Genomic DNA, 57,671 nt, shown 5'->3' with positions numbered 1-57,671 from the left:
ACATTTTTACATCGCCTCGTTGTTACACTTTCGGCTCTATGCTGATCTGATTTCAGCACTAAGTTTTCATGCGGTAACTGCCAATTCAATGATCATTCTCTTTTTAGGCCAAGTTGCATTCGGGCCAAATTGAATGGACATTGAAATAAAATAATAAACGCCCCGCTGAATCAAATCAGTGGGGCGCATCATTGTACAAACTTTACTGTTTATATGCTACTTAGATGCCACATGTAGCTAAGGGCTTTAAAAGCGAGGAAAAACTTCATCATCACTGAAAAAGTAAGCAATCTCGCGGATTGCAGATTCAACAGAGTCTGAACCGTGAACCGCATTTTCAGTAAAGCTGTCTGCATAGTCTGCACGCAGAGTACCTGCCAAGGCATTATCAGGATTAGTGGCGCCCATCAGATCACGGTGACGTTGAACCGCATTCTCACCTTCCAGAACTTGTACCATAATTGGGCCAGAAGTCATGAACTCCACCAGACCATCAAAGAAAGGGCGGCCTTTGTGTTCAGCATAAAAACCTTCCGCCTGCTCGCGAGTCAAATGCAGCATTTTGGCCGCGATGATTTTAAACCCTGCGCTTTCAAAGCGAGCATAGATAGAACCGATAACATCTTTCTTAACTGCGTTGGGTTTAATAATGGAAAAAGTACGTTCAATTGTCATTGGGTAACCTCTTTGGCACTTTCAGCGATGATTTATTGTAATTTTTGCGCCCCAAACAAAATCGGAGGGACAGCTCTACCCTGTATCTGATATCTGACAGGAATAAAAATAGGCGTTGATTATAGGAGGAGACTTTCTGCTTGCCTACAAAAAACACAACATTTTATTAAAACTTTCTTAGCGAAAATTATCATTTTTTAGCATAAATCACATTTTTGCTTGATTACATCCGTCAAGTTAAACTGCTTTACCGATATTTAACCTTAATATTGGATAAAATATCTGCACTGTGTGTTATTTTCTCTTACCTTGTTGATTCTATAAAATAATGCCTACTCAGGCGAATAAATCCTAAATAGGCATTCTGATCAAGATCATTGAATTGGTGTTTTTTAACTAAATATCAATTACAAAACCGTATCTGTGACACATTGAACAAAAGGTTTAACCACATCGGTCATTTCCTTGTTTAACGGTTTATTAGTTTCATCAGAAACTTTAAGTTCCCCCTTTAGTCGCTCATTAGTATCTTTGGTTGTTTTATCCAATGTACCAATAATGCTAATGGTATATTTACGGTCTGTGGGTAATAAATCTGTACATTTTATCAAAGCTCCCTGTTGGGTAGGCTCTTGGTTATGTTTAACACCTGTAACTGATCTATCAGCAAAAGATACAGGAATATAAAATGCACCCAGCAATAAAACATATGAAAAATATTTCACTTTATTTCCTCACTGTTGACGTTTAATTAATCTCCCAATCTATTGGGTATAATGATTGAATCACTGGCTAATCTTCTTTAAATTCCAATATATCCCCAGGTTGGCAATCCAAATATTGACAAATGGCATTCAGAGTAGAAAATCTAATACCTTTAATTTTCCCTGTTTTCAGCAGAGAAAGATTCTGTTCAGTAATACCAATGGCTAGAGCTAAGTCTTTAGATTTAACCTTACGTTTTGCCATGATCACGTCAAGATTAATAAGAATTGCCACGGTATCTCCTATAAAATACTCTGGTTTTCTTCATATATATCACATGCTTGATAAAGAATACGCGAGATAACAGTCAGACAAACTGAAATGAAAATCGCAACAAAATGGCTGGAAGTTAAACTAAATGAAAAAAAGCGTTCACCTACTGGCGCAGACATTGTTAACCACAACGTTAATAGAGGCTCACACAAAATATCTAAGATACTCCATAAAACCACTCCCCAACCTGCGTATTCTAAATATTTAACCGTACCCTTAGAGAAATAATCACCTTTTCTATAATTGCCGAACAATCGATAAAAAGCCCAAAAACTACCAACTAACGATAATAGTGGGATGGTCGATATCAATATTCCTCCCATTAACTTCCATGCACTAAAAGTGTCCCTATCAAAATGTGATAATATTCTCCCAGTCAGGGCAAACTCCAATCCATATTTTTCCAGAATTAATTTTGGTTCCAGCCAGCTAAGAACATTCGCCACCATCACTGCAATAATAATCAATAACGATAATTTAGACATCACCAAACTAAGTGTCGTCATTCGTGTGAGTTTTGAAGTGTGCATTATGCATATTATCCATTTTTGAGCCTGGATCAAATTATAATCAATAATTATTGTAAAACAATAATTTTTTACCTCTAAACATGAAATAAATTACATGCAGAAACAAAAAACATGGCTAACGCCATGTTTTTAATAAAATTATTTATAGGAAATTTAATGTCAAAAAAGTTTAATGCCAAAAACAGTGCCTGAATCACTTCAACACAAAATTGATTGCGCTGATTTGTCCACTCAAATCCAAAACACTGAGCTGATATTTACCTGGTTGTGATAAAGTCTTGCTCCAAGATTGGTTGTTTTTTGTCACGGTAACTTGCTCACCATTCAAAAACCACCATTGTTTACCACTGCCTCCTTGTGTCGTAATCCGCAAGTCCAAATCCTTTTTACCCGGAATACGCTTCAACACTTCTCCTTCACGAACGCCAATAATCAATAATGGTGCTTCATCCATTTTCATGGGTGGACATTGTTGATTCATGGGAGGAAGCCGATTTGCACGGCGTTCGTTAACGGGTAACCATGCTTCTAACGAGATTGGCCACAGGCTTATCGTTTCAGGATGGGCATCAGGGCAATCAGGAGCAACACGCAAGCCATTTTTATCCAGCCATATCCGTTCGTTGATCCCTGAAATACCTTCCTGTTCCACGGCAGATAGTGTCGGGGGAATCGTATGATCCAAAATCCAGCTCAGGCGACGCTGCCGACAGTTATTGCTACCTTTATTGCTACCTTGGGACAGGATAGTTCCGCTCGGCCAGCAAATGGTTGCTTGCGTGACACTGGCTGGTCGAGGATCAATAGGAATACGCATTGAGCTATAACGCAAATTCTCTATTAACAATCCATTAATTTGATTCATGATTGGTATCGCTGTGGCATACCCAAACTGACCAATAACAGGAGTTCCATCTGGTCTGCCGACCCATACGCCTATGGTATAACGCGCATTCAGACCAATTGCCCATGCATCTCTATAGCCATAGCTTGTGCCTGTTTTCCATGCCAGAGGAACACTGGCGGGTAAAATATTATCGGGTTGAGGGCGTCCTTCTCCAGCCATAATCCTTCTGACAATCCAAGCCGCCCCGGCAGAGAATAATTGTCTGTCCCGTACTTTTTGTTGCGGTGTAAAACGCAGTGGAGATACTTTTCCCTGACGGGCAAAAGCACTGTATGCCGAGACCAACTCATCCATACGAGCGGCAGTCCCTCCTAAAATAAGGGATAAATTCGGTTCACTGCCCAATGGGAAGCGCAGTTTCGTTCCCACATTGTGTAAATTAGCCGTAAATCGTTTGGCCCCATAGGCTTCAAGGAGTTGTACAGCAGGCGTGCCCACGCCTGATTAATAGGAATCTCAATATCCAAACCTTTTTCTGGAACATCTATTTCCTGCCACCACAACGGACCATCACTGGATTCCACCAACAAATAACCTTTACCCTCTTGTGGTGCAACCAAGCGCACTTTCACTTTCTCGCCCGGTTTATAGGCAGGTTTATCTAGTGACAACTTGACTTGATCCGGACGTACTGCCCCAGTACCTCCAGTATTATCCTGCCATGAATAACCCGCCCAGAAATTTAAGCTTGTAACGAGTTGATTTTGTGGATTGACAACTTCAATTCGATAAGCTCCCCAATCCACAGGGAAACTGATTTTAGCTGTACCATTTTCCGCAGTCTGAACATGTTCATCAGCCATTACCAAATCTTTCTGGTCATAACCCGAATCCCAACCAGTACTATCAGACCAACGCCAATAGTAATCACGACGTTCATATATCAAACGCGCTCTTAATTCTGACGCAGCATATTTTTTACCACTGGCATCCACATAAACTATTTCAAATTCTGCCAGTGAATTTTCATCCACGTTATAGCGGTTTTCATCACGACCAGTGCGGTAATTATAAATTACCTTCTTATTGAACAACGGGCGTACACCAACCAATTTTTCAGCAGGCCAGACAGCCTGTTCAGCCCGGCGGGTCACTGGACGCCCTCCAGACTCCAGCAAACTGGCCTGTACAATGACTGTCACCGGAGATGCGACGGATTTCCAGTTACTATTGCTGACAGAAAGGTTGGTTTTCCCTTCACTGTCTAAGGTTAAGTCAAATTCATCCAGTGTCCGCCTCAAATCAGTTTCTTTTACAGCGCCAAATTCGTATCCCGATAATTTTGCCACGGCATTACGGGCAGGACGCAGGAACAATTGCCCTTGCAAACGATTATCAGCAGCAGGAGCACCATACAAGTAACGACCTGTTATGGCGAATTCAACATTTTCATCGGTCAATACAGGCTGATTATTAACGTTTCCTTTAATCTCAAGTGCCATTCGTTCAGGCATGAAATCTTCAACGTTAAATTTGTAATATCGTGGCGCGTTATCACCTAAGTCAAATCGCAGTGACCACATCCCTGTTTCCGCCTCGCGAGGAATTGAGTAACGATATTGGTACAAACCGTTTTCCGCTTGCCAGACAAAACTGCGAACAACCTGGTTATCTGCTTTCAATACATCCACTTTAACTGGCTGTGATTTAAGCGGGTGACCATCAGCATCACGCAGTAAGCCATTAACGATCAATGTTTCTCCTGGTCGATAAAGATCTCTTGGACCGAATACGAAAAACTGTTTGCTATATCCTTGCGGCCCGCCAATATCAAATTCAGAGAGATCCAATGCCGGTGAATCCAAATCGATCATACTGGTATGTCCATTCTGGGTTGCCAGTAATAATCTCGCTTTGTCACTTTTTTCAAGCGAAGCATGTCCATCGTTATCTGTCGTCGCTTTTGCCACTGGTTGCCCTTTGGCATCCAATAAACGAACTTCAACGCCTTTCAAACTAGAGCCTTGTTCCAGTGATTGGGTAAAGACATCAATCCTGTTCAGATAACTGTGCATGGAGACGCCAATATCACTCAATGTGAACAGGGTAATTGGATTACTATAGGTATATTTTCCCGCCTGCTGCATAACTGCCAGATAAACACCATCTTTTTGCAGTTCTTTGATATTACTGAGTGGCAGCAATATTTTTTCACGGGTATTGACGATAGGGTTGAGATCAAAACGCCCTGTATAGACTAATTCAGTTTCTTGCAGTAATTCCTTGGAGTTCCAATAACTCATGTTACTGCGGTATTGCCAGTCGGCGATAAATGAAGGCAATGCTCCATCCTTGATACGGAAAAAATTAACATCTACGCGATCAACATTGAGGGCCAGAACAGGTAACCCTTCTGCTGCCTTACTGGGTAGCAATAAGCCTTTGCTGGCAAAGCCAACGGTAGGAGTGACAGGCGCTGTATTAAATTTTTTCTGATAACCCGTTGTCAATCGACGTTCATTGATACCTTTTATACCTTCATCAACCGTCAATCGTAATTCACGGGAAGGCGGTAAATGGCGCAATCTGAGTTCCATTTGGTTATTGGAAAGCTCCCATGCACCATCCAATTTTCCCGATTTCACATCAACAAGGTGCATTTTTTGTGAGAAATCCTGGTTAGGCTCAAGAGGAACGGAGAATGTCACCACCATTGCGCTGGCACCATCCAATTGCAGTTCGGAAGCATCCAAGATGGTGACATCTTTACCTGCATAGCGTTTTGCTAGCATTCTGATATCTATTATAGATTCCGTAGCATTAGGTTCCTCGGCCTTAGACTTCACAAGCTTGGATTCTGTGGATTTAGATTCCGCAACTTTATCCGTCGATGCTTCTGATTTAGCTGTTGCATCTTGAGAGTTGCTATTTTGAGATAATGATGAGTGCAGCTTATCTTTTTCAGGGTTTTCGGATTGATCACATCCAGATAGCGCGAATAGTGAAAATAACATGGCGAACATCACTGCCAGATATCGCTTTCTCCTTATCACCCATTGCCACAATTGTCGTTGATACATAACCATAATCCTTATCAATTTACCGGATATGCCGGAATATTCTTTTTTGGATGTTCATTATGGTACTTCTTAACTCACATAACTAAAGGGTAGAAAAAATAACTAAATTTCTGATCAAAGAGAAATGCGTCTTATATTTATACCCCATGTTCTTGCCGATTTTCGATACCCCTCGCAATATTCGTTTAGCAAGCATTATCAAATTACAAGGAAAGTAGATCGCAAAAAAGTAGATCATAAAAACCATGGAGTAAAATTGGTGAAAAATAGCGCCATGTTACAAAATCAAGCACTATTGATTGACAACAGGAATGGTATCACGCAACCAACTACCTAGTTTACGCTGATAAAAAGGTTGAGTATGCTGAATCAAGTAATGGCTAATACCTCGTTCTTTTTCATCCAGCAAGCAGAAATCGACAGATTCGTCTTCATCGAGATATTCGCAAGCCAATTCACCTGCTTCTTGAATCAAGAAATTAATCTCACTGTCTGTCAATGTCGCACTGAATTCCAAACCAATTAACAAATTGGGTTTTTCATCCATATTTTTATCATGGGCCATGACTAAAAAAGCTCGCCGAACAGATTTATGCTGTTTGAATAAATCAATCAGTGACTCAATAAGCTTAGCTGGCTGTTCTTCTGGCTGACTCAGAGTAATACGGCTTCCGCTAGGAACCTTTATTTCGGTAGAGATAGGCCCATTTGATAAACTCATGAAAATCTCCGAACAATGTTGTTTAAATAAATATTGTTTGAGTTAATACTATTTGAATTGAAGTAAAAACCATTAAAAATTTCAACAATAGCTCCCCATAAGAGGAGCTATTAAGAATAGCTATTTTTAATTTATTTCATTATTTTGCTTTTGCCAGCAATAAATTAGCAATCGTGCGCACACCATAGCCTGTTGCACCCGCAGACCATTGTTCAACAGATGATTTACGGTAAGTCGCTGAACAATCGATATGTACCCAACCTTTTTTGTAATTTTCTACAAAGTGAGACAAGAACGCTGCTGCTGTGCTTGCTCCTGCCGAATGTGCGGGTGACGCAATATTATTCAGATCAGCAAAATTGGAGGGTAGTTGGCTACGATGGAATTCCGCCAGAGGTAAGCGCCAGAATAATTCATTTTCATTATCTGCCGCTACCATTAAGTCAGATACCAATTGATCATCAAAGCTCAGTACTGAATGGTAATCATTGCCTACTGCTATTTTCGCTGCACCAGTCAAGGTGGCAGCATCAATAATAAGTTGCGCTTTTTCCGCGCTGGCATCAATCAAACCATCAGCCAGAACCAGACGACCTTCCGCATCCGTGTTCATCACTTCAACCGTTTTGCCGTTGCGGTAATGAATTATATCTCCCAATTTGAAAGCATTACCACTCACCATGTTATCAGCGATGCTCAAAAATAGTTTTACGCGATGTTTCAATCCACGGCTGATTGCCAGTGCCAGCGCTCCCGTTAATGTCGCAGAGCCACCCATGTCTGATTTCATGGAATCCATGAAATTCGAAGGTTTGATACTGTATCCACCGGAATCGAAGGTAATGCCTTTACCAACCAAGCAGGCAAAAACAGATGCTTTTGCATCTTTTGTCGGATTGAAATCTAAGGCCAAGAACACAGGATCACGGGAAGAGCCTCGACCGACAGTATGCACCCCGGCATATCCTTGTTCATGCAATTCATTTCCTTTGATGATTTGATAACTAACGGCATCTCCCGCTACATCAGCCAGCAAATTAATCGCTCTCTGGGCAAGCTGTTCTGGCCCCAAATCTTCTGCCGGAAGGTTGATGGTATCACGTACCCAATCAATGAATTTGATCCTTCTTTCCAGTTCTTGTTTTTCCGTCGCGGATAATTGCGGCCACTCAATTGTGCGCAAGCCCTTAGGTGAACGGAAACCCAACCAGAATGCCCAACTTTTTTCCAGATCCCAACCATCACCCACTAAAGCAATATTGCGAATTCCTTGCCCATCAATTTTACGTCCAGCGCGTTGAATTGCACCCAGCTTTCCATTGCCTTCCAAATGGATAGTGATTCCCTGCTCGCTTGAACTAATTAATGCTCTTTCACCCCAGCAAGCGCTAGCTGGCTCATAAGACAGTGTTATGGGCATGATTTGCTTTGTCATTTTTTCTCACTTCTTATCTTATTTGTTCACTGTGTCACATCGCTCACTGTTTCACAGTAAGGGTTTATTGATATAAAAAAACTGGCGATTGCCAGTTTTCCATTAAATGCAGACTATGCCAAGTTATTGAGCAAGGATCGGTGAGCTTGCGCTATTTTTTCTTAGGCAAATTTCGCACTACTCGTATTCATCCAACCATACTAACAAAATAGCTTCTAATATTTTTTCATTGGATTTCTGTGGATCATCATCAAAACCATCCAGCTCACAAATCCATTCATGCATGTCGGTGAAACGCACTGTTTTAGGATCTAAATCAGGAAATTTATCATACAACGCTTCGCCGATCTCACGACAGTCAGACCATTTCATTTTCCGTTCTCCTGTCAGTGTTCACGTGCATGGTTAATGGTGTATTTAGGGATTTCAACGACTAAATCCTCATCGGTAACTTTGGTCTGGCAACTCAATCGGCTTTCCGGCTCCAGCCCCCATGCCTTATCCAGCATATCATCTTCCAGTTCAGTGCTTTCTTCCAATGAATCAAAGCCTTCTCTGACGATACAGTGGCAAGTGGTACACGCACAGGACTTTTCACAAGCATGTTCAATTTCAATGCCATTGCGTAATGCAACATCCAAAATTGACTCGCCTTCCTTAGCGTCCAATACTGCCCCTTCAGGGCAAAGTTCGTTATGAGGTAAAAATACAATTTTAGGCATAATTAAATCTCATCCACAGAATGACCCGCCAAAGCCCGGCGGATTGATGTGTCCATACGGCGTGCTGCAAATTCCTGCGTTTGTTTGTCCAATTGTTTAATTGCACTTTCAATCGCATCAGGGGATGCCCCCTGAGCACTTTCAATTAATACTTGTGCGGCAGCATCAATGGCCGTTTGTTCTTCTTGAGTCAGTAAATCCGCATCTTTTTCTAATGCACTGGTTAAACTTTCCAGCACCCGGGCCGCTTCGACTTTCTGTTCAGCCAATTTACGTGCCCGGATATCTTCCTGTGCATTAGTCATGGAATCTTTGAGCATGTGAGCGATTTCTTGATCCGACAAACCATAGGAAGGTTTCACCTGAATGGAGGCTTCAACGCCCGTGGATTTTTCCAGTGCGCTAACGCTTAACAGACCATCCGCATCGACCTGAAAGGTCACACGAATGTGTGCTCCACCAGCCGGTAATGGCGGAATACCACGCAGTGTGAAACGCGCCAGTGAACGGCAATCATTGACCAATTCCCTCTCGCCTTGCACCACATGAATGCTCATCGCGCTTTGACCATCTTTGAAAGTGGTAAATTCTTGCGCTTTTGCAACAGGAATAGTGGTATTACGTGGAATGACTTTTTCCACCAGCCCTCCCATTGTCTCCAAACCAAGTGACAGCGGGATAACATCAAGTAACAGCATTTCGCTGTCTGGTTTGTTGCCTACCAGAATATCGGCCTGAATTGCAGCGCCAACAGCGACAACTTTGTCTGGATCGATAGAAGTCAGCGGATCACGGCCAAAAAATTCGCCTACCATAGTACGCACCAACGGAACTCGCGTTGAACCGCCAACCATGACGACCTGCAAAATCTCATTAGTTGTTACGCCCGCATCTTTCAGTGCCCGACGGCAGGAGAGTAATGTGCGTTTGACCAAAGAAGTAATCAATTCATTAAATTCGGAGCGGGTAATACTACCCTGCCAGTCAGCAATGCTTATTTCTGCCCGATCTGCCTCACTCAAGGCAATTTTGGCTTGAGTGGCAATATCCAACAACTGACGCTGCAATTTGTGGTTGTTATCGCTGATTCCAGCCTGATCACGTATCCAATTTGCCAACAGCAAATCAAAATCATCTCCACCGAGAGCGGTATCTCCCCCTGTTGCCAGTACTTCAAACACTCCCCGGCTAAGGCAGAGAATGGAGACATCGAATGTTCCGCCACCAAGATCGTAAACGGCGATCACACCTTCCTGACCGGAGTCAAGGCCATAGGCAACGGCAGCCGCAGTAGGTTCATTCAAGAGGCGGAGAACATGCAAGCCAGCTAAGCGAGCAGCGTCTTTAGTACCCTGACGCTGTGCATCGTCAAAATAAGCAGGAACTGTGATCACGACACCATCAAGTTTACCATCCAAGGTTTCTTCTGCCCGTTGTGTCAACGATTTCAATATTTCAGAAGAAACCTGAATAGGATCTACTAACCCCACTACGGTATTGATCAATGGCAAACCATTTTCACTTGCCTGAAGCTGATATGGCAGGTTGGGATAACGTTTTTGAATGTCCGCCAAAGAGCGTCCCATCATACGCTTGACAGAGCTGACAGTATTGACAGGATCAGATGCAGCTTGCTGACGCGCCTGCCAACCGACCAGAATGTCTTCTTGACAATATTGTACAACAGAGGGAAGCAAGTGACGGTTATCACTGTCTGCCAATGTTTCAGCCTGACCGCTGCGGACAGTCGCAACCAAAGAGTGAGTTGTACCAAGATCAATCCCCGCAGCCAGCCGACGCTGGTGCGGTACGGCAGATAAACCAGGTTCGCTGATTTGTAATAAAGCCATGTGTGCCCCTATAAATCTATATCATCCGAAGTCTATATCAGCCGAAATCTATTCAACTGAAATCCATTCAGCCAAAAGTTATTCTGAACAATATGATTCAGTTAAAAGTCTGCTAAAAGTCATCTAATAACCGTTCTTCCAGTTGTTCAACCTGCTGCTGTAATTTATCCAGAAAGCGTAATTTACGGACTATATCGGCTGAAATTGACCATTCGGCAGCATTTAATTGCTGTTCCATCTGCTCACTACGCGTTTTAATCATTTTATTCAAGCGAGATGAAAAATCGTTCAATGCTGTTTCTGGATCCACGCTATGTTCAATGGCATCAAGCTCTTCACGTAATTCCAACTGCTGCATCAGGAAAGCCGTATCTTGCATCGTGTGCTGTTCGTTGGATAGATCGAATCCCTGCTGAGATAGCATGTATTCAGCACGTTTCAAGGGATGTTTTAGTGTCTGATAACCGTCATTGATAGTAGTAGCTTGTTGAAGTGCCAGCGTTTTTTCACGTTCTGGCTGGTTAGCAAAACGATCAGGATGAAACTGGCGTTGCAATTCCTGATAGCGGGTCGCCAACTGTTCACGATCAATCGCATAACGTGTGGGCAGCCCAAATAAAGTAAAATAGTCCATAAGTTACTCTTGTTTTGCAAATACAAATAGTTTCGCAAAATGCAGGGTCAAAAAATGGGATTAAACGTGGAAACTTTCCCCACAACCGCATTCGCTGGAAACATTGGGGTTGTTGAATTGAAAGCCTTCATTCAGGCCTTCTTTAACAAAATCCAACTCAGTACCATAAAGGTAAAGGATGCTTTTACCATCAATGATGACTTTCACGCCCTTATCTTCAAAAATTTGATCTTCTTCATTAATTTCATCAGCAAATTCAAGTACATATGCCATGCCAGAGCAGCCGGATGTTCTCACTCCCAAACGCAACCCTACACCTTTTCCTCGATTGTCAAGAAAAGCCAAAATACGTTGGGCTGCACTTTCTGTCAGGGAAATTGACATACAACACCTCACTTTAAAACTAGTAAAGGTGGATATTGCTACAATATCCACCAGAATTATTTTCTTTTTACGAATTCTTTTTTGCGAATTCTTTCTTTATGAAAAGCGTTATTTGGCTTGGCGCTTGCTCTTGTAATCAGCAATAGCGGCTTTGATAGCATCTTCTGCCAAAATAGAGCAATGGATTTTCACTGGTGGCAGTTCCAATTCATCAGCAATCTGAGTATTTTTAATCCCCTCAGCCTGTTCCAATGATTTACCTTTCATCCATTCTGTTACCAAAGAACTGGATGCAATTGCAGAACCACAACCATAGGTTTTGAAACGCGCGTCTTCAATGATACCTTCATCGTTGACTTTTATTTGCAGTCGCATAACGTCACCACAAGCGGGCGCACCTACCATTCCACTACCCACTGAAGGATCTTCGCTGTCGAATGAACCAACATTACGTGGGTTTTCATAGTGATCAATTACTTTGTCGCTGTAAGCCATGTCGTTACTCCTGAAACCGTCTGATTAATGATGAGACCATTCGATGGCGCTGATATCCACACCCTGTTTGAACATTTCCCACAATGGAGAAAGATCGCGCAGGTGACCAATCGCGTTGTGAATCAACTTGATTGTATAGTCTATTTCTTCTTCTGTGGTAAAACGCCCCAAAGAGAAACGAATAGAACTGTGTGCCAGTTCATCATTCATGCCCAGTGCACGCAGGACATAAGAAGGCTCCAGACTCGCTGAAGTACATGCTGAGCCGGAAGATACCGCCAAATCTTTCAATGACATCATCAATGATTCACCTTCAACATAGTTGAAGCTGGCATTCAAAATGTGTGGCGCACCCAGTTCCAAATCACCATTCAGGTAAACTTCTTCAATATCTTTGATGCCGTTCCACAAACGCAGACGCAAACCACGAAGACGTTCTGCCTCTGATTCCAGCTCTTCTTTCGCAATACGGTAAGCTTCACCCATGCCAACAATCTGATGAACAGGCAATGTACCTGAACGCATGCCGCGCTCATGACCGCCACCATGCTGTTGTGCTTCAATACGCACACGCGGTTTACGGCGAACATACAGCGCACCAATTCCCATCGGGCCATAAAGTTTATGAGCAGAAAAAGACATTAAATCAACTTTCAGCTTGCTGATGTCAATCGGCAATTTACCAACGCTTTGAGTTGCATCAACATGGAAAATAATGCCACGGCTACGGCACATTTCGCCAATGGTCATAATGTCCTGAACAATACCGATTTCGTTGTTAACGTGCATGATGGAAACCAGGATTGTATCTTCGCGCATGGTAGCTTCCAGCTCTTTCAGATCAATCATGCCATTGCTCATTGGCGCCAGATAAGTGATCTCAAAACCTTCGCGCTCCAGCTGGCGGCAAGTATCTAAAACCGCTTTGTGTTCAGTTTTGCTGGTGATGATGTGCTTGCCTTTCTTCTGATAAAATTTTGCAGCACCTTTAATTGCGAGGTTATCTGATTCTGTTGCACCTGAAGTAAACACGATTTCACGTGGGTCTGCTCCAATCAAATCAGCAATTTGATTACGTGCAATATCAACCGCTTCTTCAGCTTGCCAACCAAAACGATGTGAACGGGAAGCCGGATTACCGAAGATCCCGTCAATAGTTAAATAGTTCATCATCTTTTCAGCAACACGTGGATCGACTGGTGTTGTTGCTGAATAGTCCAAATAAATGGGTAATTTCATTGCTCACATGCTCCGTAAGACATTTTTAATACTTTCATTGCCACACAAGTATTTGTATTTGCCGCAAGGTTACGCTCGCAGGTTAACGTTAATCATCTCTTGAGACCTACCGTTGGTACGTCGCTTGTCGCTGTCTTGACGATCAGCAACATTTAATACTTCTTGGTTATTCACTAATTCTTCTAAACTGATGCTACTCAGGAAACTCGTGATGCGATCACTGAGGTCACGCCACAAGGCATGTGTCAAACACCGATCGCCACCTTGACAGCCTTCCCTGCCCTGACAACGAGTGGCATCAACGGATTCATCAACAGCTGAAATCACTTCGGCAACGAAAATTTTACCGGTATCTCTGCCCAATAAATAACCGCCACCTGGACCACGGACGCTAGAAACCAGACCATTTTTACGCAGGCGGGAAAACAACTGCTCAAGATAGGAAAGGGAAATTCCCTGACGTTCAGAAATGTCGGCTAATGGCACCGGCCCTTCTTGTGAATGCAACGCCACATCTAGCATGGCTGTTACTGCATAACGTCCTTTTGATGTCAGTCTCATAACAAAAACTCCGTGGTGAAATATGGGTAAAATTGTGGCATTCCTGACTATTTTAGTCAACTATTTAACCAAGTAATTTACTCAACTATTATTTGGCTGCCTTTTACTTTTTTCACCTGTCTACTTTCGGCTTTCCAACGGCTTTCCGCTATGTTTCCCAGCGATTTCTTTCTGTCACTTCCTGCTATATTTTTTGATCACATCAATATTTTTTGATCACACCAGCATTTTTTGATCACATTGGTATTTTTCATACCGCATCAGTTTATTTTTTATCCCACCTTTCCATAGAGGTCAGTATACCACGCAGGATATTCAGTTCTTGGGTTTCCGGCCGCGCACGGGTATAAAGGCGTCTTAATTTATTCATTATCTGGCCCGGATGTGCTTTGCGGATAAAGCCAGATTCGTGCAATACTTGCTCAAGATGCTGATAAAAACGCTCCATATCTTCGACAGGCGGATACTCTGCCTCGTGCTCTGGAGACGTTGCTTCTTCTGGCTGTTCTTGAGCCGCAAGGTGTGCCATGCGAATTTCATAGCTAACCAATTGAACAGCCATAGCCAAATTCAACGAACCGTATTCTGGGTTGGTTGGAATATAAAGGTGATAATTACACTTCTGCAGCTCTTCGTTAGTCAAGCCTACACGTTCACGACCAAAGACAATGGCAACCGGAGAGTGACTGGCAGTTTTGACACAACGCTCGCCACATTCACGTGGCTCAACCATTGGCCAAGAGAGGGTTCGGGAACGGGCACTGGTTCCAATGACCAACTCACACCCAGCCAATGCCTCATCCAACGTATTCACAATCGTTGCATTGCCGATAACATCACTTGCACCGGCTGAAAGTGCGATAGCGTGAGAATCAGGTTGGACAAGAGGATTCACCAGATACAGATTGGTCAACCCCATCGTTTTCATGGCCCTAGCTGTTGATCCCATGTTACCCGTATGGGAGGTTTCTACCAGAATAATGCGGATATTCTCTAACATGACGGCTTTTAAATTCAGTATAAGAGCCGAATATCTTAACACAGCATTAGTCATTTTGACGAACTACTGCTATAATGCGCGCCGATTTGTTTCTCGTTCTTTAAAATTCTGGTGGAAGATACCCCATGCATCCGATGTTAAACATCGCTATACGCGCTGCGCGTAAAGCCGGCAACTACATTGCCAAAAGCTACGAAACTCCTGATGCCATTGAAGCAAGCCAAAAGGGCAGTAACGATTTCGTCACCAATGTTGATCATGAAGCAGAAAAGCTGATCATTGACATCATCCGCAAATCTTACCCTAAGCATACGATTATCACCGAAGAAAGTGGTGAGCACTTAGGCGAAGAAGACGATTTCCAATGGGTTATCGATCCACTGGATGGCACCACCAACTTTATTAAACGTCTTCCCCATTTTTCTGTTTCGATTGCCTTGCGTATTAAAGGCCGCACTGAAGTGTCCGTTGTTTACGATCCAATGCGCAATGAACTGTTCAGCGCAACTCGTGGTCAAGGCGCTCAATTAAACGGCTACCGTCTGCGTGGTGCCAATGCCCGTGATCTGAATGGAACTATCCTTGCAACTGGTTTCCCATTCAAAGCCAAGCAACACTCTATTCCTTATATGAATGTGCTGGGTAAATTATTTGAACGCTGTGCGGATTTTCGTCGCACTGGCTCTGCGGCACTGGATTTGGCGTATGTTGCTGCGGGACGCGTAGATGGCTTCTTCGAAATTGGCCTGAAACCGTGGGATTTCATGGGCGGTGAACTGCTGGTACGTGAATCAGGTTGCATCATCACTGATTTCGTTGGCGGCCATAACTACACCAACTCCGGCAATATCGTTGCGGGCAGTCCACGTATCGTTAAAGACATTCTGTCTGAAATGCGTGAAGAATTGACAGAAGCACTGAAACGTTAATTCATTGATTATTAAGTAAATATAATTTGAGCAATGTTATTTTCAGGGCACCTATTTGGTGCCCGTTTTCTTATCTTCGCTTTTAATCAGTGTGAAAGTGCATGGGCTTCAACTTTTGGTCTCAGGAACAGGGCTGGCAACGCAACCAACGCCATAACCCAAAATATGCCACTTCCTATATGCTCATACATGAAACCAGCAATTATACTCATGACGGCAATACCGCCTCCCATGGCTAAAGCAGAGTAAGTTGCCTGCAACCGGATAATTTCGTTTTCTTTTCTGGCACCAATAAAACGCATCGCAGCCAAATGGCAAACAGTAAAAGTGCCACAATGCAGGATTTGAATAATAATCAATACTGATAATTCAGTCGATATTCCCATTAATCCCCAACGAATAACACCACAAATTCCTGATAACAGCAGCAAATTACGTGCACTCCAACGGCGGAATAGCTGTTTGCTGAAAGTAAAGATTACAACTTCCGCCACAACTCCCAACGACCAGAGATAACCAATGGTTGATGAGGAATAACCTGCCTGCTCCCAATAAATGGAGCCAAAACTGTAGTATCCCGCATGGGCAGCCTGCAATAAAGTTACGCATACTAAAAACTGCCACACTGATTTTTCGGATAAGAGTTCTTTAAAAGAAACAGTATTCGTATTTGCAGCCTTAATTTTACCTACCGGCATGACAGAAGGTTTCAACATCATTCCCAGTAGCATGGCTGTGATACTGAATAACAAAAAAGCAAGAATAAGACGATGTGTTCCAAATAATTCGCTGCCAATCCAGTCATTTAAACTGTCAAAAGATATATTCCAACCAAAATCCAAACTACTGACTGAGAAATTTATCCCATTGGCAGACATTAATATGCCTGTTAACGAAGAACTAATAATAAATGCAACCGATCCCCAAACTCTTACTTTGCCATAATCAAACGTAAATTGTTTTTGCCATGTTCCTGCCAAAGCATCTGATAAAGGCACTAATGGTGAGAAAAATAAGTTGAAACCTACCATGACAAAGAAAAGCCATGCCCAGTGGCTACCAAATACAAAACCAGTGGCAAAAAGTAATGCCAACAATGAGAGGAAACGCAGTGCCTTAATTAATTTAGAAGGATCTTTTACTGTAGGAGAGATAACCAGACTACCGATAAAACGGGCAACCATTCCAATACCTAGCAATATTCCTATCATTGAAGCTTCAATACCTTCACCTTTTAACCAGACAGACCAAAAAGGTAAAAATATTCCAAAAGAGAAAAAATAGGTGAAATAACCTAACCCTAGCCAAAACGTTGATGGAACAACCATCCAAATGCCCCCATTTTTTAATGCAAAAAAACCCGCTCAAAACTGACGTTATGAGTCGGGCTTAGTACTAAACTACATTTTATTTTAAATTATGCGTAAACCGGATATTTTGCGCAGATATTCAATACTTTTTGCTTAACACTTTCAATGGTCGCTTCATCATTGATGTTATCCAGCACATCACACATCCAGCCTGCCAGTTCGCGGGTTTCAGCTTCCTTAAAGCCACGACGGGTAATTGCAGGCGTTCCGATACGAATACCAGAAGTGACGAATGGACTACGTGGGTCGTTAGGCACGCTGTTTTTGTTAACAGTGATATTGGCACGTCCCAACGCCGCATCAGCCTCTTTACCCGTAATGTTTTTATCCACCAGATCCAGCAAGAACAAATGATTTTCAGTTTCCCCGGAAACAACTTTGTAACCACGTTGCAGGAATACTTCTACCATCTCTTTCGCGTTCTTGGCGACTTGATGTTGGTAAACCTTAAATTCAGGCTCCATCGCTTCTTTCAATGCAACTGCCTTACCAGCAATAACATGCATCAATGGGCCACCCTGAGAACCAGGGAAAACAGAAGAATTCAGTTTCTTGTAAAATTCTTCATCGCCATCTTTCGCCAAAATCAAGCCACCGCGCGGGCCAGCCAGAGTTTTGTGCGTTGTGGTTGTCACAACATGCGCATGGGGAACAGGGTTTGGATAAACACCAGCAGCTACCAGACCAGCCACGTGAGCCATGTCAACGAACAGATAAGCACCAATTTCATCGGCAATTTCACGCATCTTCGCCCAATCAACAATACCGGAATAAGCAGAGAAACCACCGATGATCATTTTAGGCTGATGTTTTTGTGCCTGAGTACGAATATCTTCGTAGTCGATTTTGCCAGCGTCATCAATACCATAAGGAACGATGTTATAAAGTTTACCGGAGAAGTTAACTGGAGAGCCGTGAGTCAGGTGGCCGCCGTGCGCCAGATTCATCCCTAAAACAGTATCGCCGGGTTTCAGCAATGTCATATACACCGCAGCATTTGCCTGAGAACCAGAGTGCGGCTGGACATTTGCATAATCTGCACCAAACAGCTCTTTTGCACGGTCAATCGCAAGTTGTTCAACCACATCGACATACTCACAGCCACCATAGTAACGTTTACCCGGATAGCCTTCCGCATACTTGTTAGTGAGCTGAGATCCTTGAGCCTGCATAACTCTTGGGCTGGTGTAGTTTTCAGAAGCAATCAATTCAATGTGTTCTTCTTGACGACAAACCTCCTGTTCCATCGCTTGCCACAGTTCGGGATCGTAATTCGCAATATTCATTTCACGCTTTAACATTTGGTTCTCCTGACTCAGCTACATCTCTAAAAAATACCCCTGAGGGCCAGAATGTCACACAGTGTAAACTCTTTTTAACGAATGAGATAGTCTTGACAAAACAAATTACGCAAACGTTTGCATTGCGCATTAATAGCCCATTAGAAGCTGAACGACCTAGTATTGAGCCAATGATTTCAGATTTATCAATGATATTTGTGATCTTGATCGAGATTTATAGTGATATAAATTCTAATTTTTTGATTTAAATCAATATGATTATCTTTTCTCAAATTGACATATTCCCAAACCCAATAAGTTGCATTTAAAATGCAATTTATAAACTTCGGCATCATTTGAGAAAAATTCAGGAGCTCCCCATGCTAGACAGTCAGGTTATCGCAACCATAAAATCCACCATCCCATTAATTGTTTCTACAGGTCCTAAGCTAACTGCGCATTTTTATGAACGTATGTTCAAGCATGATCCTGAATTAAAAGATATTTTTAATATGAGCCATCAGATCAATGGTGATCAGCGTGAAGCTCTTTTCAATGCCCTTTGTGCATATGCTGCCAATATCGATAATCTGTCAGCGCTATTGCCCGCCGTAGAAAAAATTGCCCATAAACATACCAGCCTCAACATTCAACCTGAACATTATCAAATTGTAGGTACGCATCTTCTGGCGACACTTGATGAAATGTTTCATCCCGGTGACGAAGTTCTCGACGCTTGGGGAAAAGCCTACAACGTATTGGCTGGTGTATTTATCAATCGGGAAGAGGAAATTTATCAAAGCGGTGAGTCATTGGAAGGCGGTTGGCGTGATGTACGTCAGTTCCGTGTTAGCCGGAAACAGCCACAAAGTGAAGTCATCACTAGCTTTGAGTTTGTCCCTGTTGATGGTGGCAAAGTGATGGATTACAAACCAGGGCAATATTTGGGGATCTATATAGAAGATTCAGCATTTGAAAACCGTGAAATCCGCCAATATTCACTGACCGCCGCACCAAATGGAACCAGTTATCAAATTGCCATTAAACGTGAATCTCAGGGCAAGGTTTCAAATCACATGCATGATAATGTACAGGAAGGGGATATCGTGATGTTGGCAGCGCCACGCGGTGATTTCTTCCTTGACGTGCAAGCTGAGACGCCGGTGACACTGATTTCTGCTGGGGTTGGTCTGACCCCAATGATGAGTATGCTGCAATATCTGCATAACCAACATCATACTGGCTCAGTAAATTGGTTCCATGCAGCAGAACATCGCGGTTACCACGCTTTTGCCAATAAAGTCAATGATATGTCTGAATCCATGCCTAATTTGTATTCACAAGTTTGGTATCGTGAACCAAGAGATACCGATCAGAAAGGCATTCATTATCAACACATCGGGCTTATGGATCTATCTCTTGTGAAAGACGCAATAATGGTGGAAAGGATGCAATTCTATTTCTGCGGCCCCGTGGCTTTCATGCAACATATCGCCAAGCAATTGTTGGCAATGGGCATTGATGAACAACATATCCATTATGAATGTTTTGGCCCACATAAAGTAATTTAATTCAGCTTATTTAATACACAAAAATAAGTGATAACGGTTTCAACATCGGATATTCCACACTCCATCTCTAATTAGAGATGTAGGCTAAATGACAATGTTTCCGTTATCACTGTTTTCATGTGATTTAATTTCAGGTGATTTAGTTTCAGATTATTTAGTTCAATTTATTGAATTAAATCGCTTCTTCATCCTGCTCACCAGTTCTAATACGTACAACACGGGCAACATCGAAAACAAAAATTTTGCCATCGCCAATTTTGCCTGTTTGTGCAATCTGCATAATTGTCTCGACGCAGGTATCAACAATATCATCCGGTACGACAATTTCTATTTTTACTTTCGGCAGAAAATCCACCATATATTCTGCACCACGATACAACTCAGTATGCCCTTTCTGACGACCAAACCCTTTTACTTCTGTCACGGTCATACCAGTGATACCTACTTCAGCCAGAGCTTCACGCACATCATCCAGCTTGAAAGGTTTGATAATTGCATCAATCTTTTTCATGAAGTTTTCCTGTTATTACCAGTTTTTACGCCCGAAACCAGAAGTAATCGGGTAGCGCCTGTCTTTACCAAAATCACGCTGTGTAATGCGTGGGCCAATAGGTGCCTGACGACGCTTATATTCATTGATATCAACCAGCCGGATCACCTTACGGACGATGGTTTCATCAAAACCTTCAGATACCAAATCAGCCACTGATTTGTCTTTTTCAACATATCCTTCAAGGATAGCATCCAGCATGTCATACGGAGGAAGGCTATCCTGATCCAGTTGATCCGGTGCCAACTCTGCTGATGGTGGACGATCAATCACACGCTGTGGAATAGCCGGAGATACTGTATTACGATATTTAGACAATGCAAATACCATGGTTTTAGGAACATCTTTCAAAGCATTAAAACCACCAGCCATATCACCATACAGGGTTGAATACCCCACAGCCGATTCACTTTTGTTGCTGGTCGTCAATACCAAGCGGCGACGCTTGTTAGACATCGCCATCAAAATCACTGCACGGCAACGTGCCTGCAAATTCTCTTCTGTCGTATCTTTTTCTGTTCCCGCAAACATCGGCTCAAGCTGTGTCATAAACGCATCAAACATGGGTTCGATGGAAACAACATCAAACTCAACGCCCAGTAATTCTGCTTGTTCTCTGGCATCATGAATACTCATTTCTGAGGTATAGCGGAATGGCATCATGACCGCCTGCACATGATCTTTCCCTAAAGCATCCACGGCAATCGCCAATGTTAGCCCTGAGTCAATTCCACCAGACAAACCAAGCAAAGCACCTTTAAAACCATTCTTCTGCACATAATCACGCAAAGAAATCACCAAGGCTTTATAGACTTGCGCCAATGGTGGCAATTGAGGGATAGGAGCTGCCATTGGTTCAATATTCATATCATTGAAACGGCATTGCTCAATGTGTTCCTCAAATGCCGCCATACGATGGGTAATTTCACCATTTGCATCAAAGACTTTAGAACAACCATCAAAAATGAGCTGATCTTGCCCCCCTACCTGATTGAGATAGATGATTGGCAGTTGGGTGCGCTGACAGTGAGACTTAATTAATGTGCTGCGGATATTCGGTTTTTCGCGATTATAAGGAGAAGCGTTAATAGATAAGATGATTTCTGCGCCAGTCTGTTTCAGGGCATCAATCGGAGCGTCAAACCACAAATCTTCACAAATCAATAAACCGAGGTTATAACCCTTGAATGGTATAACGCAGCTTTGATTCCCCGCTTTAAAATAACGCTCTTCATCAAAGACGCCATAGTTTGGCAGTAACTGTTTGAAATAACGTGCCACAACTTCCCCTTTCCAAAACAGGGAAAGTGAGTTATAGAGTTTGTCATCCTGTTGCCACGGATGCCCTACCAAAATACCAACCTGAGAACTTGCTTCCTGCAAACGTACCAATTGTTCACGGCAACGCTGATGTAAATCAGGGCGGAACAACAAATCCTCTGGAAAATAGCCAGACAGCGCCAGCTCAGAAAACATAACCAGATCAGCACCTTTTGCTTGCTGTTCCTGGACTGTCTGCAACATACGTTCGCTGTTGCCTTCGATGTCTCCTACCAGCCAATTTAACTGGGCAAGAGCGATATTAAGAGTACGACTCATAGAATGCGGCTCTCCTAGGCCATAAATCATCTATCTGCTTTACTGAGCTTCTGCAGCAAAGCAATTCATCTCTATACCCTGTATTTTTCAAGCTGAAATTTGAAACTTATAGGGGTATATAATTTCTGTTCAGTGTAAGAATTTCTGGGGTTGCAGAAAAGTTATTCCTTAAAATCGTTCGCCTCCAACTCGTGGCGAGCCAACAACTTATAAAACTCTGTCCGGTTACGTCCTGCCATGCGAGCGGCATGGGTCACATTACCTTTGGTTATTTGCAACAATTTGCGCAGGTAATTCAATTCAAATTGCCCACGGGCTTCCACAAATGTCGGCAAGGCCGTGTTCTCTCCTTCCAATGCCTGGGTAACCAAAGCATCACTAATGACTGGAGTCATCGTCAATGCTACGCACTGTTCAATAACATTGACCAATTGACGAACATTGCCCGGCCAGCTTGCTGCCATCAGACATTTCATGGCGTTGGTAGAAAAGCTGCGAACAAAAGGCTTATGACGTTTGGCTGATTCACGTAACAGGTGATTGGCCAATAGAAGAATATCTTCTGAACGTTCGTTCAAGGAAGGAATTTTCAAGTTAACAACGTTCAATCGATAATAGAGATCTTCTCGAAATTCATTACGCTGCATTGCTTTAGGCAGGTCTCGATGAGTAGCAGAAATAATTCTGACATCAATGTCTATATTCCTGTTACTCCCCAAAGGACGAACCTTGCGTTCCTGCAACACTCTCAATAGCTTAACTTGCAACGACATCGGCATATCACCGATCTCATCAAGGAACAATGTTCCTTCTTGCGCTGCTAAAAATAGCCCTTCTCGGCTGCTGACTGCACCCGTAAATGCACCTTTGGCATGACCAAATAATTCGGATTCAAGCAATTGCTCAGGTAAAGCACCACAGTTAATTGCAATAAAAGGCTTCTTCGCCCGGGGACTAGCACGATGAATAGCTTGGGCCAGCACCTCTTTACCGGTTCCACTTTGTCCATTAATCAGAATACTAACGTCAGATAGAGCCACCATCTTTGCCTGCTCCAATAGACGCAACATCAGAGGGCTTCGAGTAACAATCTTCTCGCTCCATTGTCCATCTATAGCTGGTGTTGACAGTTCCAGTGCATCATCAATAGCTTTATAAAGTGCATCACGATCAACGGGCTTAGTCAGAAAACTAAATACACCTTGCTGCGTTGCTGCCACAGCATCAGGAATAGAACCATGTGCGGTCAGAATAATGACTGGCATACCCGGATGCTGTTTCTGAATCTCCGCAAACAATGCCATACCATCCATTTCATCCATGCGTAAATCACTGATCACGATATCTACTTTTTCTTTTATCAGTATGCGTAGCGCTTCATTTCCACTCTCTGCGGTCGTGACACGAAATCCTTCACTGGTCAAACGCATTCCCAATAGTTTTAGTAAGCTAGGATCATCATCAACTAAAAGAAGATGGGCGGGATTGCGCACTGTCATTATTACTCGGCTCCTTTTTCTTCTGAGGAATTAGCTTTCGCTTTAACATCCACATTTGCTGCCGATTGGTCTTTCGGCTTTGCTTGATTATTCAATGAAGCATCAGTACTGGATGAAGCGCTCATACTGGATATAATATCCGCGCCATTCACTTGCCCTACTCCACTTGGAGTGGCAACATTATTTTGTTCTTGTTTGCGGGAGGAAAGTTGGCGTTCAATATCTGTCAGATGTTCTAGTTTGCGGGATATTTCGTTAAATTCATTTTCTAAACGTACCCGCGCTTCTTTCAATCGGTCAATTTTATTCTCACTGTCAAGCTGAAAGCGCTGGAATTTAGCCTTTTCTTCGGCAAGATTAATTTTCAGGTATTGCTGCTCACGCCACAATTGGAGTAATGGTCGCAAAGCAACAGGAAATTGAGCGCTATACCGATTAAAGTTTTCCACAATTCTCTTGCGTTCAGGCAATCCAGAAGTCGCCCTGCCAATCAAAATGCTTTGTTTAAACACTTGATGCCAATCAGTCAGAGTAGCCGGGGTTAAACGTCCTTCTATCTCACGAGCTTCTGCCGCAGACAATCGATCCGTGCAATCTATAAATCTCAGCCAATAAAGCCCGTTTCCCATCGCCGATGATTTCGTTATATTCCAGATTAAATTACAATCCTTAAGACGATAATCCGTGACACTTTGTTCAGGCAGGATAGACTGCGTAATCGTCGCTAAATTGCCTGATCCACTAGTTCCAACACAGCCTGCCAGTAAATAGGGAACAAACAATAGCAACATAGCACGGAAACGTAAGGTCGAAACATGTGCCAGAATAGGCTGCATCTCCGTCATAAAGCGGTAAGTAAACCTGTTATACATAATTATTTAGTCATTCTCCGCAGTTAATGGCAGTTCAACCCGAAAACATACGTCAGCAAACTCGGATTCTATCAAGTGGAGCTCTCCCTGCATCTGTTTAATACAATCTTGCGCGATGCTTAAGCCAAGACCACTTCCTTTAACTGCACCTTTTCGTTGCAGCTTTCCTTGGTAAAATGGCTCAAAAATCATACTTTTTTCTAATTCAGGGATAGGTGTTCCTGTATTGGCAACGTCAATCTGAAGATTTTTACCCACTTGCCGACTAAAAATCCAAATGTTACCGGATTCAGCTCCATAGTGCACTGCATTGGAATAGAGATTATCAATCACCCGCATCAATAAACCAGGCTCGGCCCAACAATAATCCATATCCATTTGAATTTCTGTGTGAATATTTTTAATCCGTGCAGGTAATTGATGTGACAGTACAACACCATCCACAATTTCTTTTAAAGAGACAACCTGATGCTCGGCAGGACCATCCGCTAATTTACGATTATATTCAAGTAATTGTTCAATGAGCCGCTGTAAATGCTTACTACTACTGTTCAAGATACTGACAACTTCTTTTTGGTCCACCGTCAGAGGCCCTGCAATTTCGTCAGCCAATAACTCCGCCCCTTCACGCATACTTGCCAGAGGTGTTTTCAGTTCATGAGAGATATGACGCAAAAACTCATGACGCTGAGATTCAAGCCAGGATAAACGCTCACTCAGCCAAATAATGCGCTGAGCCAATGATCGCAACTCCCGAGGCCCTTTAAAGGAGTCAATCTGATTTTCCAATGACTGCCCTTCTCCCAGCCGATTGATCATCCGCTCAATACCTTTTACTGGCCCAATGATCATACGCGTAAACAAAGTTATCAAGAAAGCGCTTAACAAGAATAAGATAAGGCTTTGCCAACCAAAAAATCGCCCTTTATCAGCGATACTCTTTTGCAGTTGTTCACCACGACTGAAAATAATTTTACGGGTTTCCTGTACCATTAAACTATTAGTCTCGGAGAATTCTCTAAGTAATTTTAATGAAGTTGGTTCTGGCAAGCCATTACTACAAGAAATATTGACCAGCCCCGATAATAGCTTATCAAATTTCTTCGTATACTCTGCATTAGCCAACACCGCCATCTGGCTGCCCAGCATATTCATGTATTGCCGGTATTGGTGTTGATAAAGCCTTTTCAGCCGATCATCCCCTAATACGCAGTATTGACGATAACTACGTTCCATCTCAAGGGCTATTCCAACCATCGCTTCACTACGATGAGCATCTGATAAAGTTGAGCTATTAATTTTAGCTGCTTTGGTGCTGAGTTGATCAAGACTTTGATAAGCCTGATAAGCCAGAACCAGCAGTGGCAATAACACTAACCAGAAAGCCATTACAACTAATTGGCGCAATGAGCGTGGGAATAAACGCCATTTTTTCAAAGAAATCATCTCATAACCTGTTTACATTGAAGCTAATTATATTGAAGCTAACCGACGTAAGCCGGAGGATAAAGTCTGCCAGATGATAAATGCTACTGTTACTTTTTCTTTTATTTGAAAATGGTCGAAAATAACAAATAGTCGAAAATAAAAATAATAGTTTAAAACAGTAGTTAGTTTAAAACAGTAGTTAGTTGAAAGTAGTAGATAATTGAAAGTTCTGTGGATGCATAAAACACGATGGACAGGAATAACCTGTAATAATGACGGCGGGATAGTAACTTCTTTACTATCCCGCCAGTGAGATCCTGCATGCTGCTCAATAAGCATGTAGGTGGTGCCTCACTCCACGTGTCGTCCTGTGTTTGATAAAGCCCGAAGGCGAGTATCATGAAGTTGGACGGTAGGCACCTTACTTCGGCGTCATTCTGGGCTTATGTGGCATGTTTCCACCTGATTGTGGGCCTACATAAAAAATTGAATGAGCAACTGCTTATTATTATGCACATTACATGCCAACTTGCAAATAAATTTCTTAACAACTTGATTTTATTGAAAATAAATAAAAAAACCAAATTCATTTAATTTTTTTATCAATATTTCCTAATATTTCCTAATATTTGATAAGGATTAGTGTCGCCTATTTATGACAATCAACCATAAAAAAATATTTTAATAATAATATCAATCAAATAAATGTCTCTTATTTGAGACATTATAAAATGACATTGTCGCGATATTGAGACACTACCATAAGATTCATTAGTAACATCAAATTAACAATTATTCTCAAACAGCCCATCTTCCGATTCTTCTGTTTCTTCTATCACTCCAGAAAGTAGCAAATAAAAATAAAGGCCCTGATGAATTATCAAGGCCTTTTCCAATAAAAATTAAATAAAATAAAAATGAAATAGTTAGAGAATTCAGCCTAATTGTTTGCGTGCATTACGGAAAATACGCATCCATGGGCTATCTTCTCCCCATTCTTTAGGGTGCCAAGAATGGCTGACAGTACGGAATACCCTTTCAGGATGAGGCATCATCACCGTGACTCTCCCGTCAAGGTTGGTTACAGAGGTAATTCCGTTCACAGAACCATTTGGGTTTGCTGGATAGTTTTCCGTCACTGAACCGTAATTATCTACAAACCGCAATGCCACTTGTTGATGTTTTTCAAGTTCCATCAAACTCAGGCTATCTCTAAATTCCACCTGCCCTTCACCATGAGCCACTGCTATCGGCAAGCGAGAACCCACCATATCTTTCAGGAACAGTGAAGGGCTGTTAGTAACTTCAACCAAACTAAAGCGGGCTTCATAACGCTCTGAACGGTTACGGACAAAACGCGGCCAATGTTCCGTCCCCGGAATCAATTCATGCAGATTAGATATCATCTGACAACCGTTACACACGCCGAGGGTCAGAGTATCCGGCCTCGCGAAGAAACCGACAAAATCATCACGTACCCGTGAATTAAACAGAATAGATTTCGCCCAACCTTCACCCGCACCAAGCACATCTCCATATGAGAAGCCCCCACAAGCAACCAATGTTTGGAATTGATCTAATGTGATACGTCCATCCAATAAGTCGCTCATGTGGACATCCACTGCTTCAAAGCCAGCTCGATGGAATGCAGCCGCCATCTCAATATGAGAGTTAACCCCCTGTTCACGCAGTACAGCAACACGCGGACGCGCCCGTTTCGAAATATAACAAGCAGCAATATCTTCTGCGGGATCGAAAGATAATTTCACATTCAGGCCGGGATCGTTCACATCTTGTTTTGCCTGATGTTCTTGATCTGCGCATTCTGGGTTATCACGCAGACGCTGCATTTGCCATGTTGTTTCTGCCCACCACAAGCGCAATGTGCTGCGATTCTGACGATAAACTTCCATATTGTCGCTGGATATAACGAAATCATCGCCTGTCTGAGCTTTCCCCAGATAATGTACGCATCCACTCAATCCATACTCTACCAACAGATTTTCAACTTGCTTTCTGTCAGTCTCACGAATTTGAATAACTGCACCCAATTCTTCATTAAACAGCGCAGCCAAAATATCTTCATCAAATGCACTGATATCGATATGCAATCCGCAGTGGCCTGCAAAAGCCATTTCAGCCAATGTCACCAGTAATCCACCGTCCGAACGGTCATGATAAGCCAGCAATTTTTGTTCCGAAATCAAATGCTGGATCGCATTAAAGAAACCAGCCAATTGCTCGACGCTGCGAACATCGGCGGTTTTATCTCCAAGTTGACGATAAACTTGCGCCAATGCAGTTCCACCCAGCGCGTTTTGTCCTTTCCCCAGATCAATCAGTAGCAACGCATTATCATCTTTGACAGACAATTCTGGTGTCACTGTGCGACGCACATCTTCTACCCGAGCAAACGCACTGATCACCAATGAAAGTGGTGAAGTCATTTCACGTACTTCCCCGTTTTGGCTCCAGCGTGTTTTCATTGACATCGAATCCTTGCCAACCGGAATGGTCAGTCCCAGCGCCGGACACAACTCTTCACCCACTGCCTTCACTGCGGCATATAAGCCCGCGTCTTCACCAGCATGGCCTGATGCCGACATCCAGTTCGCTGACAATTTCACTCGTTTCAGATCCTGAATATAGGCTGAAGCGATATTGGTCAGTGCTTCACCCACCGCCATACGTGCCGATGCTGCAAAATTCAGCAATGCAATAGGCGCACGTTCGCCTATTGACATGGCTTCGCCATAATAGCTGTCTAAACTGGCGGTAGTAACAGCACAATCTGCTACTGGGATTTGCCAAGGACCAACCATTTGATCGCGGGCAACCATGCCTGTTATGGAACGATCGCCAATCGTAATCAGAAATGTTTTTTCAGCAACAGCAGGTAAATGCAAGACGCGTTTTACCGCTTCTGCGAGATCAATGTCCCTGCGATCCAAATTTTGCCCCTGTGCTTGCAAAACCTGCGCATTTTTCAGCATCTTCGGCGTCTTACCGAGCAACACATCCAGTGGCATATCGATTGGCTGGTTATCAAAATGGTTGTTATTCAGCAGTAAGTGCCGTTCTTCTGTTGCCTCCCCAACAACAGCATAAGGAGCACGTTCCCGACGGCATATGTCTTCAAATAGGGACAACTGTTCTGGTGCTACGGCCAAGACATAACGCTCCTGAGATTCATTGCACCATAATTGCAATGGGCTCATTCCCGGTTCATCATTAAGAATATTGCGTAACTCAAAGCACCCACCCCGTCCGCCATCACTGACTAACTCAGGCATAGCATTTGACAAACCGCCAGCCCCTACGTCATGGATAAATAAAATTGGATTTTTGTCACCCAATTGCCAGCAACTATCAATAACTTCCTGACAACGCCGCTCCATCTCCGCATTGTCACGCTGCACAGAGGCAAAATCCAAGTCAGCATCAGATTGACCGGACGTCATTGAAGATGCCGCTCCTCCGCCCAAGCCGATATTCATGCTTGGTCCACCCAACACAATTAATTGTGCACCGACCGAGATATCACCTTTCTGGACATGCTCTTCACGGATGTTTCCGATTCCCCCTGCCAGCATGATGGGCTTGTGGTAACCACGCAATTCTGTACCGTTATGGGAATCGACTTTTTCTTCATAAGTTCTGAAATACCCAAGTAATGCCGGACGCCCAAATTCATTATTGAACGCGGCACCTCCTAGTGGGCCTTCCAGCATGATATCCAATGCACTGACAATCCGATCAGGTTTACCGAAGTCTTCTTCCCACGGCTGTTCAAATCCAGGAATTCTCAAGTTTGAGACCGAAAAACCGACTAATCCGGCTTTGGGTTTGGCTCCTCGCCCAGTTGCGCCCTCATCACGAATTTCACCACCTGAACCCGTCGCTGCGCCGGGCCAAGGCGAAATTGCTGTTGGATGGTTATGGGTTTCCACTTTCATCAAGATATGAGCTGGCTCTTGGTGGTAGTCATAAATTCCAGTTGTAGAATCAGGAAAAAAGCGGCCAACATGAGAGCCTTCCATAACAGCCGCGTTATCTTTATAAGCAGAAAGCACATAATCCGGCGTCTGTTCAAATGTATTTTTAATCATTTTGAACAAAGACTTGGTTTGAGCCTTACCATCAATAACCCAATCTGCATTGAAAATCTTGTGGCGACAATGTTCAGAATTTGCCTGAGCAAACATATAGAGTTCAACATCCGTTGGATTACGTCCCAACGCCTGAAAAGCTCTCATCAGATAGTCAATTTCATCCGCAGCCAGAGCCAATCCCAGTTCAATATTTGCCGCTTCCAGTGCCGCACGCCCTGATTGCAGGATATCAATCTGTTTCAACGGCGCAGGTTGCTGATGAGAAAACAGGGCTTCAGCCTGTTCAAGCTGAGTGAACACAATTTCCATCATGCGATCATGCAATAATGCCGACAGCGTTTGCCATTGCCCGTCATCCATCCCGGTACTCTGAATATAATAGGCAATTCCCCGTTCTAAACGGACAATTTGGTTCAGACCACAATTGTGAACAATTTCTGTCGCTTTCGATGACCAAGGAGATATCGTGCCCGGACGGGGTGTAACTAATATTAGTTGTCCTTTAGGCTCAAGTTCGGCCAGAGAGGGACCATATTTTAATAATTTATTTAATTTCTCTTGTTCATCTTCCGTAATTGGGGCGTTAACATCTGCAAAATGCACATATTCTGCATAAATTTCGGTAACAGGGAGATGGTAATCTTGACACTGGGAAAGGAGCTTAGTGATACGAAATGCTGATAAAGCAGGTGAGCCACGCAGAATTTCCATAATAATAGGTTCTCTCATCTTAGAAGCAAAGCCTGACTGATGCCTCAGGGGAAACTGCAAGCATTATAGAGGAATGTTCCTTCCGACGAAACCGTTTGCGTGGTTATTTATCAAGCCAACAATACACTCATTGAAGTGCCAAAATTGGTTTAATAGGGTTGCACATCCGCATTTTGTTACGCAAAATTCTCGATTACTGGAAATTTAACCATGATATCATCTTGCATTTCACGCGGGGCTCAATCGTTCTGGAAAGAGATAACTATTTGAATAAAGTAAAGATAAATTATTTTGTTATCGTAATTATCGCGCTCCTCTCAGCTGCTATTATTGGTCTCAATATCAATTGGTCCAATAAACAACAGGAGCAAATAAACAAAATTCTGGCACGAGGAGAGTTACGAGTGAGCACTATCAGCTCCCCTCTAATCTCTCTTAACAGTAAAAATGAACTAACAGGATTCGACTATGAATTAGCCAAGCAGTTTGCTGATTATCTGGGAGTTAAACTTGCCATCAAGTTTCGTTCTAATATTAACCAGCTTTTTGAAGACTTAGAAAACGATAAAGCCGATTTTTTAGCTGCTGGACTTATCTATGATAAAGACAGGCTGGAGCAAACACGTACTGGTCCTACTTATACTACGGTCGGACAACTACTGGTTTATCGTAAGGGGACGACACGTCCACGCTCGTTTAGCGATTTAAAAGGCAAATTAATCGTTACGGCAGGTTCTACCCACGTCAGCGAACTGAAAAAGTGGAAAGAGAAGTCTTATCCTGAGTTAACCTGGGAAGAAACGTCACACGAAAATACACAACAATTGCTTGAACAACTCTCTGAAGGGAAAATCGACTATACAATTAGCGATTCCATCAGTTTAGCCTTGCAACAACGCATTTATCCCAATCTGGCCGTTGCTTTTGATGTCAGTGTAGAGCGTCCCCTGACTTGGTATTTAAAGCGCAATGGCGATTATAGTCTCCACTCCGCTATGCTCGATTTCTTCAATGACTTAGCTAAAAAAAATACCATCGCGCAGTTACAAGAAAAGTATTTCAACCATGTTGGTTCATTCAATTATTTAGATACCATTTCATTAATTCGCGCCATCAATAAACGTTTGCCAATATATCAGCCAATTTTTCAAAAATACGCTGGTACGCTTGATTGGCATTTAGTGGCGGCCATCGCGTGGCAAGAATCGCATTGGGATCCATTGGCTACTTCACCCACTGGTGTTCGTGGTCTGATGATGCTCACTCGCCCGACAGCAAAGTGGGTAGGGGTCAACGATCGACTAGATCCAGAAGAGAGCGTAAGGGGAGGAGTCGCTTATCTGAACCATCTGATAGAGCGTATGCCAAAAACCATTCCTGAGGATGAGCGTATCTGGTTTGCCCTCGCGGCTTACAACATAGGATATGGGCACGTCCTTGATGCTCGTAAATTAACTGTTGAACAAAAAGGTAATCCAAACAGCTGGGTCGATGTTAAAACACGTCTTTTGCTGCTCAGCAATAAAAAATACTACCCCAAGACTGCAAATGGCTATGCTCGTGGTCATGAAGCTTATCTATACGTTGAAAATATTAAACGTCATCATGCGAGTCTGGAAGGATACCTTAACGCAAAAGCCAGACGCGAGAAAACAGAAGAAAATGACAAAGCGGAGGATGCCAAAATAAAAAGCACTCACGCTGAATCTCACGAAAAAGCGCCGGAGAATAAAACACCGGCGCAATCTGAAAAACCTAAGCTATAGCTGATTTTATAACCGCAACTGAATTAAACTGTAACTGTCAATTAATTATGGCATTCCCTGTCGTTGAGATCTCAATTTTCTCAATACCTTATGTTGCTCCCTACGTTGTTTAAAAAAAGAACTCAGCATAGTGGAGCACTCTTCCGCCAGAACACCAGCGGTAATTTCAATTTGGTGATTCATACCAGGATGACGCAATATATCAATCAATGATCCCGCAGCTCCCGTTTTCATATCGTTGGCACCATAAACCAGCCGTTGTATTCGGCTGTGTACCATAGCTCCTGCGCACATGACACAAGGTTCCAAAGTGACATACAGTGTCGTATTCAGCAGACGATAATTCTGCAATTGAATTCCGCCCTTCCGTAATGCGATGATTTCTGCATGGGCGGTAGGATCATGGTCTGTGATTGGATGATTAAAACCTTCAGCAATAACCTTATTATCAGCTACTAATACAGCACCAACAGGGATCTCGCCTTTTGCTTGTGCTTGCATTGCCAAATTCATTGCCTGACGCATCCAATATTCATCACTATAATTTTCAGTCACTGTATATATTTCTGCCACTGCACATTCTCTTACTTATGAAAATTCCGCTTATTATACCCAATGGATTTCGAGTTGCAGCGCCACCAACAAAGCTACAACTTGAAAGGCGAAAGATATAACGGGGCATACTCATATTGTTAGGTCATCTCAATTTACTGACTCAGCCTGAATTTCATCAAGAAAAGCATCAAGAAACAATTTCATGCGCTCTGTCCTTTCACTCGCCATTTTTTTGCCTGATGCAGTCTGAAATCCGAATTCAATTTTAAGTAGTTTGGTATAGAAATGATCGACAGCATAAACTTTATCATTATATTCGCGCTGTTTTGCCAGAGGATCGCGAAAGTCATACAATGAAGACCCCATACGACCAGCAGTATAAAAACAACGCCCAACACCAATCATGCCAATGGAATCCAGTCGATCCGCATCTTGCACAATTTTCGCTTCCAATGTTTGTGGGGTTAAACCTGCTGAAAAACTATGCGCTTCAATGGCATGGCAGACGATATTAATATCCTCTTCACACCATTCCAACTCTTTTAGTCTCAATGCTGCTTTTTCTGCAGCCATACGCGAAGCAAGATGTCGGTTTGAGGCATTTTTTTCAACACTCACACAATCATGCAATAGCACAGCGGCAAACACTAATCGCAAGTTGCCAGATTCCGCTTCACAAATTTGTTTGGCGTTTCTCCATACTCGATAAAGATGTGCAACATCATGAGCACCATCATTACTTTCTATTGCCATGGGTAAAAGCTGTTGAGCTAAATCTTCAAACGGTGAAAAAGATAACATAGCCAAAACCTCTCAATGAATGGAAATATCATCTTAGCAAAAATAAACATGAAGGTTTTAATTCTTGCTAATAAGTAATAAGGCGTATACAACAAGCCAGATAATTTAGAAATAAAACCAATGACAGTTTAACTTTTAAATCCATCCTTGCCTTTTATTTGAATCCAAGTAATATTATCATTCAAGAATAGTGATATTTATGATGCCTGTTATATAAACAGAGTTTATTTATTGGTTAATATTTTTAAATTTCTCGATATCTTATATTCAGCGTAAATATTTAGTTTTAGATAATCAAATCCTTCTGTTATCAATATCCACTACTGGATTGCTGCCGCCATAAGTGCGCCCCGACCAACGCCTTCCAGGGAGAAAAATCTGCCAGCCATTTTTCTGCCTGCTCAGCACTAACTTTGTCTTCCTGCCTGAGCAGATATTGGAGATTACGCCTTACGGCAACATCACCATGCAATGAACCATCCAAGTAATTGAATCCCCGTAATAGAGTATAATTAATTGTCCACATACCAATGCCCTTGATAGCAAGCAAGCTATCCGTCAATCGCTCCACTCCGTCTTCTCCTTCTGGAATGTTTAGCTCTAATACACCAGAATCAATGAGTTGGCAAACATTCAATAAAGCATTGGCCTTGCCCACAGAAAAACCACACTGGCGTAGACCATGTTCTGAACATTGCATCACCTGCTTATGATTTGGGTGGCACAATAATCCTGAAGAGTGCGGGATACCCACCGCCTGAATAAAACGCCGTCTAATGGAAATTGCTGCATTTAAACTAATTTGTTGTCCGATAATCGCCCAACTAAGAGCTTCAAATGGTGTTGCAGATTGGTAAATTCGTAAACCCGCCTGTCTGGTCACCAACTCTCCAATAACGGGATGTTCTTGATATATGGATTCGAATACTTCAACAGATTGTTTCAAACCAAGCATATGTGAAGCTAGAGCTGATAACGTTTCATGTTGTGAAGAACAAACTTTGTCACCATCAATATCAAGATGTATTTTCGCTCTATTTTTTTCAATTACGATTGTCAAGAGAGCTGGTTTTTCGTGCCAAATAATCCCTTTTTTAATTTGATTCTGTTGTACGGTTTCAGAAATGCCCATTTCATCCCTTTGATGAAAGGCTAAAAAGTCCCTCATGTGATAATTATTGGGTAATATAATTTCCGTTAAACAGCTTGCTTTCATCAGAGCAACTCCAGAGACACACAGTACTAAGCTAACTATCTAACAGACTTCAAGTTTAGATACAATGGAAAATCAATAAATTCAATCTATCAAGCAATATCATCAATTTTACATTTGACTAATTCTTCATTTAAACATTTTATTTGATATTTTGACGGACTCAATACTAATAAGTAGATACCCATTCCCATAAATAAAATCATACTTAAAATGACCAAAAATAAATCAAAAGCACTCCAAATCGTATTATTCAAGACACCTGCTTTTAATAAAAACACAACCAACACAGAAAATGCTAATGTGAAGAAATACGCTGAAAATATCTTCTCAAACCAATAATTAACATAATAAAAAGAGCCAATATTAACTTGAACTATGCCAGAATTTAAAACAGTAAATGATCTCAATTTCCTGAGGCTGTCTATACACTCTGAACTCAACCCATCTTGTTTCAGCTTGATAAATATATTTCTAAATTTATCAGATTTTATTTTCGTAATATCAAACATTATCTCAGATGCAATTTCGTATTTAATATAGTTTTTACTTTGTTCATCCAAATAAGCATTATACTCATTTAGATACTTAATATACTTTACTGCTCTTCTCTCTCTAAAAACACTTACATCTGCATAAAGTTTCTTTAATACAGACAGGATAATACCAATAAAAGCCCCAATAGCCCCCAAGACTTTCACGATATCATTACCATGTTTTACGATGTATTCAATCATGTTTTTACTCTAAAGAATATAAAGCATACTTAAGTATATACCATGATAAATGAACTGGGGCGCTTTCTAAGCTATGAATAAAAACTCTCCATCAGTGCTACTGGAAGAGCACAAAACTCCGAAAGCAGTCCATTGCATTGAGCTAATCAAATAGATAAAGACACTCTTAATAACTGTGAAAATCCCAGATGTGCTAACATACGCCCCAGATAGTTTTCTTTGTAAAATGCTTTTCTTTGCAAGATACTCACCTTTGCAAAATACATTGTATGAAATAATAAAGGACAATCTAGAGCAACAAATCAGGAAGAAAATTAAGTCTTTTGATTGAAGACTTAATTTATGTAAGAGGTTGAAATGGCACTATTAATTACCAAACGCTGTATCAATTGTGATATGTGTGAACCCGAATGCCCTAATCAGGCCATCACAATGGGCGCAGAGATCTACGAAATTGAACCTGATCGTTGCACCGAGTGCATCGGACATTACGAAAAGCCAACTTGCCAATCTGTCTGCCCGATCACTAATACCATTATCCTTGATCCTAGTCATCAGGAAACTGAAGAGCAGTTATGGGATAAGTTTGTGCTGCTACACCATGCTGATAAGATCTGAACTTAACTTTCCAATATCACTGTCGCACAAGCATAACGCCGTTCATCTGCCAGTGTGACATGGATGGATTTGACATTCAGTTTGTTAGCCAGCGCCTTAGACTCTCCATGAAGTTTTAACATGGGTTTCCCCAGTGGATCATTAATCACTTCAAACTGGTTAAAGGCCAGTCCATTGCGGATACCTGTTCCAAGCGCTTTGGCCGCCGCTTCCTTAACTGCGAAGCGCTTCGCCAAAAAACGGATAGGCTGGTTATGTTGTTGATATTGTTGCCACTCTCCGTCGCTCAGAACACGCCTTGCCAGACGTTCGCCTGAACGTCCGACAATTTCTTCAATACGGGATATTTCAACAATATCTGTGCCTAATCCAATAATGGCCATTAACGGCGTGCTTCCCGCAACAAAGTTTTCATATCCGCAACAGCGGCAGACAAGCCACTGAATACAGCGCGGCCAATAATGGCATGCCCTATATTTAGTTCATAAATTTCAGGTAAAGCTGCAATTCGCTGCACATTGTGATAAGTCAATCCATGACCGGCGTTGACTTTTAGACCTTTAACGGTCGCGTAGGTAGCTGCTTCTTTGATACGCTGAAATTCTTTTTCTTGCTGTATTTCATTCTCTGTATCAGCATATGCACCAGTATGAATCTCGATAAATGGTGCTCCGACTTCAACAGCTGCATCGATTTGTTGGTGATCCGCATCAATGAACAAAGACACCAAAATTCCCGCTTCTGATAAACTTTTAACAGCCGCAGCAATATGCTCCTTTTGCCCAAACACATCCAATCCCCCTTCGGTTGTTATCTCTTGACGCTTTTCAGGTACTAAACAACAGAAAGCAGGCTTAATTTGGCAAGCAATCCCCACCATCTCATCTGTTACCGCCATTTCAAGGTTCATACGGGTTTGAATTGTTCTTTCTAATAATTGAACATCTCTGTCAGTAATATGGCGGCGATCTTCACGCAGGTGAACCGTTATACCATCAGCTCCCGCCTGCTCTGCAACAAATGCAGCCTGAACCGGATCGGGATATTGTGTCCCACGGGCATTACGTAAGGTTGCAATATGATCAATGTTGATACCTAACAATACCTCAGCCATTTTTAGCTCCTGCAATAACATAAGATTTAGTAAAGTCTACACTCTTCATCATGAAAAAGTGGCTTACTTTAGTTTTTATTTTTCTTGTTGGGGTTATCAGTTTTTTTACGTGCGAATTGACGAAATAGTTCACGGCTTTTTAACGGTTTTCCTCCCAAATAAGGCTTTAAAGCAATGCGAGTGAAACGTTTTGCCGCTTTCAAAGTCGTGTGATCAGGAAATTCGCCAATTGCCAACGCCTTTAGTTCATAACCAGTAAAGCTGTAGTGATCCGCAACCAAACTGGCAGTAAATCCTTTTTCTTCACGATAACGATAAGTCATTGTATCTGCTACAGGCTCACCACTTCCTGCACAGTGAAGATAATCTACACCGTATCCCATATTGGTTAGTAACGCTAATTCCAAACGACGCAATGCATACTCCGGCGTGTATTCACTCGCCGCAAGAATTTGTAAACATTGGAGATAATCAAAAAAAAGTGCGGGATATGCCGTTCCTTGCTCAAGGACTCGGGATAAAAGCTCATTCACATACAAACCGCTGTAGAGCACACTTCCCGATAAGGGGAGAGCCAATGAGATAGGCTCTGCATCTCTTAATGTCTTGATTTCCCCCCGCCCACTCCAACGAATGAGCAGCAGGGTGAAAGGTTGCAAGCAACCTTTCAGATTGGAGCGACGGCTGCGTGCCCCTTTCGCCAATACCCGTACACGCCCTTCATTTTCAGTAAATACATCCAGTAGCAAACTGGTTTCACTGTAAGGGCGCCCATGAAGTACAAAGGCTCTCTGCCAGCCGTCCACATATCAGCCTTATAAGTCGTCGATGTAACCGAGGCTGCGAAGCGCACGTTCATCATCAGCCCAACCAGCTTTCACTTTCACCCACAATTCTAAGTGGACTTTCATATCAAACAGCTTTTCCATATCTTGACGGGCTTCTGTGCCAATCGTCTTGATTTTACTGCCTTTATTACCAATCACCATTTTTTTCTGGCCATCACGCTCTACCAGAATCAAACCGTGGATCGTATAACCACCACGTTCATTGACAACAAATTGCTCAATTTCTACTGTTACAGAATATGGGAGTTCATCACCCAAAAAACGCATCAGTTTTTCACGGATGATTTCTGACGCCATAAAACGCTGTGAACGATCGGTGATGTAATCTTCAGGGAAGTGATGGTCAGCTTGCGGTATATGCTCACGCACTAATTTGGCAATAGTATCAACATTCATGCCTTTTTCCGCACTAACTGGCACAACATCGATAAAGTTCATCTGTTGGCTGAGAAAACCGATATGTGGCAGAAGAATGGCTTTATCTGTCACATTGTCCACTTTATTAATAGCCAGTAAGACAGGGCAACGTAAATGACGCAACTTGTTCACCACCATTTCATCATCGGGTGTCCAGTGCGTACCTTCCACAACAAAAATAACCAGTTCTACATCACCAATAGAGCTGCTCGCCGCACGGTTCATCAATCGGTTGATCGCACGCTTTTCTTCAATATGAAGGCCCGGTGTATCAACATAGATGGTTTGGTAAGCTCCTTCCGTCTGAATCCCCATGATGCGATGCCGCGTCGTTTGAGGTTTACGGGAAGTAATAGATACTTTCTGACCCAATAACTGATTCAGTAAAGTTGATTTACCGACATTGGGCCGACCGACTATTGCAACGAATCCGCAATAGTTTTTTTCTTCGCTCATTCAAGCTCCAGTTGTTTTAATGCTTGTTCCGCAGCCGCCTGTTCTGCCTTGCGGCGACTGGAACCGACTCCTCTGACAGGCTGTTCAAATCCACTGACCTGACAGTGAATTGTAAATTCCTGATCGTGTGCTTCCCCACGAACTTGAACAACCAGATATGTAGGCAATGGCAAATGACGCCCTTGCAAATATTCCTGTAAACGTGTTTTAGGATCTTTTTGCTTATCACCCGGGCTAATTTCATTCAAACGAGTTTCATACCAATTCAGGATAATCTTTTCGATGGTCTGAATATCGCTATCAAGAAAAATAGCGCCAATTAAGGCTTCAATGCTATCTGCCAAAATGGATTCGCGACGATGTCCCCCACTTTTTAACTCACCCGGCCCCAGCCGCAGGAATTCACCTAATTCAAACTCTCTGGCCAATTCCGCCAATGTATTGCCACGCACCAATGTTGCTCGCATACGACTCATGTCCCCTTCATCAACACGGGGGAAACGATGGTAAAGCGCATTGGCAATGACAAAACTCAGGATTGAGTCACCAAGAAATTCCAGACGTTCATTATGCTTACTGCTGGCGCTGCGGTGAGTCAACGCTTGAAGCAACAAATCGTACTGTTTAAAGGTATATCCTAGCTTATGTTGTAACCGATTCGTTATTATGGAGTTCATGTGCTACCAATTCAGTTAGAATTCATCAAATAAAAGCACACGCAACAGACCTGTGAGGCTAGACCTATCTAGCAATATTCACCTTACGGCAAACCTTACAAAACTGTTGCGTTTGCACTGGCTCCCAAAGACATTCATCATCTTGGGAACCAGTCATCTCGTTTGAAAGAATATTCTACACTGTGAGATAAATTAATGCTGCGCTAATATATAAATATTAGTGAATTCCACCAATTCGACTAAAGCGCACACCAGTAGGCCATTTACCTTCCTGTTTTTCGAAACTCATCCAGATGGCGGTTGCACGACCTACCAGATTTTTCTCTGGTACAAATCCCCATGAACGGCTATCGTCACTATTGTCACGGTTGTCACCCATCGCGAAATATTGGCCTTGGGGAACGACCCAAGTTCCAACTGGCAAGCCATCTTGGCGGAAGCCAGGGATGCGTTGTATTACAGGAATGGTCAAAATATGATGTGACACATCACCTAAATTTTCTTTTCTTTCGTCCTGACGGAGAGTATACGGCCCTAATGAATCACTAACGGGAACTTGATAAACCCCACTTATACGAATCCCTTCCGATGTCACATCTTCTTTCATCGTCCATTCACTTGGGAATGTGTTCTTATAAGTAACAGGTAAATCTCCCTTGCATTCCGCATTCCAACCACAGCCAGGGTAAACCTGAAGCTCTTTTTTACTGTAATCGTAAACGATCTTATCTCCGGGCAAGCCAATGATTCGTTTTACAAAATCTATGCTTGGGTTCTTCGGATATTTGAAAACAGCAACATCTCCACGCTTAGGCTCACCGGTTTTTATTAAGGTTGTTTGCGTAATCGGGTCTTTTAAACCATACGCAAATTTTTCAACCAGAATAAAATCCCCGATCAACAATGTCGGCATCATTGAACCAGAAGGGATCTGAAAAGGCTCATAAATAAAAGAACGCAGAACCAACACAATGGCTAACACCGGAAAGACAGATGCAAGTGTTTCAACCCATGAAGGTTTGTTAAGCTCTTTAGCCAAAACTTCCTGAGCTTCTGCGCCTGCCGCCTGTTCCTGAATGTGGGCAAGCTTTTTCTTACGTTCAGGAGCGAACTTGAATCGCTCCAGGCACCAGAGAATACCGGTGATTAACGTTGCTAACGTTAATACCAAGGCAAAAGTGTTAGCCATTTAAGCTCCTTACGACCTTGTTAATTATCTTTGCCAACATGCAGAATCGCTAAAAAGGCTTCCTGAGGCAGTTCAACATTTCCGACCTGCTTCATGCGTTTTTTACCTTCTTTCTGTTTCTGCAATAGCTTTTTCTTACGACTGACATCACCACCATAACATTTCGCCAGTACGTTTTTACGTAATTGCTTAATGGTAGAACGCGCAATAATGTGAGTTCCTATGGCAGCCTGAATTGCAATGTCAAATTGCTGGCGTGGAATCAGCTCTTTCATTTTCTCCACCAGCTCACGTCCACGATATTGAGAATTGTCACGGTGAGTAATCAAAGCCAGAGCATCAACGCGCTCACCGTTAATCAAAACATCTACACGAACCATGTCTGAGCTCTGGAAGCGGGTAAAATTATAATCCAGAGATGCATAACCACGAGATGTTGATTTCAAGCGGTCAAAGAAATCCAGAACAACTTCAGCCATTGGGATTTCATAAGTCAGTGCAACCTGATTGCCGTGATAAACCATATTGGTCTGCATACCACGTTTTTCCACGCAGAGTGTAATGACATTACCAAGATATTCTTTCGGCAACAACATATGACATTCTGCAATCGGTTCACGCAGTTCCCCAATATTATTTAATGCCGGCAACTTGGATGGACTATCAACATAGATAATATCACCACTGGTTGTTTCAACTTCATAAACAACTGTTGGAGCCGTTGTGATCAAATCGAGATCATATTCACGTTCCAAACGTTCCTGAATGATTTCCATATGCAGCAATCCGAGGAAACCACAGCGGAAACCGAAACCTAATGCAGTAGAGCTTTCTGGTTCATAGAATAATGAAGCGTCATTTAAGCTCAATTTACCTAATGCATCACGGAATGCTTCATAGTCATCAGAACTAATTGGGAACAGCCCCGCATAAACTTGCGGTTTAACCTTTTTAAAACCAGGAAGTGATTTTTCCGCAGGATGGCGTGCAGTTGTCAATGTATCCCCAACTGGTGCCCCCAGAATATCTTTGATAGCACAGACCAACCAACCTACTTCACCACAATTCAATACATCACGATCAATGCGTTTCGGTGTGAAAATACCCAGACGGTCAGCGTTATATACCTGCCCTGTGCTCATTACTTTGACTTTATCACCTTTACGCAAAGTACCGTTTTTAACGCGGACAAGTGAAACAACGCCAAGGTAATTATCAAACCATGAGTCAATAATCAGAGCCTGCAATGGTGCATCAGGATCGCCCTCTGGTGATGGTATCTCTTTCACCAAACGCTCGATAACGTCTTGTACACCTATACCTGTTTTTGCAGAACAACGAACAGCATCTGTTGCATCAATACCAACAATATCTTCGATTTCTTCAGCAACACGCTCTGGTTCAGCAGCAGGGAGGTCAATTTTGTTCAGAACCGGAACCACTTCCAGATTCATTTCGATGGCGGTATAGCAGTTAGCCAATGTTTGAGCTTCAACACCCTGACCCGCATCAACAACCAACAATGCACCTTCACAAGCAGCCAGTGAACGGGACACTTCATAAGAGAAGTCAACATGCCCTGGTGTATCGATAAAGTTTAATTGGTAGATTTGCCCGTCATTTGCCTTGTAATCAAGAGTTACACTTTGTGCCTTTATCGTGATTCCACGTTCACGTTCAAGATCCATTGAATCCAGTACTTGTGCTGCCATTTCGCGATCGGACAGCCCCCCACAGATTTGAATAATCCGGTCAGATAGCGTGGACTTACCGTGGTCAATGTGGGCGATAATGGAGAAATTTCGTATTTGCTTCATTATTTAATCTTTTTTGCCTTAATATTTCTGAATCACTCGCCTATGGACACACTGATGGACATAAAGCGACAATTTATTGGTTCGGCCACTGGCCCGAGGAGCCGTATTCTACATGCCAAACCAGTGAAAACCTAGTCATGCCTGTGGTTTTCAGTATGACCCAGTAGTTTTCAGTATGATAAATAAAGTTGAAACTCGTATGGTAAAACAGATTATTCTTGCTGTAGAACCTTAACCGCATCAGGAGGTAAACCAATTTGCAACACTACAGGCTGGTACGTTTGCAGATTATCCCAATACGCAGCAATCTTGCGGGCAATGAAGAAACCAGCGACCCCACCGCCAACTCCTCCTAGACATATCCATAATTGATCAACCGTCCAAGATTGGAAAAGGGCAGCTCCCAAAAACAGTCCCAATAACGGTGTCAAATAAACCAGCATGGCTGAACGCAGCAAGCTGCTTTCAGGAATACCTACTTCAACTTTCTGACCTGGTTGAAGTGGTTGAGGGATCTCCAGTTCCAACTGATGAATGCTTTCTGGCCCTATTTTCTCCAGTAAATAAGAGCCGCAGGCTGCTTTAGCCTGACAATTGCCGCAGCCTGAAGATGAACCGTAGCGTAATAATGCACGGCCTTTTTGCCAACGGACAACCGTTGCCCATTCTTTAACCATCAATTTTCTCCCGTAAACGTCACGTTTGCTGCAATTTGTTCGGCTGTTGTGAAAGGCAGTTCACCAATGACGGTTATACTATTTTTACCTCTGACCAGAGTATAAACCGTTCTCCTGCCTTGTCGGAATAGTTGTTTATCAACCACCTTTTTGTTTGAGTTCATGACATTTACAGAAAAATTAAACAACCCATCACTATACATGATGGATTGTAACCATTCTGTCTCTGATAGCTTCCGGCTGTTACGGAAAATTTCTTTGAAGCCATCAGGCACTCCTCCAACCAGCCAATTAAACGTCAACTTATCAGAAGGTGGGATAAGTAACATAGGAGGTAATTTCAAATCTGTAATCGCGCTTAGTTCCGTTTTAATATGGTCATTCGCTGTTGATGATACGACACGGAATTGCTCGATGACTGTTGTATTATCCCTATCCAATAAATCTATCAACAGAGGAAGATGATTTTTATCATCAATCAGAAGATTGTAGTTATAACGGGATTCATCTTTCGATATGATGCGTACAAAACTCACGGGATGGTCACCAACGTGCGTACTTCCCGCATCAATGAAGCGATAAAATTTCTTCAATTGTGCAAAATCAGCAAAGATAATCGGTGGAAGATAGTCGACAATATGAGTGCCACGGATACTAAATGAATCCAACCCCGGCTCGTAATAACTGATTTGGTTACCACGCTGGATAATTTCTCTACGTGAACCATCCATTTGTATGATTTGGGCAATAGCCTGCCCGTCAATAATGGCATGACGGTAGCGCAAGGGTACGAGGAATCGCCGCTCCAAGTTGATGAAACCAAGCTCATAATCCAGCGTCTGTACTGCCTTACTCATATCCTGTAACAAAGCCTCAGCGCTGCTTTGCTGCGCTGAGGCTCTTATAGGATTAATCAGGCTACTTGATAATAAAAAAACGAAAAGCCAAGTACGTTTCATTACTGTTATCGTGAACCATTGTTGTGAGCTATTTGTTGTGAACTATCATTGTTAACTAACTATTATTGTTAACTAACTATTACTGTTAACTATTGCTGTGACTGTTGTGATACTTGCTCTCCAAGAGGCTGATTAGCCTGTGTGACACCACGATTTTTTTCAAAGTGAATGCGGCGGTCGAGTTCATATTGCTGCAACATCGCATCAATTCGTTTATTACTTTCACGCACTTGCATATTCAAATCACTACCGAAAGTTTCTTCTTCGGCTGGAGTCGCTAAACCAACTGTTGAAGTTGTACCCATCACAGGCAATGTATTAAAAGCCGGTGCCTCAAATTGGTTTTCTGTTTCATAACTACTATCGTTATTATAATGCTGGACACCGATAATCACGCTCAGTGATACACAAGCAGCAACACCAATTTGTGTAATTTGGCTCTTCCATGTGCGGATTTTGTTCCAGAATGGCATGTTCGCCCATGTCTCGGGCTTTGGCTGAGATTCCGGAACAGCCGCTGGATTAATGTGAACGGGTTCTTTTTCAAGAGCCAAAGCTACTTGGCTCGCAATATCCAAATGTAATACATCCCCCACATCACCACGCAGCACATCACGAACAAGATGATATCTTTCCCACTGTTTCTGCATGATCGCATCGTCAGAGACCAAATGAACTGCTTCACTATCAAGAGCTTCTCCATCCATTAATGCGGAAAGTTTCTCTCTTTGCATGCCAAAGTACCCTTTAATATTGTTTTGTCCCACTACTGCTGGATCAGTGGTTGAACTTTATTATCAATGGCTTCCCTTGCCCGAAAAATTCGTGAACGTACAGTGCCTACAGGGCATTCCATGATGTCAGCTATTTCTTCATAGCTCAACCCATCCAACTCCCTCAACATAATCGCTATCCTCAAATCTTCCGGGAGCGATTCAATAGTACGGAAAACCACTTCCTTTAATTCTTCAGACAACATTAAGTTCTCAGGGTTCGAAATTTCTTTTAATGAACTTGATGTATCATAATTTTCTGCGTCGTTGGCATCCAGATCATTGGATGGTGGGCGACGTCCCTGAGCAACCAAATAATTTTTCGCAGTGTTGACGGCAATACGGTACAGCCATGTATAAAACGCGCTGTCTCCCCGGAAAGAAGAAAGTGCCCGATAAGTCTTGATGAAAACCTCTTGAGCGACATCAGGTACATCGCCTTGAGGTACGTAACGAGCAATCAGGCTCGCTACTTTGTGCTGATATCTTATCACCAGCAAATTAAATGCTTTTTGGTCACCCTTCTGGACCCGTTCAATCAGCATTTGATCCGTTAACTGCTCGCTCATCCGAGGTTCACTCTCCTGAGGTAAAACTCCACATTTATACTTAAAATAAACCAATATGATGTTCTGATTTCCCGAACAAGCATGACTTTGAGTATCAATTCACTGTGAAGTTCAACTTTAGTTGTAATTTTATATTACAACCACCTGTTATTCTCGTATTGCACTTATTGTATCCTATTGATTATAAATGAAATAATTTTTCATGATATTTACTCAACGCCGCGTTGAAGTACACAATATGAAGTACACAATATGAGGTATACAATCTACTGGATATCTATTGGATACCTAGTACAAATCATAGTCTCTATTTCATAGGGTACGTGATTTTAATCTGAGAAAAAGAAAATCCCCACTCTATTATACCGAATAATCCGCTTCATCATCTCAATAGTGCTAACATTATCAATAATAAAGATAAAAATCTGTTATTAACTGACGGAATTCGTCTGAATATGCACCATCCAAGGAACGAATAGTTAATTCACTCCCTTGCACTTCCTGCTCTTGCAGGGATAACCCCAGCAATAGGCGATGCAATGGCTTATCCTGCCTATCACGAACATTAACTCGGAAATGGGTAAACCATCCCAAATCTGATGCCATTTTTTCAAATTGTTCACCAATTTCATAAGGCAATACCAGACAAAATAATCCCGTCGGTGTAATCAATGCTTGCACACATTTCAATAATCCTTGATGTGTCAATGATGACGTATAGCGAGCCTGATTGCGTGCTTCGTTTCGACATGCAATAGCAGGCTCAAAATAGGGTGGATTGCTAACAATCAAATCGTATTGGGAGTTAATTTCATGTAATTCATTTTGTGCTAACTCATTTTGTTGCACATGCTGTCGCACGAAATCATGAATATCCTGCTGATGTACTGTAATATGGAAAGGCCACGGTGATTGCTGCATATTATCAACTGCCTGCGTTGCAGCAAGAACATCCAGTTCCACCGCATCAATAATGATATCCCCTTTTGTACGCTGAGCTATCATCAAGGCAATCAAACCGCTGCCACATCCGATATCCAGACATCTTTTTCTGTTATATACTGGCGCCCAGGCTCCCAACAATACACCATCCGTCCCGACTTTCATCGCACATTTATCATGTCCAACAAAAAACTGTTTAAATGTAAAACCACCACGGCGAAAAGCGGGTTTCTGTATCAATGCCATAACACATATCTGCTGAAATTAAAATTTGTCATAGCATAAATCTTATGGCCGAAGGATAAAAGCAACCTGCTCATCGGATGCTTTTATAGGATGAAGAATGCGCCTAACCTGTTTATAATCGGCGGCCCAAACAGAGGTATATGATGACTGCAACAAATTTTTCCGAATTCGAACTTGATGAATCCCTGCTTGATGCACTGAATGAAAAAGGCTATGAACGCCCGACTGCCATTCAAGAGGCAGCCATTCCTGCGGCTATGGATGGACGCGATGTGCTAGGCTCAGCGCCAACCGGCACAGGTAAAACCGCCGCTTATTTATTGCCAGCACTACAACATTTACTGGATTTTCCTCGCAAAAAATCGGGGCCTCCACGTATTTTGATTTTGACTCCAACCCGTGAGCTGGCAATGCAAGTTGCAGATCAAGCAAAAGAATTTGCGGCACACACACACTTGGACATTGCCACAATAACCGGTGGTGTTGCCTACATGAATCACGCGGAAGTATTCAGTGAGAATCAGGATATTGTTGTCGCAACGACAGGTCGTTTGCTGCAATACATCAAAGAAGAAAATTTCGACTGCCGTGCAGTGGAAACGCTGATCCTCGATGAAGCTGACCGTATGCTGGATATGGGATTCGCCAATGATGTCGAAACTATTGCGGGTGAAACTCGCTGGCGCAAACAAACGTTATTATTCTCCGCAACCCTGGAAGGCGAATCCATCCGTGATTTTGCCGAGCGTCTATTAACTGATCCTGTTGAGATAGATGCTGAACCTTCTCGTCGTGAACGTAAAAAAATTCAGCAATTTTATTATCGTGCTGATACGTTAGAGCATAAAACAGCTTTGCTGTGTCAGCTTCTCCAGCAACCTGATGTTACCAAATCGATTGTTTTCGTCCGCAAACGAGAACGTGTCCGTGAACTTGTTGATTGGCTGAGTAAAGCAGGTATTCAGGCTAGTTTCCTTGAGGGCGAAATGGTACAAGCCAAGCGTACAGATGCCGTGAAACGCCTGAATGATGGCAAAGTCAACATTCTGGTCGCAACCGACGTTGCTTCCCGTGGATTGGATATCGAAAACGTCAGCCACGTTTTTAACTTTGATTTACCCCGCACTGCAGATGTTTACCTGCACCGGATTGGCCGTACTGCTCGTGCAGGCCGCAAGGGAACTGCCATTGCTCTGATTGAGGCGCACGATCATCCTCTTTTGGGCAAAATCAGCCGTTATCTCAAAGAACCTTTGAAAATGCGGGTCGTTGATGAACTTCGTCCGCAAACCAAAGCGCCAAGTGAGAAAAAAAGCTATAAGCCATCCAAAAAAGTGTTGGCAAAACGCAAAGAGAAGAAAAAAACAGAAGATACAAAGAGCAAAAGCAGCCGCGTGAAAGTTCGTCATCGCGACAGTAAAAATATTGGTAAACGCCGTACTCCTTCAGGTAATTCCAAGCCAGAAGTGACTGAATCCAGTAACGATTAATTGTCAGAATATGGGCGAAGTCATGCAATGGCTTCGCCTCCTAATTCATTCACGATTTACTTTAAAACAGCACACTCAAAACATCACACAGTGTAATTTTGTTCATACTGCTTTCTCACCATCCTCTTCATTTTCATCAGCACTATCGGCTGATGCCAGCATAGTATCGTGATTATTCAACCAAGGCTTCTGGTCTGTCATTAATTCCAGAACAGCTTCCAAAAAGTGAGCCTTAAATGAGTGCAATCCATATCGATGAGGTAAAATATCCCAGATGCTATCCAGTTCATATTCATATTCGAGTTCTATGGTATTTCCCATCGGTTGAGGAACGGGTAATTTTTTCTGCAAGATATTCAACCAGTCGTGCTGGACGGCATAGTGCCGTATCAAACCATTATCTGCCAATTCACGCGCAACTTCAGGTGATACCCCCATACGTTTCAATGTCTCATCTGAAACACCAGCCGCATTATAAATAACAGCAGGCTTCCCTGTTGCTAATGCAGCCACTGTTGCCAATCCGCCTCCCAATGAATGCCCCGTGAAAATGACATTTTCCCCAAAGATTTTTAATGCCTTATGTGCTAATTCCAACGCTTGATTATATTGTTTTTCATCATAACCAAACCCCTGACGAATGCTTACCATGAAATCTTTTAATTCATTCGATCCTGTGAAAGAAACAATATATAACCCATTATTTTGGTATACGCCGGCTTGAAACCCTGTTGAGTAATCATTCAACGTTTCAGGATCAATGCCTACTTTCGATAAATCATCATCAGACAGACGTACATAATCGCCAATCCCTAAACTGGTCTCCCGATAAACATCACGGGTGACCAGTGTCAAAGAATAATCGATCAGTTGAGAATGTTTTCCAGCAATATCATTGGCTTTCAATCCGGGTGCTGCCATTGCACTCGCATTTAAATTATTAATCAGTGATTGATAGAGCGCATTAGCCTGTTTAGTGTTTTCTGAAAGTGAAATACTTGAGGAAGAAATGTGATCAACTTTGTCTGGTGGTGACTGGACTGGAGAATGAGTTTGAGGTTGCAGAGAATTCCCTTGTAATGAGTAATTCCCTAATTCGCTGAGAAAACTGGTGTTAATTGATAAAGCCATAAAATTCTCCTACAGATTATTCAGGTTTGGGATAGTTTAAAAACCCAAATTCTCTATCGGCAGAATATTTAACAAATTAAGAACAAATTTAATTTTTAATTAACAAAATATAATTCCATATTAAAAAAGGGAGTATTAATTCTCCCTTTAGATTTTTTACTTGATACACTTTTTGCTTGATACAGAAGTTACAAGCTTTCTGTAAAAGTACGCGCAATAACATCACACTGCTGTTCTGGGGTCAATGAGTTAAAACGCACAGCATAACCAGATACACGAATAGTGAGCTGAGGGTATTTCTCGGGGTGTTTTACTGCGTCTTCCAAGGTTTCACGACGCAAGACATTAACATTTAGATGTTGGCCACCTTCTACACGCACCGTTGGTTTGACTTCCAACGGAATCTCACGATATTCAAACTGCCCCAATTCTTCTTTGGCAACAATCTGGCCTTCATCGTAATCTGCTTTGGCACAGATACAATGCGCTTCATTTTTTTCATCATCCAACAGCCAAAAAGAATTCATCAATGCAGCGTTGTCAGACTGGGTAATTTGAATCCCAGTAATCATTTATACCTCCAACATCATCATCTTGGTTATTTAGTTAAGCCATTATTTAATCAACCATCGTTCTTAATTTCCTGTATACCAGCACAAATGAGAATATTCTTTGATAGAAATCAACTAATTTTGTAAGGTTATTAACAATAAATTCATAACACTATGTTTTAAATAATTTTTTACATAAGAATTGAATGAGATTATTTTTGTATTTTTTCAAAAAATTTTATAAAAACAGATTTTCATTCAGGAGTTAAGCACGGATTGGACTCAGAGGGTTTCCCTATTCTCAGGGAATCGGTAAGCTTAGACTTATCTGATAATCATCTAGAAAGGGATTGGCTATGTCCGCACCGTCCGCACTTCTCACATGGCACGATGTCATCGGCAATGAAAAAAAACAGCCTTACTTCGTTGATACATTGACTTATGTTGCCAATGAACGTCAGGCTGGAAAAACTATTTATCCGCCTCAGCAAGATGTTTTCAACGCATTCCGCTATACCGAATTGGCTGATGTAAAAGTGGTGATTTTGGGACAAGATCCTTACCACGGACCAAATCAAGCCCACGGTCTGGCTTTCTCTGTACAACCGGGCATTCCTGCACCACCATCCCTTGTTAATATGTACAAAGAACTGGAATCGGACATTGCTGGATTTACTCGCCCCAATCACGGTTGTTTGATCAGCTGGGCAAAACAGGGGGTATTGTTGCTCAATACTGTGCTAACCGTTGAGCGCGGTAACGCACATTCCCACGCTAATTTGGGATGGGAAACATTCACTGACAAAGTTATTGCAGCAATCAATGAACATCGCAGCGGAGTTATTTTCTTGCTTTGGGGGTCTCATGCCCAGAAAAAAGGTCGTTTTATTGATACCGAGCGCCATCATGTATTAAAAGCACCACACCCTTCCCCTTTGTCTGCTCATCGTGGATTTTTAGGCTGTAAACATTTTTCACAGGCCAATACGCTGTTGGAAACTCAAGGGTTGTCTCCGATAGATTGGACGCCTCTATTACCCCAATAACATTATCCCAATAACTAATTTCTACTTACAAAAATGCCGCCTTATGAGTGGCGGCATTACATCACAGGATACCATGATTTTATTTAGAAACGGCAACCATTGCAGGACGCAGCAAACGACCATTCAAGGTATAGCCTTTCTGCATCACCAACATAACATGATTAGGTTCATGCTGATCAGATTCCATCATGGTCATCGCCTGATGCACTTCTGGATTGAAAGGTACATTGATGTCACCGACCACTTCAACGCCAAACTTACCCACTGCATCAATAAAAGATTTCAGAGTCAGTTCAATTCCTTCAACCATTGACAGCAGAGTTTCATTGGTGCGATCAACAGCTTCTAATGCACGTTCCAGATTGTCGATAACTGGCAGAAGTTCATTGGCAAATTTTTCCAATGCAAATTTATGTGCCTTTTCTACATCCAGCTCAGTACGACGACGAATGTTTTCCACTTCAGCACGCGCACGCAACATCGCATCACGCTCGTTAACCTGAGCCTGCTTCAGTTGTTCTTCCAACTCAGCAACACGCGGGTCAACAATGTTTTCAGTCTCTGGCGCGTCTGCCTGTTCTGCATTCATTTGTTGCTCTAATACATTTTCTGTATTTTCTGAGACTTGCTCGTCAGGTGCTTTTTGGTCTTTACTACTCATGAATATCTCCGCGTATTTTGTATTATCTTCGCCATTCTCGCTTATTATGGGGATCAAAACGCGGGATTCAAGGGAACACATCATATTGTGAGGGCAAAACCATATGCTGAAGGAAATAACAGCAATGAATAATGAATTCAAATGCATCGGTATTGTCGGCCGTCCACGTCACCCTGAAGCGCTGGCCACCCATGAAATACTTTATCACTGGCTGGTATCTAAAGGCTATTGCGTCATTGTGGACAGACAGGTCGCAAAAGACATTGGTTTAAAAGACGCTCAGGTTGGAGGGTTAACAGAAATTGGTAAAATTGCCGATCTTGTGATTGTTGTCGGTGGTGATGGCAATATGCTCGGTGCAGCCAGAGTATTATCACGTTATGACATCAAAGTCATTGGCATCAACCGAGGTAATTTAGGTTTTCTGACAGATTTAGATCCTGATAATGCTTTACAACAGCTATCCGAAGTTCTGGATGGCGAATATCGAGATGAAAAACGTTTTCTGCTCGAAGCACAAGTTACAAAAACAGGGCATAAATCCCGACGTAGCACTGCCTTAAATGAAGTCGTACTACATCCAGGGAAAGTTGCCCATATGATTGAATTTGAAGTATATATTGATGATCGTTTTGCTTTTTCCCAACGTTCAGATGGTTTGATCATAGCAACACCTACTGGCTCCACTGCCTATTCACTGTCTGCTGGCGGGCCGATATTAACCCCGAACTTGAATGCTATCGTGCTGGTACCGATGTTTCCGCATACTCTCTCAGCACGCCCTCTTGTTATCAGCAGCGAAAGCAGTATTCGCCTGAAGTTCGCCCAAAATAATAGCGACTACGAAGTCAGTTGTGACAGCCAGATAGTCCTGCCAATCCAAGATGGTGAAGAAGTGATCATCAAACGTAGTGACTATAATTTGCACTTAATTCATCCAAAAGATTACAACTACTTCAATACACTGAGCACAAAATTGGGTTGGTCGAAAAAAATGTTTTAAAAATGAAGCCCCCCTACTTTACTGTATAAAAAACCAGTTTATACTGTATGGAAGCACAGACATGTTTTTATGCACAGGAATGTGTTCTTATATACAGTGGCATGTTTTTATATACAGCAAAAAGAAGGAGGGGCACGATGCTGACTCAATTGACCATCAGTAATTTTGCTATCGTTCGTGAACTTGAAATCGATTTCCGATCAGGAATGACAGCAATTACAGGTGAAACCGGAGCCGGTAAATCTATCGCAATTGATGCGTTAGGTTTATGTCTTGGCAATCGTGGCGAAGCCAACATGGTTCGTCCAGGTGCTCCACGCACCGATCTTTGTGCTCGTTTTTCACTGACTGATGCTCCTTCTGCCCGCAGATGGCTTGTAGACCACCAGCTTGATGGAAGCTTTGATGATGATAATGAGTGCCTGCTACGTCGTACAATCACCGCGGATGGGCGCTCTCGCGGTTTTATCAATGGCACTGCCGTGCCTCTTTCCCAATTACGTGAATTAGGTTCACATCTGATCCAAATCCACGGCCAACATGCCCATCAATTGTTGTTAGAAAATCGCCACCAAAGGCGATTACTGGATATTTATACGAGCGATTTTGAACTTCAGCATGAAATGAAGCTGGCTTACCAACAATGGCGCCAAAGCTGTCAGGCTTTCTCCCAATTTCAACAACAAGCGCTTGAGCGGCGCTCACGCCAGCAATTGCTGGAATATCACTTGAAAGAACTGAACGAATTATCACCACAATCAGGGGATTATCAAGAACAGGATAGCGAATACAAGAGGCTGGCAAACTGCGGGCAATTTTTGTCCGTCAGCCAAAACATTCTCCAGCTTTTAAGTGATAACGATGAGCAGAATATTACCAGCCTTCTCAGCTATGTACGAAGTGAACTAACAGAGCTTGCCAGCATGGATCATAAACTCAGTGGCCTACTTAACATGCTGGAAGAAGCTGCGATTCAAATCAACGAAGTTAGTGACGAGTTACGTCATTACAGTGACCAACTGGAACTAGATCCTAATCGTTTATTCGAACTGGAACAGAAAATCTCCCAGCAAATCAACATGGCTCGTAAACATCATGTTGCACCAGAAGAGTTACCTGCATTGCATCAACAGTTATTGGAAGAACAGCATCAATTATCCCAGCAGGAAGATGATTGCGCCCACCTGAGTGAACTTGTCAGCCTCCACTACCAGCAAGCCCTGACAGTCGCGGAAAAATTGCACCATGTTCGCCAGAAATATGCCGTAGAATTGAGCCAGTTGATAACAAACAGCATGCACCAGCTTTCTATGCCTCATGGTCACTTCACCATTGATATTACTTTTGAACCGGAACATTTAAATATCGACGGAGCCAGCAAAGTCGAATTCAATGTAACAACCAACCCCGGTCAACCTCACCAACCGCTGGCAAAAGTGGCATCAGGTGGTGAACTTTCCCGTATTGCGCTGGCAATTCAAGTCATTACAGCGAAAAAAATGGAAACACCTGCACTTATTTTCGATGAAGTTGATGTAGGCATCAGCGGCCCAACAGCTGCGATCGTTGGACGCTTGCTGCGTGAATTGGGGGAATCGACCCAAGTTATGTGCGTTACCCACTTACCTCAAGTCGCAGGATGTGGACACCAGCACTTTTATGTCAGCAAGCAAACAGATGGCGAAGAAACAGAAACCCAAATGCAATTATTGGATAAAAAAGCACGACTCCAAGAGCTGGCGCGGCTTCTGGCGGGAAGTGAGGTTACAAAAAACACGCTGGCCAACGCAAAAGAGCTGCTAGCGGCATAAATTAATACAACTTTCTTGTATAATTGCAGTCATAGATAAATGCGTAGAGGTTTTCAATCTCTTCAATGTTTATTATTATCGACGGCCTAACTCCTAAAGGAATGTAATTACTATGCGCTGTAAATTATTGACTGCCGCAACTGTATCACTTGTTATGCTGACTGCGGGTTGCTCCATGTTTGAGCGAGTTGTTTATCGTCCTGATATTAATCAAGGGAACTACCTTACGCCGGCTGCGGTATCAAAAATCCAGAAAGGAATGACTCAGCAGCAAGTCTCTTACACTTTGGGAACACCAATGCTGACTGATCCATTTGGGAGTCAAACTTGGTATTACATATTCCGCCAACAGCCAGGCCACGGAAAAGTAACTCAGGAAACCCTGACACTTACCTTTGATAGCAAAGGCGTGCTAACTGATATCAAGAATGAAAAGTCACTGCCAAAGACTCAGTGAAGTGTGTATTTTATTTATTCGCCAGTAGATAAGCTGGCGAATAAATGGATATTATTGCGCATTATTTTTAGCGCGTTCTGCCCGCTTACGCCGCATTTTTTTTGGATCAGCAATCAGAGGGCGATAAATCTCTACACGATCCCCTTCTTCCAGCGTATCAGTCAATTTGGCAGGACGGCTATAAATACCAACTTTGTTCTTGGTCAAATCGATATCATTACGTAGTGTCAAAAAGCCAGATTCGATAATAGCTTGTTCAACAGTTGCTCCTTGCGGTACTTTCACACTGCGCAGATATTGCCGTTCAGGCAGAGCATAAACGACTTCGATATTGATCTCAGACACTGTAAACCTCACGGGCACGTTGGCTAAACGCCTGAACCATATTACCAGCCAACTCTTTGAAAACCTTACCAAAGGCCAGCTCAATTAACTTATTGGTAAATTCAAAATCGAGATGCAACTCAACCTTGCAGGCATCTTCACTTAGCGGAGTAAAATGCCACCCTCCCATCAACTTACGGAAAGGCCCATCAACCAGCTGCATTTTGATGCTTTCATTATCAAATAACGTATTGCGCGTTACGAATGTCTTACTGATCCCTGCCTTAGAGACCTCAACGGAAGCCGTCATTTCATTATTACTACTGCTTATTACACGGCTACCTACACATCCCGGTAAAAAATCCGGATAAGACGTCACATCGTTGACCAATTTATACATTTGTTCCACGCTGTAAGGCACTAGCGCAGAGCGACTAATCTGTGGCATATCATTTCCTGTAAAACTTAACAGCGCTGAATAGTATCACTTAAATGTGGTTAAATAAAAACCCGATGATATTTAGATCAATAAATGTGCACTTATTGCTAAATATCATGCAGAAGAGATTTCTTTCACTAACGCATACAGTATAATACAACGCATTATGACAAAGAAAAAAGCACACAAACCCGGTTCGGCAACAATTGCCATGAATAAGCGAGCCCGCCATGAATACTTCATTGAAGAAGAATTTGAAGCAGGCTTATCCCTACAAGGTTGGGAAGTCAAATCACTGCGCGCTGGCAAGGCTAACATCAGTGAGAGTTATGTTTTGCTCAAAAATGGTGATGCTTATCTTTTTGGTGCCACAATTACGCCATTGAACGTTGCTTCTTCCCACGTAGTTTGTGATCCGACACGGTTACGCAAACTATTACTTAACAAACGAGAGCTTGATTCACTGTATGGTCGAGTCAATCGAGAAGGTTATACCATCGTCGCACTTTCCATGTATTGGAAAAATGCTTGGTGCAAAATCAAAATTGGCGTTGCAAAAGGTAAAAAAGCGCACGATAAACGTTCAGATATTAAAGAACGTGAATGGAAATTAGACAAAGCACGAATTATGAAGAATTCTGGGCGTTAATCACTAGCATTATCACCCAATGTTCTGATATACTTACTTTTAACATACTTGGGGCTGATTCTGGATTCGACGGAATTCGCGAAACCCAAGGTGCATGCCGAGGGGCGGTTGGCCTCGTAAAAAGCCGCAAAACAATAGTCGCAAACGACGAAAACTACGCACTGGCAGCTTAATAACCTGCGCAGAGCCCTCTCTCCCTAGCCTCCGCTCTTAGGACGGGGATCAAGAGAGGTCAAACCAAAAAGAGATCGCGTGGATGCCTTGCTTGGGGTTGAAGCGTTAAATCCAATCAGGCTAGTTTGTTAGTGGCGTGTCTGTCCGCAGCTGGCAAGCGAATGTAAAGACCAGACTAAGCATGTAGTACCGAGGATGTAGGAATTTCGGACGCGGGTTCAACTCCCGCCAGCTCCACCAAATTAGTATTCGGATAGCGTCGGAATACACCTAAAGTACCAATAAAAGCCCTAAATCATAATGAATTAGGGCTTTTTTATTATGGCTTTAGCCAGTTTAAGTAGCGTCAGCTTCTTAAACATAAAACCCCCCGCTATGCGGGTGGAGGCCAAGGGTTATACCAAGAAAAACACCTTTCCGTTACGATAT

55 protein-coding genes, 1 other RNA gene and 2 pseudogenes (1 of these 58 running past the window's edge) are annotated in these 57,671 nt (G+C 42.5%); 11 read left to right on the top strand and 47 right to left on the bottom strand.

All coding sequences use genetic code 11. From position 1 onward, the window contains the following. The 18 genes and pseudogenes from rlmN to trmJ all read right to left on the bottom strand — a co-directional run. A protein-coding gene (gene rlmN, locus PSI23_RS10710; protein ID WP_273555068.1) for a dual-specificity RNA methyltransferase RlmN crosses the window boundary here: on the bottom strand, positions 1-4 show its start. Its footprint begins 1,175 nt before the window's first position; 4 of the gene's 1,179 nt are visible here — the first part of the coding sequence; the start codon lies at positions 2-4; its stop codon lies beyond the left edge, outside the window. Positions 5-246: 242 nt separating this feature from the next. Beyond that, positions 247-675 (bottom strand): nucleoside-diphosphate kinase, encoded by a 429-nt coding sequence (gene ndk, locus PSI23_RS10705; protein WP_273555067.1) that lies wholly within the window; start codon positions 673-675, stop codon positions 247-249. Between the two features lie 407 nt (positions 676-1,082). After that, the gene (locus PSI23_RS10700) at positions 1,083-1,400 is read right to left on the bottom strand and encodes a hypothetical protein (RefSeq protein WP_273555066.1); all 318 of its coding nucleotides are present in this window, start codon (positions 1,398-1,400) and stop codon (positions 1,083-1,085) included. 67 nt (positions 1,401-1,467) lie between these two features. Further along, complete coding sequence (locus tag PSI23_RS10695; protein ID WP_086109981.1) at positions 1,468-1,674, bottom strand: helix-turn-helix domain-containing protein; 207 nt, start codon at positions 1,672-1,674, stop codon at positions 1,468-1,470. An 8-nt stretch (positions 1,675-1,682) separates the two neighbouring features. Beyond that, positions 1,683-2,243 (bottom strand): DUF2975 domain-containing protein, encoded by a 561-nt coding sequence (locus PSI23_RS10690; RefSeq protein ID WP_273555065.1) that lies wholly within the window; start codon positions 2,241-2,243, stop codon positions 1,683-1,685. Positions 2,244-2,436: 193 nt separating this feature from the next. Continuing rightward, a pseudogene (locus tag PSI23_RS10685) lies at positions 2,437-3,579 on the bottom strand (penicillin-binding protein 1C); the annotation flags it as partial. After that, positions 3,540-6,170 (bottom strand): annotated as a pseudogene (locus PSI23_RS10680) (alpha-2-macroglobulin family protein); the annotation flags it as partial. The pseudogenes PSI23_RS10685 and PSI23_RS10680, both read right to left, overlap by 40 nt. Positions 6,171-6,462: 292 nt before the next feature. Then, entirely contained in the window at positions 6,463-6,891 is a 429-nt protein-coding gene (locus PSI23_RS10675; protein ID WP_273555064.1) for an enhanced serine sensitivity protein SseB C-terminal domain-containing protein, read from the bottom strand. A 139-nt stretch (positions 6,892-7,030) separates the two neighbouring features. Then, positions 7,031-8,326: an aminopeptidase PepB gene (pepB, locus tag PSI23_RS10670; RefSeq protein WP_273555063.1), complete on the bottom strand. Its 1,296-nt coding sequence runs from the start codon at positions 8,324-8,326 to the stop codon at positions 7,031-7,033. Positions 8,327-8,503: 177 nt separating this feature from the next. After that, positions 8,504-8,698: a Fe-S cluster assembly protein IscX gene (iscX, locus tag PSI23_RS10665; RefSeq protein WP_273555062.1), complete on the bottom strand. Its 195-nt coding sequence runs from the start codon at positions 8,696-8,698 to the stop codon at positions 8,504-8,506. A gap of 14 nt (positions 8,699-8,712) precedes the next feature. Further along, the gene (fdx, locus tag PSI23_RS10660; RefSeq protein WP_047962953.1) at positions 8,713-9,048 is read right to left on the bottom strand and encodes an ISC system 2Fe-2S type ferredoxin; all 336 of its coding nucleotides are present in this window, start codon (positions 9,046-9,048) and stop codon (positions 8,713-8,715) included. Positions 9,049-9,050: 2 nt separating this feature from the next. Beyond that, positions 9,051-10,898, bottom strand: a complete 1,848-nt coding sequence (gene hscA / locus PSI23_RS10655; protein WP_273555061.1) for a Fe-S protein assembly chaperone HscA — start codon at positions 10,896-10,898, stop codon at positions 9,051-9,053. A 112-nt stretch (positions 10,899-11,010) separates the two neighbouring features. Continuing rightward, positions 11,011-11,532: a co-chaperone HscB gene (gene hscB / locus PSI23_RS10650; protein ID WP_273555060.1), complete on the bottom strand. Its 522-nt coding sequence runs from the start codon at positions 11,530-11,532 to the stop codon at positions 11,011-11,013. A gap of 60 nt (positions 11,533-11,592) precedes the next feature. Continuing rightward, positions 11,593-11,916: an iron-sulfur cluster assembly protein IscA gene (iscA, locus tag PSI23_RS10645; RefSeq protein ID WP_273555059.1), complete on the bottom strand. Its 324-nt coding sequence runs from the start codon at positions 11,914-11,916 to the stop codon at positions 11,593-11,595. Between the two features lie 108 nt (positions 11,917-12,024). Further along, positions 12,025-12,411 (bottom strand): Fe-S cluster assembly scaffold IscU, encoded by a 387-nt coding sequence (iscU, locus tag PSI23_RS10640; protein WP_273555058.1) that lies wholly within the window; start codon positions 12,409-12,411, stop codon positions 12,025-12,027. A 24-nt stretch (positions 12,412-12,435) separates the two neighbouring features. After that, a complete protein-coding gene (locus tag PSI23_RS10635) occupies positions 12,436-13,650 on the bottom strand; it encodes an IscS subfamily cysteine desulfurase (protein ID WP_273555057.1) in 1,215 nt (404 codons plus the stop codon). A 69-nt stretch (positions 13,651-13,719) separates the two neighbouring features. Continuing rightward, a complete protein-coding gene (gene iscR, locus PSI23_RS10630) occupies positions 13,720-14,211 on the bottom strand; it encodes a Fe-S cluster assembly transcriptional regulator IscR (RefSeq protein WP_273555056.1) in 492 nt (163 codons plus the stop codon). 265 nt (positions 14,212-14,476) lie between these two features. After that, on the bottom strand, positions 14,477-15,211 hold the full coding sequence (gene trmJ, locus PSI23_RS10625; protein ID WP_273555055.1) for a tRNA (cytosine(32)/uridine(32)-2'-O)-methyltransferase TrmJ: 735 nt from the start codon (positions 15,209-15,211) through the stop codon (positions 14,477-14,479). 125 nt (positions 15,212-15,336) lie between these two features. Here trmJ and suhB point away from each other — a divergent pair, with 125 nt between their 5' ends. Next, positions 15,337-16,140, top strand: coding sequence for an inositol-1-monophosphatase (gene suhB, locus PSI23_RS10620; protein WP_273555054.1), 804 nt, complete (start codon positions 15,337-15,339; stop codon positions 16,138-16,140). Between the two features lie 86 nt (positions 16,141-16,226). On the opposite strand, the gene PSI23_RS10615 is transcribed toward suhB, so the two are convergent. Next, positions 16,227-17,468 carry a 3-phenylpropionate MFS transporter gene (locus tag PSI23_RS10615; RefSeq protein WP_273555053.1) on the bottom strand — a complete coding sequence of 414 codons (1,242 nt, stop codon included), beginning with the start codon at positions 17,466-17,468 and terminating at the stop codon, positions 16,227-16,229. 89 nt (positions 17,469-17,557) lie between these two features. Then, on the bottom strand, positions 17,558-18,811 hold the full coding sequence (gene glyA / locus PSI23_RS10610) for a serine hydroxymethyltransferase (protein ID WP_273555052.1): 1,254 nt from the start codon (positions 18,809-18,811) through the stop codon (positions 17,558-17,560). 344 nt (positions 18,812-19,155) lie between these two features. Between glyA and hmpA the strand changes: the two genes are divergently transcribed. Beyond that, positions 19,156-20,361, top strand: coding sequence for an NO-inducible flavohemoprotein (gene hmpA, locus PSI23_RS10605; protein ID WP_273555084.1), 1,206 nt, complete (start codon positions 19,156-19,158; stop codon positions 20,359-20,361). Between the two features lie 172 nt (positions 20,362-20,533). Here hmpA and glnB read toward each other — a convergent pair whose 3' ends face one another. From glnB to purL, 6 genes are all read right to left on the bottom strand, one after another. Next, entirely contained in the window at positions 20,534-20,872 is a 339-nt protein-coding gene (glnB, locus tag PSI23_RS10600; RefSeq protein WP_045958055.1) for a nitrogen regulatory protein P-II, read from the bottom strand. Positions 20,873-20,887: 15 nt separating this feature from the next. Continuing rightward, a complete protein-coding gene (locus PSI23_RS10595) occupies positions 20,888-22,510 on the bottom strand; it encodes an NAD+ synthase (RefSeq protein WP_273555051.1) in 1,623 nt (540 codons plus the stop codon). A gap of 161 nt (positions 22,511-22,671) precedes the next feature. Continuing rightward, complete coding sequence (gene glrR / locus PSI23_RS10590; protein ID WP_273555050.1) at positions 22,672-24,009, bottom strand: two-component system response regulator GlrR; 1,338 nt, start codon at positions 24,007-24,009, stop codon at positions 22,672-22,674. 2 nt (positions 24,010-24,011) lie between these two features. Next, on the bottom strand, positions 24,012-24,881 hold the full coding sequence (qseG, locus tag PSI23_RS10585; RefSeq protein ID WP_273555049.1) for a two-component system QseEF-associated lipoprotein QseG: 870 nt from the start codon (positions 24,879-24,881) through the stop codon (positions 24,012-24,014). 6 nt (positions 24,882-24,887) lie between these two features. Then, positions 24,888-26,327 carry a sensor histidine kinase gene (locus tag PSI23_RS10580; protein WP_273555048.1) on the bottom strand — a complete coding sequence of 480 codons (1,440 nt, stop codon included), beginning with the start codon at positions 26,325-26,327 and terminating at the stop codon, positions 24,888-24,890. 917 nt (positions 26,328-27,244) lie between these two features. Further along, on the bottom strand, positions 27,245-31,132 hold the full coding sequence (purL, locus tag PSI23_RS10575) for a phosphoribosylformylglycinamidine synthase (protein ID WP_273555047.1): 3,888 nt from the start codon (positions 31,130-31,132) through the stop codon (positions 27,245-27,247). A gap of 266 nt (positions 31,133-31,398) precedes the next feature. Here purL and mltF point away from each other — a divergent pair, with 266 nt between their 5' ends. Further along, entirely contained in the window at positions 31,399-32,898 is a 1,500-nt protein-coding gene (gene mltF, locus PSI23_RS10570; protein WP_273555046.1) for a membrane-bound lytic murein transglycosylase MltF, read from the top strand. Positions 32,899-32,943: 45 nt separating this feature from the next. Here mltF and tadA read toward each other — a convergent pair whose 3' ends face one another. The 4 genes from tadA to PSI23_RS10550 form a co-directional block, all read right to left on the bottom strand. Then, a complete protein-coding gene (tadA, locus tag PSI23_RS10565; protein WP_373567317.1) occupies positions 32,944-33,471 on the bottom strand; it encodes a tRNA adenosine(34) deaminase TadA in 528 nt (175 codons plus the stop codon). Between the two features lie 129 nt (positions 33,472-33,600). Then, a complete protein-coding gene (locus PSI23_RS10560) occupies positions 33,601-34,254 on the bottom strand; it encodes an HD domain-containing protein (RefSeq protein WP_273555045.1) in 654 nt (217 codons plus the stop codon). A 310-nt stretch (positions 34,255-34,564) separates the two neighbouring features. Next, positions 34,565-35,386, bottom strand: a complete 822-nt coding sequence (locus PSI23_RS10555) for a DNA-3-methyladenine glycosylase family protein (RefSeq protein ID WP_306309565.1) — start codon at positions 35,384-35,386, stop codon at positions 34,565-34,567. A gap of 173 nt (positions 35,387-35,559) precedes the next feature. Continuing rightward, positions 35,560-36,204: a hypothetical protein gene (locus PSI23_RS10550; protein WP_273555043.1), complete on the bottom strand. Its 645-nt coding sequence runs from the start codon at positions 36,202-36,204 to the stop codon at positions 35,560-35,562. A 357-nt stretch (positions 36,205-36,561) separates the two neighbouring features. Here PSI23_RS10550 and PSI23_RS10545 point away from each other — a divergent pair, with 357 nt between their 5' ends. Further along, positions 36,562-36,822 (top strand): YfhL family 4Fe-4S dicluster ferredoxin, encoded by a 261-nt coding sequence (locus PSI23_RS10545; protein ID WP_273555042.1) that lies wholly within the window; start codon positions 36,562-36,564, stop codon positions 36,820-36,822. Positions 36,823-36,824: 2 nt separating this feature from the next. On the opposite strand, the gene acpS is transcribed toward PSI23_RS10545, so the two are convergent. The 12 genes from acpS to trmN form a co-directional block, all read right to left on the bottom strand. Then, positions 36,825-37,205, bottom strand: a complete 381-nt coding sequence (acpS, locus tag PSI23_RS10540) for a holo-ACP synthase (protein ID WP_273555041.1) — start codon at positions 37,203-37,205, stop codon at positions 36,825-36,827. Beyond that, positions 37,205-37,936 (bottom strand): pyridoxine 5'-phosphate synthase, encoded by a 732-nt coding sequence (gene pdxJ, locus PSI23_RS10535; RefSeq protein WP_273555040.1) that lies wholly within the window; start codon positions 37,934-37,936, stop codon positions 37,205-37,207. The genes acpS and pdxJ overlap by 1 nt, the downstream gene beginning before the upstream one ends. Positions 37,937-38,004: 68 nt before the next feature. Beyond that, positions 38,005-38,742 carry a DNA repair protein RecO gene (recO, locus tag PSI23_RS10530; protein WP_273555039.1) on the bottom strand — a complete coding sequence of 246 codons (738 nt, stop codon included), beginning with the start codon at positions 38,740-38,742 and terminating at the stop codon, positions 38,005-38,007. A gap of 9 nt (positions 38,743-38,751) precedes the next feature. Further along, the gene (era, locus tag PSI23_RS10525; RefSeq protein WP_273555038.1) at positions 38,752-39,657 is read right to left on the bottom strand and encodes a GTPase Era; all 906 of its coding nucleotides are present in this window, start codon (positions 39,655-39,657) and stop codon (positions 38,752-38,754) included. Continuing rightward, positions 39,654-40,334 carry a ribonuclease III gene (rnc, locus tag PSI23_RS10520; RefSeq protein WP_273555037.1) on the bottom strand — a complete coding sequence of 227 codons (681 nt, stop codon included), beginning with the start codon at positions 40,332-40,334 and terminating at the stop codon, positions 39,654-39,656. Before rnc ends, era begins: the two co-directional genes overlap by 4 nt. 217 nt (positions 40,335-40,551) lie before the next feature. Next, a complete protein-coding gene (lepB, locus tag PSI23_RS10515; protein ID WP_273555036.1) occupies positions 40,552-41,523 on the bottom strand; it encodes a signal peptidase I in 972 nt (323 codons plus the stop codon). A gap of 20 nt (positions 41,524-41,543) precedes the next feature. Continuing rightward, a complete protein-coding gene (lepA, locus tag PSI23_RS10510; RefSeq protein WP_273555035.1) occupies positions 41,544-43,340 on the bottom strand; it encodes a translation elongation factor 4 in 1,797 nt (598 codons plus the stop codon). A 212-nt stretch (positions 43,341-43,552) separates the two neighbouring features. Continuing rightward, positions 43,553-44,017 (bottom strand): SoxR-reducing system protein RseC, encoded by a 465-nt coding sequence (rseC, locus tag PSI23_RS10505; RefSeq protein WP_273555034.1) that lies wholly within the window; start codon positions 44,015-44,017, stop codon positions 43,553-43,555. Next, positions 44,017-44,976: a sigma-E factor regulatory protein RseB gene (gene rseB, locus PSI23_RS10500; protein WP_273555033.1), complete on the bottom strand. Its 960-nt coding sequence runs from the start codon at positions 44,974-44,976 to the stop codon at positions 44,017-44,019. Before rseB ends, rseC begins: the two co-directional genes overlap by 1 nt. Positions 44,977-45,065: 89 nt before the next feature. Next, positions 45,066-45,710 carry an anti-sigma-E factor RseA gene (rseA, locus tag PSI23_RS10495; RefSeq protein WP_273555032.1) on the bottom strand — a complete coding sequence of 215 codons (645 nt, stop codon included), beginning with the start codon at positions 45,708-45,710 and terminating at the stop codon, positions 45,066-45,068. Between the two features lie 32 nt (positions 45,711-45,742). Continuing rightward, complete coding sequence (rpoE, locus tag PSI23_RS10490) at positions 45,743-46,318, bottom strand: RNA polymerase sigma factor RpoE (protein WP_273555031.1); 576 nt, start codon at positions 46,316-46,318, stop codon at positions 45,743-45,745. A 405-nt stretch (positions 46,319-46,723) separates the two neighbouring features. Continuing rightward, positions 46,724-47,506: a tRNA(1)(Val) (adenine(37)-N(6))-methyltransferase TrmN gene (trmN, locus tag PSI23_RS10485; RefSeq protein ID WP_273555030.1), complete on the bottom strand. Its 783-nt coding sequence runs from the start codon at positions 47,504-47,506 to the stop codon at positions 46,724-46,726. Positions 47,507-47,649: 143 nt separating this feature from the next. On the opposite strand from trmN, the gene srmB reads away from it, so the two are divergent. Then, positions 47,650-48,996, top strand: a complete 1,347-nt coding sequence (gene srmB / locus PSI23_RS10480; protein WP_273555082.1) for an ATP-dependent RNA helicase SrmB — start codon at positions 47,650-47,652, stop codon at positions 48,994-48,996. 102 nt (positions 48,997-49,098) lie between these two features. On the opposite strand, the gene PSI23_RS10475 is transcribed toward srmB, so the two are convergent. Together PSI23_RS10475 and grcA are read right to left on the bottom strand one after the other, a co-directional pair. After that, positions 49,099-50,127: a Tle-like phospholipase domain-containing protein gene (locus PSI23_RS10475; protein WP_273555029.1), complete on the bottom strand. Its 1,029-nt coding sequence runs from the start codon at positions 50,125-50,127 to the stop codon at positions 49,099-49,101. Positions 50,128-50,315: 188 nt separating this feature from the next. Beyond that, positions 50,316-50,699 carry an autonomous glycyl radical cofactor GrcA gene (grcA, locus tag PSI23_RS10470; protein ID WP_273555028.1) on the bottom strand — a complete coding sequence of 128 codons (384 nt, stop codon included), beginning with the start codon at positions 50,697-50,699 and terminating at the stop codon, positions 50,316-50,318. A 335-nt stretch (positions 50,700-51,034) separates the two neighbouring features. Between grcA and ung the strand changes: the two genes are divergently transcribed. Beyond that, positions 51,035-51,724: a uracil-DNA glycosylase gene (ung, locus tag PSI23_RS10465; RefSeq protein WP_273555027.1), complete on the top strand. Its 690-nt coding sequence runs from the start codon at positions 51,035-51,037 to the stop codon at positions 51,722-51,724. Between the two features lie 79 nt (positions 51,725-51,803). Here the strand turns inward: ung and grpE are convergent, their stop codons facing one another. Beyond that, a complete protein-coding gene (grpE, locus tag PSI23_RS10460; RefSeq protein WP_273555026.1) occupies positions 51,804-52,385 on the bottom strand; it encodes a nucleotide exchange factor GrpE in 582 nt (193 codons plus the stop codon). Positions 52,386-52,509: 124 nt separating this feature from the next. Between grpE and nadK the strand changes: the two genes are divergently transcribed. The 3 genes from nadK (at position 52,510) to bamE (ending at position 55,656) form a co-directional block, all read left to right on the top strand. Next, positions 52,510-53,388 carry an NAD(+) kinase gene (gene nadK / locus PSI23_RS10455; RefSeq protein ID WP_273555025.1) on the top strand — a complete coding sequence of 293 codons (879 nt, stop codon included), beginning with the start codon at positions 52,510-52,512 and terminating at the stop codon, positions 53,386-53,388. Positions 53,389-53,525: 137 nt separating this feature from the next. After that, entirely contained in the window at positions 53,526-55,199 is a 1,674-nt protein-coding gene (gene recN, locus PSI23_RS10450; RefSeq protein ID WP_273555024.1) for a DNA repair protein RecN, read from the top strand. Between the two features lie 112 nt (positions 55,200-55,311). Next, a complete protein-coding gene (gene bamE / locus PSI23_RS10445; RefSeq protein ID WP_273555023.1) occupies positions 55,312-55,656 on the top strand; it encodes an outer membrane protein assembly factor BamE in 345 nt (114 codons plus the stop codon). A 51-nt stretch (positions 55,657-55,707) separates the two neighbouring features. On the opposite strand, the gene PSI23_RS10440 is transcribed toward bamE, so the two are convergent. Both PSI23_RS10440 and PSI23_RS10435 read right to left on the bottom strand, forming a co-directional pair. Next, complete coding sequence (locus PSI23_RS10440; protein WP_273555022.1) at positions 55,708-56,001, bottom strand: RnfH family protein; 294 nt, start codon at positions 55,999-56,001, stop codon at positions 55,708-55,710. Then, the gene (locus tag PSI23_RS10435) at positions 55,994-56,428 is read right to left on the bottom strand and encodes a type II toxin-antitoxin system RatA family toxin (protein ID WP_273555021.1); all 435 of its coding nucleotides are present in this window, start codon (positions 56,426-56,428) and stop codon (positions 55,994-55,996) included. The genes PSI23_RS10440 and PSI23_RS10435 overlap by 8 nt, the downstream gene beginning before the upstream one ends. Positions 56,429-56,585: 157 nt before the next feature. Between PSI23_RS10435 and smpB the strand changes: the two genes are divergently transcribed. Both smpB and ssrA read left to right on the top strand, forming a co-directional pair. Then, positions 56,586-57,068 carry an SsrA-binding protein SmpB gene (smpB, locus tag PSI23_RS10430; protein ID WP_273555020.1) on the top strand — a complete coding sequence of 161 codons (483 nt, stop codon included), beginning with the start codon at positions 56,586-56,588 and terminating at the stop codon, positions 57,066-57,068. 50 nt (positions 57,069-57,118) lie between these two features. Beyond that, positions 57,119-57,482: a transfer-messenger RNA gene (ssrA, locus tag PSI23_RS10425) on the top strand. Positions 57,483-57,671: the final 189 nt, after the last annotated feature.

It is taken from the genome of Xenorhabdus yunnanensis (assembly GCF_028598805.1).
Taxonomy (GTDB): domain Bacteria; phylum Pseudomonadota; class Gammaproteobacteria; order Enterobacterales; family Enterobacteriaceae; genus Xenorhabdus; species Xenorhabdus yunnanensis.
This window is presented reverse-complemented; position numbering and strand designations above follow the sequence as displayed.

Excerpts from the sequence above, each read along its gene's own strand:
- ndk (WP_273555067.1), bottom strand. The coding sequence starts at position 675 with ATGACAATTGAACGTACTTTTTCCATTATTAAACCCAACGCAGTTAAG.
- PSI23_RS10690 (WP_273555065.1), bottom strand. The coding sequence starts at position 2,243 with ATGCACACTTCAAAACTCACACGAATGACGACACTTAGTTTGGTGATG.
- PSI23_RS10675 (WP_273555064.1), bottom strand. The coding sequence starts at position 6,891 with ATGAGTTTATCAAATGGGCCTATCTCTACCGAAATAAAGGTTCCTAGC.
- pepB (WP_273555063.1), bottom strand. The coding sequence starts at position 8,326 with ATGACAAAGCAAATCATGCCCATAACACTGTCTTATGAGCCAGCTAGC.
- iscX (WP_273555062.1), bottom strand. The coding sequence starts at position 8,698 with ATGAAATGGTCTGACTGTCGTGAGATCGGCGAAGCGTTGTATGATAAA.
- fdx (WP_047962953.1), bottom strand. The coding sequence starts at position 9,048 with ATGCCTAAAATTGTATTTTTACCTCATAACGAACTTTGCCCTGAAGGG.
- hscA (WP_273555061.1), bottom strand. The coding sequence starts at position 10,898 with ATGGCTTTATTACAAATCAGCGAACCTGGTTTATCTGCCGTACCGCAC.
- hscB (WP_273555060.1), bottom strand. The coding sequence starts at position 11,532 with ATGGACTATTTTACTTTATTTGGGCTGCCCACACGTTATGCGATTGAT.
- iscA (WP_273555059.1), bottom strand. The coding sequence starts at position 11,916 with ATGTCAATTTCCCTGACAGAAAGTGCAGCCCAACGTATTTTGGCTTTT.
- iscU (WP_273555058.1), bottom strand. The coding sequence starts at position 12,411 with ATGGCTTACAGCGACAAAGTAATTGATCACTATGAAAACCCACGTAAT.
- PSI23_RS10635 (WP_273555057.1), bottom strand. The coding sequence starts at position 13,650 with ATGAAATTACCCATTTATTTGGACTATTCAGCAACAACACCAGTCGAT.
- iscR (WP_273555056.1), bottom strand. The coding sequence starts at position 14,211 with ATGAGACTGACATCAAAAGGACGTTATGCAGTAACAGCCATGCTAGAT.
- trmJ (WP_273555055.1), bottom strand. The coding sequence starts at position 15,211 with ATGTTAGAGAATATCCGCATTATTCTGGTAGAAACCTCCCATACGGGT.
- suhB (WP_273555054.1), top strand. The coding sequence starts at position 15,337 with ATGCATCCGATGTTAAACATCGCTATACGCGCTGCGCGTAAAGCCGGC.
- PSI23_RS10615 (WP_273555053.1), bottom strand. The coding sequence starts at position 17,468 with ATGGTTGTTCCATCAACGTTTTGGCTAGGGTTAGGTTATTTCACCTAT.
- glyA (WP_273555052.1), bottom strand. The coding sequence starts at position 18,811 with ATGTTAAAGCGTGAAATGAATATTGCGAATTACGATCCCGAACTGTGG.
- glnB (WP_045958055.1), bottom strand. The coding sequence starts at position 20,872 with ATGAAAAAGATTGATGCAATTATCAAACCTTTCAAGCTGGATGATGTG.
- PSI23_RS10595 (WP_273555051.1), bottom strand. The coding sequence starts at position 22,510 with ATGAGTCGTACTCTTAATATCGCTCTTGCCCAGTTAAATTGGCTGGTA.
- glrR (WP_273555050.1), bottom strand. The coding sequence starts at position 24,009 with ATGACAGTGCGCAATCCCGCCCATCTTCTTTTAGTTGATGATGATCCT.
- qseG (WP_273555049.1), bottom strand. The coding sequence starts at position 24,881 with ATGTATAACAGGTTTACTTACCGCTTTATGACGGAGATGCAGCCTATT.
- PSI23_RS10580 (WP_273555048.1), bottom strand. The coding sequence starts at position 26,327 with ATGATTTCTTTGAAAAAATGGCGTTTATTCCCACGCTCATTGCGCCAA.
- purL (WP_273555047.1), bottom strand. The coding sequence starts at position 31,132 with ATGGAAATTCTGCGTGGCTCACCTGCTTTATCAGCATTTCGTATCACT.
- PSI23_RS10560 (WP_273555045.1), bottom strand. The coding sequence starts at position 34,254 with ATGTTATCTTTTTCACCGTTTGAAGATTTAGCTCAACAGCTTTTACCC.
- PSI23_RS10555 (WP_306309565.1), bottom strand. The coding sequence starts at position 35,386 with ATGGGCATTTCTGAAACCGTACAACAGAATCAAATTAAAAAAGGGATT.
- PSI23_RS10550 (WP_273555043.1), bottom strand. The coding sequence starts at position 36,204 with ATGATTGAATACATCGTAAAACATGGTAATGATATCGTGAAAGTCTTG.
- PSI23_RS10545 (WP_273555042.1), top strand. The coding sequence starts at position 36,562 with ATGGCACTATTAATTACCAAACGCTGTATCAATTGTGATATGTGTGAA.
- acpS (WP_273555041.1), bottom strand. The coding sequence starts at position 37,205 with ATGGCCATTATTGGATTAGGCACAGATATTGTTGAAATATCCCGTATT.
- pdxJ (WP_273555040.1), bottom strand. The coding sequence starts at position 37,936 with ATGGCTGAGGTATTGTTAGGTATCAACATTGATCATATTGCAACCTTA.
- era (WP_273555038.1), bottom strand. The coding sequence starts at position 39,657 with ATGAGCGAAGAAAAAAACTATTGCGGATTCGTTGCAATAGTCGGTCGG.
- rnc (WP_273555037.1), bottom strand. The coding sequence starts at position 40,334 with ATGAACTCCATAATAACGAATCGGTTACAACATAAGCTAGGATATACC.
- lepB (WP_273555036.1), bottom strand. The coding sequence starts at position 41,523 with ATGGCTAACACTTTTGCCTTGGTATTAACGTTAGCAACGTTAATCACC.
- lepA (WP_273555035.1), bottom strand. The coding sequence starts at position 43,340 with ATGAAGCAAATACGAAATTTCTCCATTATCGCCCACATTGACCACGGT.
- rseC (WP_273555034.1), bottom strand. The coding sequence starts at position 44,017 with ATGGTTAAAGAATGGGCAACGGTTGTCCGTTGGCAAAAAGGCCGTGCA.
- rseB (WP_273555033.1), bottom strand. The coding sequence starts at position 44,976 with ATGAAACGTACTTGGCTTTTCGTTTTTTTATTATCAAGTAGCCTGATT.
- rseA (WP_273555032.1), bottom strand. The coding sequence starts at position 45,710 with ATGCAAAGAGAGAAACTTTCCGCATTAATGGATGGAGAAGCTCTTGAT.
- rpoE (WP_273555031.1), bottom strand. The coding sequence starts at position 46,318 with ATGAGCGAGCAGTTAACGGATCAAATGCTGATTGAACGGGTCCAGAAG.
- trmN (WP_273555030.1), bottom strand. The coding sequence starts at position 47,506 with ATGGCATTGATACAGAAACCCGCTTTTCGCCGTGGTGGTTTTACATTT.
- srmB (WP_273555082.1), top strand. The coding sequence starts at position 47,650 with ATGACTGCAACAAATTTTTCCGAATTCGAACTTGATGAATCCCTGCTT.
- PSI23_RS10475 (WP_273555029.1), bottom strand. The coding sequence starts at position 50,127 with ATGGCTTTATCAATTAACACCAGTTTTCTCAGCGAATTAGGGAATTAC.
- grcA (WP_273555028.1), bottom strand. The coding sequence starts at position 50,699 with ATGATTACTGGGATTCAAATTACCCAGTCTGACAACGCTGCATTGATG.
- ung (WP_273555027.1), top strand. The coding sequence starts at position 51,035 with ATGTCCGCACCGTCCGCACTTCTCACATGGCACGATGTCATCGGCAAT.
- grpE (WP_273555026.1), bottom strand. The coding sequence starts at position 52,385 with ATGAGTAGTAAAGACCAAAAAGCACCTGACGAGCAAGTCTCAGAAAAT.
- nadK (WP_273555025.1), top strand. The coding sequence starts at position 52,510 with ATGAATAATGAATTCAAATGCATCGGTATTGTCGGCCGTCCACGTCAC.
- recN (WP_273555024.1), top strand. The coding sequence starts at position 53,526 with ATGCTGACTCAATTGACCATCAGTAATTTTGCTATCGTTCGTGAACTT.
- bamE (WP_273555023.1), top strand. The coding sequence starts at position 55,312 with ATGCGCTGTAAATTATTGACTGCCGCAACTGTATCACTTGTTATGCTG.
- PSI23_RS10435 (WP_273555021.1), bottom strand. The coding sequence starts at position 56,428 with ATGCCACAGATTAGTCGCTCTGCGCTAGTGCCTTACAGCGTGGAACAA.
- smpB (WP_273555020.1), top strand. The coding sequence starts at position 56,586 with ATGACAAAGAAAAAAGCACACAAACCCGGTTCGGCAACAATTGCCATG.